General features: G+C 69.1%; 47 protein-coding genes, 1 tRNA gene and 1 pseudogene (1 of these 49 running past the window's edge). 29 read left to right on the top strand and 20 right to left on the bottom strand.

The window, feature by feature from the left end:
- From DDF62_RS07650 to dnaG, 11 genes are all read right to left on the bottom strand, one after another.
- A protein-coding gene (locus DDF62_RS07650; protein ID WP_116488573.1) for a mitochondrial fission ELM1 family protein crosses the window boundary here: on the bottom strand, positions 1-615 show its 5' portion. 387 nt of this gene lie to the left of the window's left edge; only the first 615 of its 1,002 coding nucleotides appear in the window; the start codon lies at positions 613-615; the stop codon falls past the left edge of the window.
- A 97-nt stretch (positions 616-712) separates the two neighbouring features.
- Positions 713-1,186: a transcription elongation factor GreA gene (gene greA / locus DDF62_RS07645; protein ID WP_058349843.1), complete on the bottom strand. Its 474-nt coding sequence runs from the start codon at positions 1,184-1,186 to the stop codon at positions 713-715.
- 153 nt (positions 1,187-1,339) lie between these two features.
- Positions 1,340-2,953, bottom strand: a complete 1,614-nt coding sequence (locus tag DDF62_RS07640; RefSeq protein WP_116488572.1) for a methyl-accepting chemotaxis protein — start codon at positions 2,951-2,953, stop codon at positions 1,340-1,342.
- Positions 2,950-3,249: a hypothetical protein gene (locus DDF62_RS07635; RefSeq protein WP_244286745.1), complete on the bottom strand. Its 300-nt coding sequence runs from the start codon at positions 3,247-3,249 to the stop codon at positions 2,950-2,952. Before DDF62_RS07635 ends, DDF62_RS07640 begins: the two co-directional genes overlap by 4 nt.
- Positions 3,250-3,451: 202 nt before the next feature.
- Positions 3,452-4,117, bottom strand: coding sequence for a glutathione S-transferase (locus DDF62_RS07630; RefSeq protein WP_116488571.1), 666 nt, complete (start codon positions 4,115-4,117; stop codon positions 3,452-3,454).
- Between the two features lie 62 nt (positions 4,118-4,179).
- On the bottom strand, positions 4,180-5,271 hold the full coding sequence (locus DDF62_RS07625; RefSeq protein WP_116488570.1) for an HPP family protein: 1,092 nt from the start codon (positions 5,269-5,271) through the stop codon (positions 4,180-4,182).
- A gap of 56 nt (positions 5,272-5,327) precedes the next feature.
- Entirely contained in the window at positions 5,328-5,609 is a 282-nt protein-coding gene (locus DDF62_RS07620; RefSeq protein ID WP_116488569.1) for a DUF1294 domain-containing protein, read from the bottom strand.
- The gene (locus DDF62_RS07615) at positions 5,606-6,055 is read right to left on the bottom strand and encodes a hypothetical protein (RefSeq protein ID WP_116488568.1); all 450 of its coding nucleotides are present in this window, start codon (positions 6,053-6,055) and stop codon (positions 5,606-5,608) included. Before DDF62_RS07615 ends, DDF62_RS07620 begins: the two co-directional genes overlap by 4 nt.
- Before the next feature lie 2 nt (positions 6,056-6,057).
- Positions 6,058-6,528, bottom strand: coding sequence for a DUF2269 family protein (locus tag DDF62_RS07610; protein ID WP_116488567.1), 471 nt, complete (start codon positions 6,526-6,528; stop codon positions 6,058-6,060).
- Complete coding sequence (locus DDF62_RS07605) at positions 6,528-7,817, bottom strand: SDR family oxidoreductase (RefSeq protein ID WP_116488566.1); 1,290 nt, start codon at positions 7,815-7,817, stop codon at positions 6,528-6,530. The genes DDF62_RS07610 and DDF62_RS07605 overlap by 1 nt, the downstream gene beginning before the upstream one ends.
- 330 nt (positions 7,818-8,147) lie before the next feature.
- Entirely contained in the window at positions 8,148-10,055 is a 1,908-nt protein-coding gene (gene dnaG, locus DDF62_RS07600; RefSeq protein WP_116488565.1) for a DNA primase, read from the bottom strand.
- A gap of 222 nt (positions 10,056-10,277) precedes the next feature.
- Here dnaG and DDF62_RS07595 point away from each other — a divergent pair, with 222 nt between their 5' ends.
- The 7 genes from DDF62_RS07595 (at position 10,278) to DDF62_RS07565 (ending at position 20,834) form a co-directional block, all read left to right on the top strand.
- Positions 10,278-11,222 (top strand): BON domain-containing protein, encoded by a 945-nt coding sequence (locus tag DDF62_RS07595; RefSeq protein ID WP_116488564.1) that lies wholly within the window; start codon positions 10,278-10,280, stop codon positions 11,220-11,222.
- A 233-nt stretch (positions 11,223-11,455) separates the two neighbouring features.
- Positions 11,456-11,842 carry a group III truncated hemoglobin gene (locus DDF62_RS07590; RefSeq protein ID WP_116488563.1) on the top strand — a complete coding sequence of 129 codons (387 nt, stop codon included), beginning with the start codon at positions 11,456-11,458 and terminating at the stop codon, positions 11,840-11,842.
- A complete protein-coding gene (locus DDF62_RS07585; RefSeq protein WP_244286744.1) occupies positions 11,839-12,561 on the top strand; it encodes a 2OG-Fe dioxygenase family protein in 723 nt (240 codons plus the stop codon). Before DDF62_RS07590 ends, DDF62_RS07585 begins: the two co-directional genes overlap by 4 nt.
- A 102-nt stretch (positions 12,562-12,663) precedes the next feature.
- On the top strand, positions 12,664-14,589 hold the full coding sequence (locus tag DDF62_RS07580; protein WP_116488562.1) for an HWE histidine kinase domain-containing protein: 1,926 nt from the start codon (positions 12,664-12,666) through the stop codon (positions 14,587-14,589).
- 271 nt (positions 14,590-14,860) lie between these two features.
- A complete protein-coding gene (locus tag DDF62_RS07575) occupies positions 14,861-15,637 on the top strand; it encodes an ImuA family protein (RefSeq protein WP_116488593.1) in 777 nt (258 codons plus the stop codon).
- Positions 15,549-17,225: a Y-family DNA polymerase gene (locus DDF62_RS07570; RefSeq protein ID WP_116488561.1), complete on the top strand. Its 1,677-nt coding sequence runs from the start codon at positions 15,549-15,551 to the stop codon at positions 17,223-17,225. Before DDF62_RS07575 ends, DDF62_RS07570 begins: the two co-directional genes overlap by 89 nt.
- A gap of 297 nt (positions 17,226-17,522) precedes the next feature.
- Positions 17,523-20,834, top strand: a complete 3,312-nt coding sequence (locus DDF62_RS07565) for an error-prone DNA polymerase (protein ID WP_116488560.1) — start codon at positions 17,523-17,525, stop codon at positions 20,832-20,834.
- Positions 20,835-21,010: 176 nt separating this feature from the next.
- Here the strand turns inward: DDF62_RS07565 and DDF62_RS07560 are convergent, their stop codons facing one another.
- From DDF62_RS07560 to DDF62_RS07550, 3 genes are all read right to left on the bottom strand, one after another.
- Positions 21,011-22,882 (bottom strand): nucleoside-diphosphate sugar epimerase/dehydratase, encoded by a 1,872-nt coding sequence (locus DDF62_RS07560; RefSeq protein ID WP_116488559.1) that lies wholly within the window; start codon positions 22,880-22,882, stop codon positions 21,011-21,013.
- 73 nt (positions 22,883-22,955) lie between these two features.
- On the bottom strand, positions 22,956-24,170 hold the full coding sequence (locus DDF62_RS07555; RefSeq protein ID WP_279629659.1) for a molybdopterin molybdotransferase MoeA: 1,215 nt from the start codon (positions 24,168-24,170) through the stop codon (positions 22,956-22,958).
- A 56-nt stretch (positions 24,171-24,226) separates the two neighbouring features.
- Entirely contained in the window at positions 24,227-25,021 is a 795-nt protein-coding gene (locus DDF62_RS07550; RefSeq protein WP_116488558.1) for an AraC family transcriptional regulator, read from the bottom strand.
- Positions 25,022-25,112: 91 nt separating this feature from the next.
- On the opposite strand from DDF62_RS07550, the gene DDF62_RS07545 reads away from it, so the two are divergent.
- A complete protein-coding gene (locus tag DDF62_RS07545) occupies positions 25,113-26,330 on the top strand; it encodes an MFS transporter (RefSeq protein WP_116488557.1) in 1,218 nt (405 codons plus the stop codon).
- A 189-nt stretch (positions 26,331-26,519) separates the two neighbouring features.
- Here the strand turns inward: DDF62_RS07545 and DDF62_RS07540 are convergent.
- A pseudogene (locus DDF62_RS07540) lies at positions 26,520-27,417 on the bottom strand (ferredoxin--NADP reductase); the annotation flags it as partial.
- A 328-nt stretch (positions 27,418-27,745) separates the two neighbouring features.
- On the opposite strand from DDF62_RS07540, the gene DDF62_RS07535 reads away from it, so the two are divergent.
- Complete coding sequence (locus tag DDF62_RS07535; RefSeq protein WP_240633813.1) at positions 27,746-28,036, top strand: hypothetical protein; 291 nt, start codon at positions 27,746-27,748, stop codon at positions 28,034-28,036.
- A gap of 49 nt (positions 28,037-28,085) precedes the next feature.
- Here DDF62_RS07535 and DDF62_RS25555 read toward each other — a convergent pair whose 3' ends face one another.
- Positions 28,086-28,259 carry a hypothetical protein gene (locus tag DDF62_RS25555; protein WP_165799384.1) on the bottom strand — a complete coding sequence of 58 codons (174 nt, stop codon included), beginning with the start codon at positions 28,257-28,259 and terminating at the stop codon, positions 28,086-28,088.
- A gap of 244 nt (positions 28,260-28,503) precedes the next feature.
- Between DDF62_RS25555 and DDF62_RS07530 the strand changes: the two genes are divergently transcribed.
- From DDF62_RS07530 to nusG, 3 genes are all read left to right on the top strand, one after another.
- Positions 28,504-28,579: transfer RNA gene (locus tag DDF62_RS07530), tRNA-Trp, on the top strand.
- Positions 28,580-28,642: 63 nt separating this feature from the next.
- The gene (gene secE / locus DDF62_RS07525; protein ID WP_101719570.1) at positions 28,643-28,954 is read left to right on the top strand and encodes a preprotein translocase subunit SecE; all 312 of its coding nucleotides are present in this window, start codon (positions 28,643-28,645) and stop codon (positions 28,952-28,954) included.
- A gap of 14 nt (positions 28,955-28,968) precedes the next feature.
- Positions 28,969-29,526, top strand: coding sequence for a transcription termination/antitermination protein NusG (gene nusG / locus DDF62_RS07520; RefSeq protein ID WP_058346465.1), 558 nt, complete (start codon positions 28,969-28,971; stop codon positions 29,524-29,526).
- Positions 29,527-29,593: 67 nt separating this feature from the next.
- Here nusG and DDF62_RS07515 read toward each other — a convergent pair whose 3' ends face one another.
- Complete coding sequence (locus tag DDF62_RS07515) at positions 29,594-30,148, bottom strand: hypothetical protein (protein WP_116488555.1); 555 nt, start codon at positions 30,146-30,148, stop codon at positions 29,594-29,596.
- A 251-nt stretch (positions 30,149-30,399) separates the two neighbouring features.
- Here DDF62_RS07515 and rplK point away from each other — a divergent pair, with 251 nt between their 5' ends.
- The 5 genes from rplK (at position 30,400) to DDF62_RS07490 (ending at position 33,507) form a co-directional block, all read left to right on the top strand.
- Positions 30,400-30,831: a 50S ribosomal protein L11 gene (gene rplK, locus DDF62_RS07510; RefSeq protein ID WP_058346464.1), complete on the top strand. Its 432-nt coding sequence runs from the start codon at positions 30,400-30,402 to the stop codon at positions 30,829-30,831.
- A 4-nt stretch (positions 30,832-30,835) separates the two neighbouring features.
- A complete protein-coding gene (gene rplA, locus DDF62_RS07505) occupies positions 30,836-31,525 on the top strand; it encodes a 50S ribosomal protein L1 (RefSeq protein ID WP_101719572.1) in 690 nt (229 codons plus the stop codon).
- Between the two features lie 127 nt (positions 31,526-31,652).
- The gene (locus DDF62_RS07500) at positions 31,653-31,892 is read left to right on the top strand and encodes a type II toxin-antitoxin system VapB family antitoxin (protein WP_116488554.1); all 240 of its coding nucleotides are present in this window, start codon (positions 31,653-31,655) and stop codon (positions 31,890-31,892) included.
- Positions 31,892-32,287, top strand: coding sequence for a type II toxin-antitoxin system VapC family toxin (locus tag DDF62_RS07495; protein WP_116488553.1), 396 nt, complete (start codon positions 31,892-31,894; stop codon positions 32,285-32,287). Before DDF62_RS07500 ends, DDF62_RS07495 begins: the two co-directional genes overlap by 1 nt.
- On the top strand, positions 32,284-33,507 hold the full coding sequence (locus DDF62_RS07490) for a TIGR03862 family flavoprotein (RefSeq protein WP_116488552.1): 1,224 nt from the start codon (positions 32,284-32,286) through the stop codon (positions 33,505-33,507). Before DDF62_RS07495 ends, DDF62_RS07490 begins: the two co-directional genes overlap by 4 nt.
- A 6-nt stretch (positions 33,508-33,513) precedes the next feature.
- Here the strand turns inward: DDF62_RS07490 and DDF62_RS07485 are convergent, their stop codons facing one another.
- The gene (locus tag DDF62_RS07485; RefSeq protein ID WP_116488551.1) at positions 33,514-33,891 is read right to left on the bottom strand and encodes a VOC family protein; all 378 of its coding nucleotides are present in this window, start codon (positions 33,889-33,891) and stop codon (positions 33,514-33,516) included.
- Between the two features lie 376 nt (positions 33,892-34,267).
- Here DDF62_RS07485 and rplJ point away from each other — a divergent pair, with 376 nt between their 5' ends.
- The 3 genes from rplJ to DDF62_RS07470 all read left to right on the top strand — a co-directional run bounded on the left by rplJ (position 34,268) and on the right by DDF62_RS07470 (position 37,903).
- Positions 34,268-34,786: a 50S ribosomal protein L10 gene (rplJ, locus tag DDF62_RS07480; RefSeq protein ID WP_101719577.1), complete on the top strand. Its 519-nt coding sequence runs from the start codon at positions 34,268-34,270 to the stop codon at positions 34,784-34,786.
- A gap of 46 nt (positions 34,787-34,832) precedes the next feature.
- Complete coding sequence (rplL, locus tag DDF62_RS07475; RefSeq protein WP_058346458.1) at positions 34,833-35,213, top strand: 50S ribosomal protein L7/L12; 381 nt, start codon at positions 34,833-34,835, stop codon at positions 35,211-35,213.
- A gap of 338 nt (positions 35,214-35,551) precedes the next feature.
- A complete protein-coding gene (locus DDF62_RS07470) occupies positions 35,552-37,903 on the top strand; it encodes a glycoside hydrolase family 31 protein (RefSeq protein ID WP_116488550.1) in 2,352 nt (783 codons plus the stop codon).
- A gap of 175 nt (positions 37,904-38,078) precedes the next feature.
- On the opposite strand, the gene DDF62_RS07465 is transcribed toward DDF62_RS07470, so the two are convergent.
- On the bottom strand, positions 38,079-39,854 hold the full coding sequence (locus DDF62_RS07465) for a tetratricopeptide repeat-containing glycosyltransferase family protein (protein WP_116488549.1): 1,776 nt from the start codon (positions 39,852-39,854) through the stop codon (positions 38,079-38,081).
- Between the two features lie 342 nt (positions 39,855-40,196).
- Between DDF62_RS07465 and rpoB the strand changes: the two genes are divergently transcribed.
- The 5 genes from rpoB (at position 40,197) to DDF62_RS07440 (ending at position 53,249) form a co-directional block, all read left to right on the top strand.
- The gene (gene rpoB, locus DDF62_RS07460) at positions 40,197-44,267 is read left to right on the top strand and encodes a DNA-directed RNA polymerase subunit beta (protein WP_116488548.1); all 4,071 of its coding nucleotides are present in this window, start codon (positions 40,197-40,199) and stop codon (positions 44,265-44,267) included.
- A 99-nt stretch (positions 44,268-44,366) separates the two neighbouring features.
- Complete coding sequence (gene rpoC / locus DDF62_RS07455) at positions 44,367-48,557, top strand: DNA-directed RNA polymerase subunit beta' (protein ID WP_116488547.1); 4,191 nt, start codon at positions 44,367-44,369, stop codon at positions 48,555-48,557.
- Positions 48,558-48,727: 170 nt separating this feature from the next.
- On the top strand, positions 48,728-49,243 hold the full coding sequence (locus tag DDF62_RS07450; protein WP_116488546.1) for a hypothetical protein: 516 nt from the start codon (positions 48,728-48,730) through the stop codon (positions 49,241-49,243).
- 125 nt (positions 49,244-49,368) lie between these two features.
- A complete protein-coding gene (locus DDF62_RS07445; protein ID WP_116488545.1) occupies positions 49,369-51,168 on the top strand; it encodes a methyl-accepting chemotaxis protein in 1,800 nt (599 codons plus the stop codon).
- Between the two features lie 98 nt (positions 51,169-51,266).
- The gene (locus DDF62_RS07440; protein WP_116488544.1) at positions 51,267-53,249 is read left to right on the top strand and encodes an alpha/beta hydrolase family protein; all 1,983 of its coding nucleotides are present in this window, start codon (positions 51,267-51,269) and stop codon (positions 53,247-53,249) included.
- A gap of 9 nt (positions 53,250-53,258) precedes the next feature.
- On the opposite strand, the gene DDF62_RS07435 is transcribed toward DDF62_RS07440, so the two are convergent.
- A complete protein-coding gene (locus DDF62_RS07435; protein ID WP_244286743.1) occupies positions 53,259-54,032 on the bottom strand; it encodes a hypothetical protein in 774 nt (257 codons plus the stop codon).
- A 355-nt stretch (positions 54,033-54,387) separates the two neighbouring features.
- Here DDF62_RS07435 and rpsL point away from each other — a divergent pair, with 355 nt between their 5' ends.
- The 4 genes from rpsL to DDF62_RS07410 form a co-directional block, all read left to right on the top strand.
- Positions 54,388-54,759, top strand: coding sequence for a 30S ribosomal protein S12 (gene rpsL / locus DDF62_RS07425; RefSeq protein WP_058350131.1), 372 nt, complete (start codon positions 54,388-54,390; stop codon positions 54,757-54,759).
- Between the two features lie 12 nt (positions 54,760-54,771).
- Positions 54,772-55,245 (top strand): 30S ribosomal protein S7, encoded by a 474-nt coding sequence (gene rpsG / locus DDF62_RS07420; RefSeq protein WP_004624018.1) that lies wholly within the window; start codon positions 54,772-54,774, stop codon positions 55,243-55,245.
- Positions 55,246-55,359: 114 nt separating this feature from the next.
- Positions 55,360-57,438: an elongation factor G gene (fusA, locus tag DDF62_RS07415; RefSeq protein ID WP_116488543.1), complete on the top strand. Its 2,079-nt coding sequence runs from the start codon at positions 55,360-55,362 to the stop codon at positions 57,436-57,438.
- A 123-nt stretch (positions 57,439-57,561) separates the two neighbouring features.
- Positions 57,562-57,671 (top strand): GTP-binding protein (locus DDF62_RS07410; RefSeq protein WP_133149236.1); only part of this gene is annotated, 110 nt, incomplete at its 3' end.

Here is a 57,671-nt window from a genome sequence, read left to right as displayed (position 1 = left end):
GCTGCCGCCTTCCTGCTCCAGCGGCAGCTGGATCTCGTGCGCCATCTGGGCGGCGCGTTCCACCGGCAGGTCGAAGGCCTTGGACTTGCCGCCCAGCAGCACCGCCACGCGCGGGCGGGGCAGGGCCTCGATGGCGTCCTTGAACTTCTCGTATTCGGCGTCGAGCCGGTCCTGGCTGACGCGATGCGGCGAGCCGGTGATCGGCACGACGTTGTCGCCGGTCAGGCGGTCATGCTTGGGCGGGATCACCAGGTCGAACATGTGGGCCGGGACGCGCGGGTCCTGGATCTGCACCACATAGGTCTTGCCGCCCGACCATTTCTTCAGGCGGATCGACAGGGGCAGGGTGGCGCGGCCGGCGGCGACCCACAGGTCGGGCCAGGGCGGGGTGATCTCGCTCTCGGGCGTCAGCCAGCGGCGCGGCAGCCAGGCCAGCCACCAGGGCAGGCGGCCGGTGCGCCCCTTCCAGCCCACGCGCTTGACGACGATCCGGGCCGGGCGCTTGCGCGCGATGGCCTCGGCCAGGCCCACGGCCTGGGCCTCGATGCCGGCGCGACCGTCCGAGACGGCCCAGATGGTCAGCGGTTCGGAACCTGGCGTCTGATTGGCGCTCATCGCTCCAGCCCTCAAAACGGCGAACGCCGCGGAACCACCCTGAACAGGCGACTCCGCGGCGATTGGCCGAACTTCATGGCGGGTTTGGGGCTGACCCCTAGACCCACTCGACCTTGAGGATCTCGTAGGCCTTCACGCCGCCGGGCGTGTTGACCTCGACCACCTCGCCGACTTCCTTGCCGATCATCGCGCGCGACAGCGGCGAGCTCAGCGAGATGCGGCCCGACTTCACGTCGGCCTCGTGGTCGCCCACGATCTGGTAGCGGGCTTCTTCTTCGGTGTCCTCGTCGACCACGCTGACCGTGGCGCCGAACTTCACTTGCGAGCCGGAGAGCTTCGAGACGTCGATGACCTGGGCGCGAGCGATCTTGTCCTCGATCTCGGCGATCTGGCCTTCGATCCAACCCTGGCGTTCCTTGGCGGCGTGATACTCGGCGTTCTCCGAGAGGTCGCCGTGCGAACGCGCCTCGGCGATCGCGGCGATCACGGCGGGCCGTTCGATCGTCTTCAAACGCTTCAGTTCTTCGTCGAGGGTTTGATAACCCACGACGGTCATCGGCACTTTTTCCATTGTGGATTTTAGCTCGGTTCGCCCTAAGGGAGGAAGACTTCCAGTCGCTGGCGATCGCGACCGGGGGCTGAGAGGATAGGCGCCGCATTCCGGATAAGCAAGCCTCACGCGCCCTAAGGGTTGCGTGGCCAAGCTGAGGACGGCGCCTTGTCCTCAGGCCCGTCGTGAACCGCGCGTCGCCGTTCCCGCCAGGCGGTCTCCCGGCAGCTGGAACTGGCCGACCAGTCGGGCCAGCTCGCCGGCGTCGTCGTTCAGGGCATGAGTGGCCGCGGCGGTCTCCTCCACCAGGCCGGCGTTCTGCTGCAGCACCTGGTCCATCTGATTCACCGCCGTATTGACCTGGGTCAGGCCCTGAGCCTGGTGCTGGGCGCTGGCGGCGATCTCCGAGACCAGCCCGTCGATCTCGGCGATCTGCAGGACGATGCGGTCCAGCGCCTCGCCGGTGCGGCCGACCAGCTCGACGCCCTCGCCGACCTGGCGGGTCGAGGTGGTGATCAGCTGCTTGATCTCCTTGGCGGCCTCGGCCGAGCGCTGGGCCAGGGCGCGGACTTCCTGGGCGACGACCGCGAAGCCCTTGCCGGCGTCGCCGGCCCGGGCGGCCTCGACACCGGCGTTCAGCGCCAGGAGGTTGGTCTGGAAGGCGATCTCGTCTATCACCCCGATGATGCGGGAGATCTGGGTGGCCGAGGTCTCGATCGCGCCCATGGCGTCGACCGCCTCGCCGACCACCTCGCCCGAGCGGCGGGCGTCGTCGCGGGCCCGGGCCACGACGGCGGCGGCCTTGCGGGCCCCGTCGGCCGTCTGCCCGACCGTGGCGGTGATCTCGTCCATGGCGCTGGCGGTCTCGGCCAGGTTGGCGGCCTGCTGCTCGGTGCGGCGCGACAGGTTGGCGGCCGCGTCGGCGATCTGGTCGGAGCCGTGGCGCACGCCCGAGGCGCGCTCGTCGATGATGGCCAGGGCCCCGGCCAGCTTGCCGGCCGCCTGGTTGAAGTCGGCGCGCAGCTGTTCGTACGACTCGGAGAACTCCTCGATCAGGCGCACCGACAGGTCGCCCTTGGCCAGCCGCGACAGGCTGGCGGCGAGGGCGTCGACCATGTCGGCGCGCTGGCGCTCGGCGGCGGCCTGTACGGCGGCGTGGGCGATGCGGCCTTCCTCTTCCGAGCGGCGGGCGCTGTCGGCGGCGGCGTCCGCCTCGCGGGCCTCCTGCATGGCCGCCTCGGCCTTGGCCCGGGCGCGCTCGGCCAGGGCGATGACGCGGTGGATGCTGAAGGTCGCGGCGATCAAGGCGCCGGCCTCGACGATCAGGATGACGGCGTGGACCAGCACCCGGCCCAGGCTGGCCGAGCCGGGGAACACGGCGGTGGGCAGCAGGTAGCTGAGCGCCAGGTGGTGCACGGCGACCGTGGCGGCGGCGGCGGCGATGACGGTCCAGTCGCAATAGACGACCAGCAGGGCGAGGGCCGCGAAATAGGCCATGTGCATGTCGATCTGCCAGTCGTGGCCGCCCAGGGCGGCGACCAGCAGCGAGACCTGGGCCATCAGCGCCACGCCCGACAGGATGCGGCCCGTGGCGGTCTCGCCCCGGTGCAGGACGGCGCCGGCCGCGAGAGCCGTGACCATGACCGTGGCGACGGCCATGCCCAGCACCGGCTCGCCGACCAGGAAGCGGGCGGCGATGACGATGGGCGCCATCAGGCCGGTCAGCAGCAGGATCAGCCGGCCGCCCGAGCGGCGCTGCGCGTCGAGGTTCGAAGGCTTCGTGCTCATGGACGGGGCTCCAGGACGGTCTTGGCGCAGACGCCGGCGGCGTCGGGATCCAGCAGGACAAGGGCGCCGGCGGCGCGCAGGCGGCCGCCCAGCGTGGCCGGGTCGCCGCGCAGGATCAGGATGAAGGGAACCGCGCCGGCGCCGGATATGTCGCCCGCCGAGGTGGCGGCGCCGGCGGCGCGGGCGGGGGTCCACCAGGGCGGGAACACGGCGGCGACGCGTCCAGGGTCGCGCGGCGAGGCGCTGGACAACGTTACGGCCAGTAGAGTGACGATGATCGCGGAGGTTGCGGCCAATGTCCGACCCAGGGCGTGAAGCAGATCACGCCAGGTTCGAACACGCGACAGGGACAACCTTGATCTCCGGGCAAGCTGAGCCATGGACTGGCGGCTTCTAGGGAGAGGTTTTGCGCATCCGTGGTGTGTGAAGTCTTAAGAGCGCGACCGAGCGTCGCCATGTCGCAGGCGCAAGCTCGGCCGTGAGTTGCAAGGTTTCTTCCTAGTCGGCGTAGGCGTACTCGCCGCCGCGCTGCAGGGCGGCGCGATAGGCGGGGCGGGCGTGGATGCGGTCGAGGAAGGCCTTCACCTTGGGGCGCGAACCGGCCCCGGCGCGGGACACGGCGGCCTCGAGCGGGAAGCTCATGATCACGTCGGCGGCGGTGAACTCCGGTCCGGCGAACCATTCGGACTTCGACAGTTCGGCGTTCCAGTAGTCGATGTGGCTCTTCAGCTGCGGATCGACGAAGCCCGACTGGGCCTTGGCCGCGATGGCCTTGACCAGGCCCTTCAGCAGGCCCGGGGCGCGGGCGGGCAGGGCGGTGAAGACCAGCTTCAGCAGCAGCGGCGTCATGGCCGAGCCCTCGGCGTAGTGCAGCCAGTAGGTGAAGGCCAAGCGCTCGGGCGTGCCGGCCGGCGGAATCAGGCGGCCGTTCCCGTAGGCGTCGAGGATGTATTCGATGATGGCGCCGGTCTCGGCGATGGTCTTGTCGCCGTCGGTTATCACCGGCGACTTGCCCAGTGGGTGGATGGCCAGCAGCTCGGGCGGGGCCAGCATGGTCTTGGCGTCGCGCTCGTAGCGCCTGACCTCGTAGGGAACGCCCAGCTCCTCCAGCAGCCACAGCACGCGCTGGCTGCGCGAGTTGTTCAGGTGGTGGACGACGAGCATGGCGTTTCCCCTATGGATTTGCCCCAGCATGGCGCGGCGACGCGCGCGTCAGTCAAGCCTCGTCACAGCACGCTCTCGACGATATGGGCGCGATAGAGCACGGCGATCAGGTCGGTCTGGGTGATCACGCCCACCAGCCTGCGATCGCTGTCGACGACCATGGCCTCATGGGTCTGGCCGCTGGAGAGAATCGGCAGCAGGGCGGCGATCGGCGTGCCTTCGCGCACCCGGTGGACGAACGGGTCGAGCGCGGCCTCGACCGTGCGGCGGCGGTTGGCCTGCAATTCGGCGCGGCGGGCCATGCCGATGACGCGGCCGTCCTCGTCCACCACCGGGGCGGCGCGCAGGTCGTGCCGCTGCAGGAAGGCCAGGGCGCTTTCGGCCGACTGCGTGCGGTCCAGGCGAATGACGTCGCGCGACATCACCTCGCCGCAACGGATCTGCGAGTGCAGGCGCTGGTGGGCCTGGATCTCGACCTCGCGGAACAGGGCGTCGAGGTCCTCGCGGCTGACGTCGAGCAGTTCGCCGTAGCGGGCCAGGGCCTTGTCGAGGTCGCCGGCGTCGTAGCCGATGCGCGAGGCGGGCAGGGGATCGGCCGTGCCGTGCGGGCTGGGCGGCGGCGCGGGAGCCCTGTGCGGATATGAGCGGCCGACCAGCCGGTTCCAGGCCATGCCGGCGGCGACCAAGAGCACCGAGTCGACGGCCACCGGATTGAGCGCGAAGAGATAGCCGGCCTTGGTCACGGCCGGTCCGCCGATGACGGTGATCAGGGCCACCGCGCCGCCGGGCGGGTGCAGGCAGCCCAGCAGGATCATCACCGCGATGGCCAGGCCCACGGCCAGGGGCGCGGCGATCAGCGGCTGGTTCGGCAGCAGCATGGCGACGGTTATGCCGATGAAGGCCGAGATCACGTTGCCGCCGATCACGCCGCGCGGCTGGGCCAGGGGACTGGCGGGCACGGCGAAGACCAGCACCGCCGAGGCCCCGATCGGCGCCACCAGCAGCGGATGCAGCCAGTCGCCGCCGCCGACCGCGAAGCGTCCCAGCAGGCCGGCGAACAGCAGGCCGAGCAGCGCGCCGCCGCCGCCCTTCAGGGCGTCGAGGGGGCGGATGGGGGTCTTGCCGCGAAGCAGGGTCAGCAGGCGCTGGGTCATGGGGCTTGATAGGCGATGAGGACGCGCAGCGGCGCCGAAATTCGCTGGCGCATGGCTCAGCCGCGCTGGAAGGCCAGGGCGACGAGGCCGGCGACCGCGCAGGCCTGGGCGAAGACGATCAGGGTCAGCCAGGCCCCGAACGGCTGCTTGCGGGTCTTGTGGCGCAGCCAGCGCTGGGCCAGCAGGGCCCCGGGCGCGGCGCACATCGCCGCCGACAGCAGCAGCACGCGCTCGGGCACCCGGCGCTCGCCATGCACGGCGGCGGCCTTGTCGTGGGCGAACAGCAGGAAGCAGAACAGGTTGGCGGCCAGCAGGGCCAGGGCGAGGATCAGGGTCAACGCGCGCTCTCGGGCGGGGCGTGCTCCAGCGGCGCGAGGTCCGGCTCCATCCAGCCGCGACGGGCGGCGACGCTGAACAATCGCTCGCGCGACCAGAAGGCCAGCGGCCAGGCCTTGTCGCCCAGCGGCGTGGCCAGCAGGCGGCCGGCGGCCTCGCCGTCGTCGAGATTGGCGGGCAGGGCGGCGACGAAACCTCGGATGGCGGCCAGATAGGCCTGGGTGATGGTCTCGTGATAGCCGCTGGCGTCGTCGTTCACCCCGCCGACGGCTTCGTTGTAGGCGCGGATGATCCCCGGCAGGTCGCGCTCCAGCCCCTCGTCGCGGATGCGCACCAGGCGCAGGGTGGCCGTCAGGTGGGCGGCGTGGGTCCATTCGGCCTTGGGCAGGCTGCGATCGAGCAGCCGTTCGGCGAGACGGGCGACGTCGTCTTTGGAGTAGGCGGTCATGGTCAGAAGCTCGGCCTGGCCAGCATCAGCCAGACGATGGCCAGCACGGCGGCGAAGGCGGGGAAGCCCAGCACGAACCAGGCGCGGAACAGGCGGTGGTAGCGCTCGGGCAGGGGCTCGCCGGCCTTGGCGGCGGCGTCGGCAAGGTCGCGCAGGCGGATCTGGATCCAGACCACGGGCAGCCAGCACAGGCCGGTGACGACGTAGAGCACCAGGCTCAGTCCGATCCAGCCGCTCAGCAGCGGGTAGCCGACGACATGGGCCAGGGCCGCGCCGGTGATCGGCTGGATGACGACGGCGGTGGCGGTGAACACGGTGTCGGCGATCACCACGACGCGGGCGGTATGGGCGATCAGGGCCGGCTGGCCGGTGCGGTGGGCCATCAGCATGAAGAAGGCGATGCCGGCCCCGGTGCCCAGCAGCACCGTGGCACCGACCACGTGGACGGCCTTCAGCAGGAGATAGAGGTCCATCAGCGTTCGTCCAGCAGAGCGAGGGCGGCGATCGCCAGCACGGCGGCGGGAATGCTCTTCACCAGCGGGCCCAGCGGATCAAGCCACAGGTCGGGGCGCACGACCGCGCCGCCGGCCAGGTAGCCGGCGGTGACGGCGATCATGCCCAGCAAAGCCAGGCGCGCGGTGCGACGGTGGGCGACCAGCAGGGCCAGGGCGACGTCGACGATCCCGCCGCCGACCACGAAGGCCTGGGCCAGGGGCTGGGGCATGTCGGCGCTGGTCAGCAGGGCGACGGCGGCGTCGCGGCCGATGGTCAGGCCGATCAGGCCCGAGACCAGCCAGAAGGCGCAGAGCGTCGTCAGGATCAGCGGCTTGGCCAGCCAGGCCTTGGCGAACCAGCGCTCCTGCACGCCCGACGGCATGGCCGCCAGGATCTGATCCAGCGAGCGTGGGACCAGGCCCAGCCGCTCGGCATGGGCGGCCTCGCCGGCCACGCCCAGGCGCAGCTGCTGCTGGGCGGCGCTGCGCATGGGGCTGCGCCAGCCGAGGAAAGCCAGGGCGTCGGCGGCCTTGGCCGGGATCGCCGCCACGGCGGGCGGCAGGGCGATGACGGGGGCGGGGGCCAGGCCCAGCCAGCCGCGCAGACGGGTCAGCAGGTCGCCCAGGGCCACCGGTTCGGCGTGAACGAGGTCCAGGCTCTGGCCGGACGCGGTCTCCGGACGGATCGCGGTCGACACGGCGGCGGCGACGTCCTCGGCGGCCACCACCTGCACGCGGGCCTGCGCATGCACGGCGGGGATGGCCAGCGGGAACGCCGCCAGCGCCCGCAGCAGCGCCGTGCCGCCATAGGCGGCGGGCGCGATCACCAGGCCCGGCTTCAGGATGATCCATTCGATGCGGCTCTGCGCGATCAGGTTTTCGGCCGCCTGCTTGGTGGCGCCGAACGGATCGAAGCGGCCGGGCGCCACTCCGGCGGCCGAGACGTGGACCAGACGGGCCCCGGTCGCCTCGCAGGCCTCGACCAGGCGGGCGACGGCGTCGGCATGGACGGCCTGCAGGTCGTCGCGCGGGCCGTCCTGCAAGGCGCCGGCGCAATTGACCACGGCGTCTGCGCCGGTCAGCAGGCCGGTCCAGTCGGCGGCGCTGGCGGTGCGCAGGTCGGCGGCGCGCCAGTCGACGCTGGGGAACCGCCGGCGCGCTTGGGTCAGGTCGCGGCCGACCCCGACCACCGCATGGCCGTCGGCCAGCAGGCGGGCGGACACATAGGACCCGATCAGCCCGTAGGCTCCGACGACGACGATGCGCATGGCGGCGTTGTTAGCGGGGGAAAGCGCGGCAGTGAAGGGTGTGGGTCCAAGACGCTCTCCCTGAAGGGGGAGCTGTCGCGAAGCGACTGAGGGGGGAGGGACTTCCCACGTCGGCGTTCGGCTCAGACTCATCAGGAACTTCCCCCTCCGGCCCTCCGGGCCACCTCCCCCTTTAGGGGGAGGATCTTTGGCGAGGAACCTCCCCCTCCTGGGGGAGGCGGCCGAAGGCCGGTGGGGGGACGGTTTCAGCTTTCGGGGCGGTGGCCGGTTTCGCAGCTTTTCCCCCCACCGATCGCTGCGCGATCGCCTCCCCCTCCTGGGGGAGGTTTCTCAGTGCGCGGGCTGCCAGAATTCCAGGTTGCTGATCTGGCGTTCGAGGATGGCGATGCGGTCGCGCAGGTCGCGGGTGGCGGTCAGGCTGGCGGCGGTGACGGCTTCCTCGCGCATGGCCTTGAGGGCGCGCTCGGCGTCGCCGACCTCGACGATGGCCTCGTAGCAGGCGGCCCACAGGGCGCGGGCCCGCTCGCGCTCCATCTTGGGATCCAGGAACGGCGGCTTGAGGGTCTGGGCCAGGCGGTCGAGCTCGGCCAGCTCCTCGCCCCGGCCCTTGCGGACCAGGATGTCGCGGAACGGCGTGTCCTCGCTGATGTCGTCGATCAGCGCCTCGAAGATCTCGTGGGCCAGGCCCTTGAGGCGCGCCTCGCCAAAGCCGATCCGCTCCAGCGCCTCGTCATAGGGACGCGCCCAACCCGGATGATCGACGGCCGCGATGGCCACGGCCGCGTGGAAGGGGTTCAGCCGGCGGCCGATCTGCTCGCGGGCGACGCCGCGGATGCCGGGATCGGGCGGACCGCGCTCGCGGCCTTTCCAGCCGCCGCCACCGCCGCCGCGCGGGGTGAACGGGCGATCCCCACCCTGGCCGCCGCCTTGCCCGCCGCCATAGGCCGGCTTGGGAAACAGCAGGTCGAGCTTGGCGTAGAGGTCGTCCTTGTAGGCGCTGGCCAGGTCCTTGTCGGCGATGGTTGCGGCCGCCGCGCGCAGGCGCTGCTTGAGGCCCGCCTTGCGTTCGGGGGTGTCCAGCGGCTCCAGGTCGCGCTCGCGCACGAACAGCGCCTCGACGAAGGGCGTGGTCTGGGTGACCTGGGCCTTCAGCGCCGCCGGACCCTGCTCGCGCAGCACGTCGTCGGGGTCCTTGCCGCCGCTGACGATCGAGAAGCGGAATGAGCGGCCGGGCTTCAGCAGGGGCAGGGCGCGGTCGATGGCGCGGCTGGCGGCGCGCTGGCCGGCCTTGTCGCCGTCGAAGCACAGGGTCGGCTCGGGATGCAGGCGCCACAGCGCCTCCATCTGCTCTTCGGTCAGGGCCGTGCCCATGGCCGCGACGGCCGCCAGGCCGGCGCGCTGGCAGGCCACGACGTCCATATAGCCCTCGACCACCAGCATCGGGGTCTGCTCGGTCGGCGCCGCCGCCTGGGCCGCGTGCAGCAGCTTTCGCGCGTCATAGAGGCCGTAGAGCACCCGGCTCTTGTGGAAGAGGCTGGTCTCGGGGCCATTCAGGTACTTGGCGCGGGCGTTGGGATCCATGGCCCGGCCGCCGAACGAGACGACCTTGCCGCGCGTATCGGTGATCGGAAAGATGATCCGGTCGCGGAAGCGGTCGTAAGGCGCGCCGCCGTCCTCGGGCGCGATCAGCAGGCCCGCCTCGACCAGGTCGCCGGGCTTGGCGCCCTTGGCCACCAGATAGTCCTTCAGCGCCGTGCGGCCGTTGGGAGCAAAGCCGATCCGGAAGCGGCTCCACTGGTCCTCGGGCAGGGCGCGGCGGTCGAGATAGGCGCGGGCGTCCTTGCCGACGGGGCGGCGCAGTTCGGCCTCGAACCAGGCGGCCGCCAGCTCCATCCAGTCGCCCAGACCCGCGCGCTTGCGGTCGTCCTGGGCGGCGCGGGCGTCGGGCTCGGGCAGGCTCATGCCGGCCTCGGCGGCCAGCCGCTCGACCGCCTCGGAGAAGGTGAGGCGCTCGGTCTCCTGCAGGAAGCTGATGATGTCGCCGTGCTTGCCGCTGGAGAAGCAGTGGTAGAAGCCCTTGTCGTCGTTGACGAAGAACGACGGGCTCTTTTCCTTGGTGAAGGGCGACAGCCCCGCGTACTCGCGACCCTGCCGCCGCAGCTTCACCGTCTTTCCGACCACGTCGGAGGGGCGAAGGCGGGACTTCAGTTCTTCAAGGAAGCGGTCGTCGAAGCGCATGGCGGATTTGCTGCAACATAAGCTTCCTCGCGCGCGAAGGCACGCCTTGCTGGCCGACAATCTACAGGCCGCCGTCGACCTATCCCGTGGTCATCCACAGATGGCTGACGCCCCGCCCAAAGAAGCGTCGCATTAGGAACAGGCCTTTCGGCCCCTCCGTTCTTTCGGCCGTGGGACGCCTCGACGCGTCCCGACGCCACATGAGAGCCACGGAGAACACCCATGCCCGAGTCCCGCTGGAACGACCGTGAAGGCCGCTTCGAGGTCGACCGCGACCGAGATTTCGACGACGAGCGCGGCTACGGCTACGACGCCTCGCGCGCTGACGGGCGCCGCCAGGACCGCTACGGCCAGGATCCCGACTGGCGCGACCGCTACGCCGCCCGCGAGCAGCGCAGCTACGGCGAGCCGCGCCATCGATCATCCGGCCGGGCGGAACTGCGCCGGGCGATCAGCCAGGGCGGCGACATCGGCTATGGCTCGATCCGCTCGGGTTCGGACTACGCCTCGGGCCGCGGCTATCGCGCGCCGGGCGACTACGGCCAGGTGGGCGGCTTCGACTTCGGCGGCTCCACGGCCGATTACGGCGGGGGCGGCTATCGCGGCGAGGCGCCCGACTACGGCGACCGGGCCTATTTCGACCGCCGCCACGAGCGCGAACGCAACTACTACACCGACGGTCCGGGGCGGGGGCGCCACGACCGTGAGCACTGGGCCTATGCTCGCCATCCGCGCGACCGCCACGACGAGGATCGCGGCTGGTTCGAGCGGGCCCGCGACGAGGTCTCGGCCTGGATGGGCGACCACGACGCCCAGCGCCGCCGCGAGCATGACGCGGCCGTCCGCGCCGACCATCGCGGCCGGGGTCCCAAGGGCTATCGCCGCTCGGACGAGCGCATCCGCGAGGACGTCAGCGACCGCCTGACCGACGACGGCTGGCTGGATGCCTCGTCCATCGAGGTGGCGGTCAAGGACGGCGAGGTCATCCTGAGCGGCACGGTCCACGCCCGCGACGACAAGCGCCGGGCCGAGTTGCTGGCCGAAAGCGTCTCGGGCGTCGACAACGTGCAGAACAACCTGCGCCTGGATCGCGGGCCGGAAGCCCGAAGCGGCGACTGGAGCCTGCAGGGCAATGCGCCCCAGCAGGGCGTGACGGGCAAGGCTTGAGGCTCCCGCGCCAACTATCTCGTCATCCCGGACGGCCGCAGGCCGATCCGGGACCCAGGGGACTGGGCGCGGCGCATGGGTTCGCCTCCCGCTGGTGGCTGGCGCCATGCGGCGGCCCCTGGGTCCCGGCTCTTCGCTACGCTACGGCCGGGATGACGGCTTGGGAGAAAAGCGAAACCCTAAGTGATAATCCCTAGCTTGGCTGGCGGGCCGCTTGGGACCATCTAGGGCCCATGTCCGAGCCCGCCCTCCAAGAACCGACCTTCATCGACGCCCTGGTCGAGGCCTTCTACGCCAAGGTCCGCCGCCATCCGCGCATCGGGCCGGTGTTCAACGGTCAGATCGCCGAGGACGCCTGGCCCCATCACATGGCCACGCTGAAGGATTTCTGGGCCACGGTGCTGCAAGGCTCGGGGCGCTACAAGGGCTCGCCGATGGCGGTGCACCAGCGCATCGAGGGGTTCCAGGAATGGATGTTCACGCCGTGGCTGAACCTCTTCCACGCCACCTGCGTGGAGCTGTTCGACGCCCCCCGCGCGGCGATCATCGGCGAGAAGGCCGAGCGCATCGCCCGCTCGCTGAAGCTCGGGCTCTTCTTCCGCCCGGGAGCGCCGGCGTGAGCGGGATCTCGAAGAGCATCGAGGCGGAAGGCTTCGCCATCGTGCCGGCGGTGCAGACGCGCGCCCTGCTGGACGGCCTGCGCGACTGGGATCTCTTCGCCGACAGCTGGAACGACCTGGGCGTCGACGGCTTCATGGCCGACGGCGGGCGCTATCGCCGCCGCCGCTTCGCCGCCTTCGCCGCGTCGGCGGACGGGGCGATCACGCGCAAGCCGCACCAGCCGCACTACCAGAGCCGCGACTACAACGCCCTGAACGGCGGCGTGCAGCGGTGGTTCGAGCCGGTGACGCAAGGCGTCGCCGAGCATCCGGTCACGCAAGGCCTGTTGAAGGCGGGCCTGGATCTCTTCCACCCGTTGACCGAGGCGCCGCCCGCGGCCTGGCACGTCGAGCTGCACCAGTTCCGCATCGAGGCCCATGACGGCGAGGCCGGCCTGCCCACGCCCGAGGGCGCGCACCGCGACGGCGTCGACTGGGTGATCGTCATGCTGGTCGAGCGCCACAATGTGGCCAGCGGCGTCACCGACATCTTCGCCCCCGACGGCCGCGCCCTGGGCTCCTTCACCCTGACGCAGCCGGGCGACGCGGTGTTCATCGACGATCATCGCGTGCTGCACGGGGTGACCGCGATCTCGCCGCTCGAAGCCGGGCAGGACGCGCGGCGCGACGTGCTGGTGGTCACCTTCCGTAGGGAGGACCCTGACCGCAGGGAGGGCTGAGGCGGTCCAACGGGCAGCCAGGGCGCGACCGTTTGTCTCACTCCACCTGCGGAGGTGGGCGTGCAAGCCTGCCGCTCCTTCGCGAACCGAGCGCCGTAATCCATGACCGACGACGCCCCTTCGCCCTCCCATGCCGGTCGACGGGACACCTTCTCGGCGACGATGGCCGACGCGGTGCCGATCCTCATCGGCTATGTCGACGCCGACCGCCGCTATCGCTTCGTCAATCGCGCCTACGAGACCTGGTTCGGCGTCCGTCGCGCCGACATCGAGGGCAAGTCCCTGCTCGAGGTCATGGGCGAGGCCGCCTATGAGCGGGTGCGCGACCATGTCGACGGGGCGCTGGAAGGCCAGAGCCTGACCTTCGAGGGCGAGGTGCCCTACCAGGCCGCGGGCCTGCGCCATGTCGAGGCCAAGTACGTGCCCGACGTGGCCCCCGACGGCGCCGTGCTCGGCTACTACGTGCTGGTCACCGACATTTCCGCGCGCAAGCGGGCCGAGGCCGAGCTGGCGCGCCTCCTGGTGCGCGAGCGGCGGCGGGCCCTGATGCTGGATCTGGGCCGCCAGCTGCGCGAGGAGAGCGAGGTCGCCGCCATCGCCGACAAGGCCTGCGCCGTGCTGGCCGAGCAGTTGGGAGCCCAGCGGGCCGGCTATGCCGAGGTCGACCTGGCCGGCGTCTCGACCCAGATCGTCGGCGAGTGGGGCGGTGAGGGGGTGCAGCCCCTGGTCGGGCCGCTGTTCGTGCTCGACGACTTCGGCCCGGCGATGAGCGACGACCTGCGGGCCGGCGTGCAGGTGGTGATCGACGACGTCCGCGAGGACATGCGCACCCGCCACAGTCTCGAGGCCTATTCCGCGCTCGATATCCGGGCCTTCGTGGCCGTGCCGCTGGTCAAGGCCGGACGGCTGGTCTCCTATCTTTTCGTCTGCCAGGAGCGGCCGCGCACCTGGGGCGTCGACGAGGTCGCCTTCGTCGGCGACGTGGCCGAGCTGATCTGGGCCGCCAGCGGCCGGGCCCGCGCCGACGCCGCCCTGCGCCAGGCCGAGGAGACCGAGCGCCTCCTGATCCGCGAGGTCGACCACCGGGCCAAGAACGTGCTGGCGGTGGTGCAGTCCCTGGTCCAGCTGACGCCCTTCGTCGACAAGCGCCAGTACGTCACCGCGCTCAGCGGCCGCATCGGCTCGCTTGCCCGCTCGCACAGCCTGTTGTCGACCACCCGCTGGACCGGCGCGGTTCTGCGCGCCCTGCTGGAGCAGGAGCTGGAGGCCTACAGCGTCGAGCACGAGAGCCGCGTGGTGCTGGACGGCCCGCCGGTGCTGATCCGCGCCGAGGCGGCGCAGTCGCTGGGCCTGGTGGTGCACGAGCTGGCCACCAACGCCAGCAAGTACGGCGCCCTGTCGACGCCCGGCGGCGTGCTGGAGGTGCGCTGGACATGGGAGGCCGGGCGCCTGGTCGTCGACTGGCGCGAAAGCGGCGGACCGCCGACGATCGCCCCGGCCCGGAGGGGCTTCGGCTCCACCCTGATCCAGAACGCCGGCAAGCAACTGGGCGCGCAGGTCTCCCACGACTGGCGGGTCGAGGGGCTGCATTGCCGCATTGAGCTTTCGCGCGGGGCCCTGCCCCATGCGGGCGGCGGCGAGCGTTCCGCGGCCATGACCGGCGCCGCGCCCGACGGCGGTCTGCAGGACCAGCGGGTGCTGGTGGTCGAGGACGAGGCCCTGGTGGCCATGGAGCTGGCCCGCGTGCTGGCCCTGGCCGGCGCCCAGGTGGTGGGCCCGGCCGGCGACGTCGAGGAGGCTCTGGAGCTGATCGAGAGCAGCCTGATCGACCGCGCCGTGCTCGACGTGAACCTCGGCGGCCGCATGGTCACGCCGGTGGCCAAGGCGCTGGCCGAGCGCGCCATCCCCTTCGTCTACCTGACCGGCTACCAGGAGCCCGGCCTCGACGACGGCCCCGTGCTGCACAAGCCGGCCGCACCCGAAGCCCTGGTCAGCGCCCTGGCGGGACGGCGGGTGGAGCGGGTCTAGGGGCGCTGCTCCCAACCAACTCCCCTTCATCCCGTCATTCCCGCCCTTGTGGCGGGAACCCCTGGTTCCATGCGCACGTGAAGTGCAAGCGGATCGCCGGCGATCCGCCCCATCCGCCTTTGCGGCTGAGAGAGGGCTTCCCGCCACAAGGGCGGGAATGACGGGATGAAGGGGAGGGGGAGGAGACGTCTCCTGGCGGCACCCCGCCGCATCTCGCGACCTTGACTCCCGCGCCCATCAGGATCAGAACAAAATGGGAACGGAGGTCGCCATGCCCGGCTCGCGCGAGGCGCGTATCGAGGCCCTGAGAGGTCGGATCGCCGCCATCGAGGCGGGGACTCGGACTCCGACTCCGGTCCTGCCGTTCGGCGATCCGCGCATCGACAGCCGCCTGCCCGGCGGAGGGCTGCCCAGGGCGGGCTGGCACGAGGTGGTCGGCGAGGGGCTGGAGGGCGAGAGCGGGGCGGCGACGGCGGCTTTCGCGGCGCTGCTGGCCAGGCCTCGGGCGGCCAAGGGCGCGGTGGTGTGGGTGCTGCGGCGCTCGGACCTCTACGCGCCGGGCCTGGTAAACCTGGGCTTTCCGGTCGAACGGCTGGTGATGGTGCGGGTCCGCGACGAGGCCGAGGGGCTTTCGGTGATGGAGGACGCGCTGGCCACGCCCGGCGTCTCCGTCGCCATCGGCGAGGCCGAGGCGCCGGATCTGGTGGCCGGCCGCCGGCTGCAACTGGCCTGCGAGCGGGCGGGGGGCTTTGGGGTCGTGCTGCATCGCCGACCCTATGGCGGGCCGGCCAGGGGGGCGACCGGCTCGGCCGCCTTCAGCCGATGGCGGGTGGGACCCGCCCCGGGGCGCGCGCCGCCGGATGGCCTGGGGCTTGGTCCCCCGGCCTGGCGCGTGACGCTGGAACGCTGCCGGGGCGGACGCCCGGGGGCGTGGATCCTGGAACATTCGGAGGCCGACCATGGCCCGCATCCTTTCCGTGTGGTGTCCGAACTGGCCGATCACGACCTGGTTGAGACACCACCCGAACGCCTTCGCAGAGCGGGGTGAGGGAAAGATCCTCTCCCCGAAGGGAAAGGTGGCCGCGAAGCGGTCGGAGGGGGAAGGGGTGTCCGCCTCAGCAGAAACTTCCCCCTTCGTCGCCTTCGGCGACACCTCCCCCTTCAGGGGGAGGATCTTAGAAGACCCCCCCTTCGCCCTGCTGGTCTCCGAACGCGGAACCCGGCGCCTGGCCGCCGTCGACGCCGCCGCCATGGCGCTGGGTCTTTCCGCCGGCCAGAAGGCCGCCGACGCCCTGGCGCTGGTTCCGCAGCTGGTCACCGCCGATCACGACCCCGAGGCCGACCGGCGGGCGCTGGAGAGCCTCTGCGACTGGTGCGTGCGGTTCTCGCCGGCCGTGGCGGTGGACGGCGAGGACGGCCTGCTGCTCGACATCACCGGGACCGACCACCTGTGGGGCGGCGAGCCCGCCATGCTGGCCGACCTGCTGGAGCGGCTGTCGCGCTGGGGCGTGCCGGCGCGCGGGGCCATCGCCGACACCGCCGGGGCGGCCTGGGCCCTGGCTCGCTTTGGAGAGACTCGCTTCGGACGGGCAGCGTCGGTGGTTCCGCCCGGCGGCCAGCGCGAGGCGCTCTCCCGCCTGCCGGTGGCGGCCCTGCGGCTGGACGAGTCCGCTCAGGCCCAGCTGCCGCGCCTGGGCCTGCATCGCGTGGGCCAGCTCTACGCCCTGCCGCGCGCCCAGATGGCCAAGCGCTTCGGCCTTTCCTTCACCCAGCGGCTGGACCAGGCCCTGGGCGCGGCTGGCGAGGCGCTGGCCTTCCGGCGTCCGGCCAGTCCGTGGTTCGAGCGCCTGGCCTTCTTCGAGCCGATCAGCGCGCCCGAGGATCTGGCCCGTGTCGCCGCCGACGTGCTGGCCCTGATCTGCAAGCGGCTGGAGGCCGAGGGGCGCGGCGCCAAGCGGTTCGAGGTCGTCTACCATCGCCTGGACGGCAAGGCCTTCGCCGTGCCCGTCGGGCTGGCGCGGCCGGGACGCGACGCGGCGCGCCTGGCCAAGCTGGTCGCGCCCAGGCTCGACGTCGTCGATCCGGGCTTCGGCATCGACGTGATCACCGTCCACGCCTTCGCGGTCGAGACTTTGGTCCAGGGACAGGCGCGCATCGACGCCGAACTCGACGCGGCTGAGGCCTTGGCCCCGCTGGTCGACCGACTGGTCAACCGTCTGGGCGAAGGGCGGGTCTGGCGGCCCGATCCGGTGGAAAGCCACGTGCCCGAGCGCGCCGTGGGCCGGTCCGCGCCCCTGGCGGCGCCGACGGACGCCCGGCCCTGGAACCCCGACCTGCCGCGCCCGACCAGGCTGCTGAAACGTCCCGAGCCGATCGAGGTGATGGCCAAGCTGCCCGACGACCCGCCGCTGCGCTTCACCTGGCGCGGCCGCCATCACCGCCTGCGCGCCGCCGAGGGCCCCGAGCGCATCGGCCAGGAATGGTGGCGCGGCGACTTCGACGACACGGGTCCGGGCAGGATCCGCGACTACTACCGGGTGGAGGACGAGGCCGGCGGCCGGTTCTGGATCTATCGGCAAGGGCTCTATGGCGACGACGCCTTGCCGAAGTGGTGGCTGCATGGCCTGTTTGGTTGATCAGACCCTCCCCCCGAAGGGGGAGGTGTCGGCGAAGCCGACGGAGGGGGAAGTCATTCCTCGCGGTCTTGTGCGCGCCGAACTTAGCAGCCTCTTCCCCCTCCGGCCCTCCGGGCCACCTCCCCCTTCAGGGGGAGGGTCTGGGGACGCCGGCCCTAAGAAGATCCTCCCCCTCTGGGGGAGGTGGCCCGGAGGGCCGGAGGGGGGGCGTTTTCAGCTTCCGCGGCGGTCGACGCTCGTCAGCTCCTCCCCCCTCCGTCCGCTTCGAGGACACCTCCCCCACAGGGGGAGGATCCCATGACCGCCTACGCCGAACTCCAGGCCGCCACCAACTTCTCGTTCCTGCGCGGCGCTTCCCGCGCCGAGGAGCTGATGCTGACCGCCGAGGCCCTGGGCCTTTCCGCCGTGGGCGTGGTCGACCGCAACAGCCTGGCGGGGGTGGTGCGCGCCTGGACGGCCGCGAAGAAACTCAAGGTCCGGGCCCTGGCCGGCTGTCGTCTCGACTTCGCCGACGGCACGCCGAGCCTGCTCTGCTATCCGTCCGACCGCGAGGCCTTCGCGCGGCTGACCCGGCTTTTGACGGTGGGCCAGCGGCGGGCGGGCAAGGGCGAGTGCGTCCTGTCATGGGCCGACTTCGCCCAGCACGCCGAGGGGCAGCTGGTGCTGGTCGTCCCGCCCGAGAAACTGGACGCCGCCTTCGAAGCCGACCTTCACCGCATCGCCGCCGCCCTGAAGGGCCGGGTGTGGCTGGCCGCGTCCCGGGCCTATGCCGCCCAGGACCTCAAGCGCCTCTCGCGGCTGGACGCCCTTGGCGAGGCGGCCGGCGCGCCGATGGTCGCCACCAACGACGTGCTCTATCACGGCCCCGAGCGGCGGCCTTTGCAGGACGTCATCACCTGCGTTCGCGAGCACTGCACGATCCAGGAAGCGGGGTTCCGGCTCGAGGCCAACGCCGAGCGCCATATCAAGGCCCCGGCCGAGATGGCGCGCCTCTTCGAGCGCTGGCCAAGGGCGATCGCGCGCACCACCGAGATCGTCCAGCGCATCGGCTTCGACCTCAAGGACCTCGAGGAAGAGTATCCCGACGAGCCGGTGCCGCCGGGCAAGACCTCGATGCAGCACCTGACCGACCTGACCTGGCAGGGCGCGGCCTGGCGCTATCCGGACGGGGTTCCGCCCAAGGTCGAGGCCCAGCTGAAGGAAGAGCTGCGGCTGATCGCCAAGATGGACTACCCCAACTACTTCATCACGGTGCACGACATCGTCGGCTGGGCGCGGGGGCAGGGGATCCTGTGCCAGGGGCGGGGGTCTGCGGCCAATTCCTCGGTCTGCTACTGCCTGGGGGTGACGGCGATCGATCCCACCAAGCACCGGCTGCTGTTCACCCGCTTCATCTCCGAAAACCGCGGCGAGCCGCCCGACATCGACGTCGACTTCGAGCACGAGCGGCGCGAGGAGGTGATGCAGTACGTCTACCAGCGCTATGGCCGGGAATATGCGGCCATCTGCGGCACGGTGATCCACTACCGCCCGCGCAGCGCCATCCGCGACGTCGGCAAGGCCCTGGGCCTGACCGAGGACGTCACCAGCCTGCTGGCCGGCACGGTCTGGGGCAGCTGGGGCGACGGCCTGCCCGAGGAGCACCTGAAGAACGCAGGACTTGATCCCAAGGCGCCGGAGATCGCCCGCGCCGTGGCCCTGGCCACCGAGCTGATGGGCTTTCCCCGCCACCTGTCGCAGCACGTGGGCGGCTTCGTGCTGACCAAGCGGCGGCTGGACGAGACCGTGCCGATCGGCAATGCGGCGATGAAGGACCGCACCTTCATCGAGTGGGACAAGGACGACATCGACAGCCTGGGCCTGATGAAGGTCGACGTTCTGGCCCTGGGCATGCTGACGGCGATCCAGCGGGCCTTCGGCATGCTGCGCGCCGATCATGGGGAGAACGTCGTCGACCTGGCCGACGTGCCGGCCGAGGTGGCGGGCGTCTACGACATGCTGTGCGTGGCCGACAGCATCGGGGTGTTCCAGGTCGAGAGCCGGGCGCAGATGTCGATGCTGCCGCGCCTGCGGCCGCGCCGGTTCTACGACCTGGTCATCGAGGTGGCGATCGTGCGGCCAGGGCCGATCCAGGGCGACATGGTGCATCCGTATCTCAAGCGCCGGAACGGAATCGAGCCGGTGCACATGCCCGCGCCCTCGCCGGAGCAAGGTCCTGAGGACGAACTGGAGCAGATCCTCGGCAACACCTACGGCGTGCCGCTGTTCCAGGAGCAGGCCATGAGTCTCGCCATCGAGGCGGCCAAGTTCACGCCCGACGAAGCCGACGGCCTGCGCAAGGCCATGGCCACCTTCCGCAACCTGGGCACGCCGGCCGAGTACCGGGTGAAGTTCGTCGAGGGCATGGTCCGGCGCGGCTACCAGCGCGACTTCGCCGAGCGCTGCTTCAAGCAGATCGAGGGCTTTGGCCACTACGGCTTTCCGGAAAGCCACGCGGCCAGCTTCGCCAAGCTGGTCTATGTCTCGGCCTGGATCAAATGGGCTTGGCCGGACGTGTTCTGCGCGGCCCTGATCAACTCCCAGCCGATGGGTTTCTACCAACCTTCGCAGCTGGTGCGCGACGCCCGCGAACACGGGGTCGAGGTGCGGCCGCCGGACGTGATGGCGAGTGACTGGGATTGCACGCTGGAGGCTTCCTGCTCCTCCCTCGCGTCAGCGGGGGAGGGGGACCACGAAGTGGTGGAGGGGGCGAGACCGGGCGCTGAGCTCCGTCCCTCGCCCCCTCCGTCACGACGCGACCCCCACAAGATCTCCTGCGAAAAGACCCGCCCCCGCTGGAAGGCGCTGCGGCTGGGCCTGCGCCAGATCAAGGGCCTCAAGGAAGTCGACGTCAAAGCCCTTGTGAAGGCCCGCGACGAGGGCGCCCGCACGCCGGCGGAGTTCGCGCAGGGCGGCGTGCCGCAGCGGGCGCTGGAACTGCTGGCCGAGGCCGACGCCTTCGCCTCGACGGGCCTGTCGCGGCGCGACGCCCTGTGGGCGGTCAAGGGGCTGAAGGGCGAGCACAGGGCGCCCGTCCAGGCCCCGCTGCTGGCGGGCCTGCCGCTGTTCGAGGACCAGGTGGCCCTGCCGGCCATGGGCAAGCCGCAGGAGGTGGCCGAGGACTACCGCACCACCAGCCTCTCCCTGAAGGCTCACCCGTGCGGCTTCTACCGGCCGATGCTGCGGGAGATGGGCGCGGTCACCGCCGACCGGCTGGCGGGGATGCGCAACGGCCAGAAGGTGTCGGTCGGCGGCCTCGTCCTGATCCGCCAGCGGCCGGGCACGGCCAAGGGCGTGGTGTTCGTCACCCTGGAGGACGAGACGGGCGTGGCCAACGCGGTCGTCTGGAAGGACCGCTTCGAGGCAGACCGCAACGTGGTGATGACCGCCTCGTTCCTGGTGGTGCATGGCCGGGTGCAGGCGGCCGAGGGCGTGATCCACATCGTCGCCGAGAGCTTCACCGACCTGTCGGCGGAGCTGTCGACCCTGCGCGACGAACCCGACGCCCCGGCGCCGCGCGTGCGCCAGAAGGTCTCGGGCCGGCTGCTGCGAAGCCGGGATTTTCACTAGAGCAGGGGAAAAAGGGGCTTGTTCTTCTTTCCGTAAAATCCCCGCGAAGGCGGGGACCCAGGCTTTTTCTGAAACGCGTGGCGCCCGACGATAAAACACCTGGGTCCCCGCCTTCGCGGGGATTTTACGGATTGAGGATCTGCCTCGTCTGGCTCGCGCCAGGAGGGGAGAAGGATTTAGGCCTTCGCCGTCTCCACCTTCGTGGCCCTTAGCCGCTCGACCAGGGCGAACAGTTGCGCGCGCACGCCGAACTCGTCGCCGGCGATGGCGGCGGTTTCCAGGCTGGCCAGGGTCGCATCGTCGATGCGGGGCGTCGGCGCCACCGGGGTGGCCTCGACCACGCCGGCCGACTTGGGCGCGGCGGTCTCGTTGACGTCGACCAGCGCCTCGGTGAGCTTCTCGCCCGGACGCAGGCCGGTGATGCGGATTTCGATGTCCTTGCCGGGGACGAGGCCTTGCAGCTCGATCATCCGGCGGGCCAGGTCGATGATCTTCACCGGCTCGCCCATCTCCAGTGTCAGCACGCCGGCGGGCGGTTCGGCGTCAGCGGCCGACTGGGCCACGGCCCGCAGCACCAGCGACACCGCCTCGGGGATGGTCATGAAGTAGCGCTCGACATTGGCGTCGGTCAGGGTGACCGGGCCGCCGCGGGCGATCTGGTGGCGGAACACCGGCACCACCGACCCGGCCGAGCCCAGCACATTGCCGAAGCGAACGACGCCGACCCGCATCTGGCCGCCGCCGCCGAACTGGCGGGCCAAGGCCTCGGCCACGCGCTTGGTGGCGCCCATGACGCTGGACGGGGCCACGGCCTTGTCGGTCGAGATCAGGGCGAAGTGCGCGGCGCCGGCGGCCTTGGCGGCCATGGCGACGTTGCGGGTGCCCAGCACGTTGGTGCGCACGCCCTCGCAAGGGTGGTTCTCGACCATCGGCACGTGTTTGAGGGCGGCGGCGTGGAAGACGATGTCGGGCTGTTCGGCGGCCAGTAGGCGGGACACGCGATCCGCATCGCGCACGTCGCACAGGGCCTCGCGGCGCGGCAGGGCGGGCCAGGCCTCGGCGATCTCGCGGTCGATCAGGAAGAGGTTGGCCTCGGAGGCGTCGACCATCGTCAGGTGGGCCGCCCCGCTGGCGGCGATCTGCCGGCACAGCTCCGAGCCGATGCTGCCGCCGGCGCCGGTGACCAGCACGCGGCGGCCGCTGACCAGGGCGCGGACGGGCGCGGGGTCGAGGCGCACGGGCGCGCGGCTGAGCAGCTCCTCGAGGCTGATCTCGCGCAGGGCCGCGGCGGTGGGGCCTTCGCCCATCTCGACGACGCCCTGGCGGCGCAGCAGGCGCACGCCCTCGCTCTTCAGCCGGCCCAGGCGCTCGGCGCCGAAGGCGCCCAGCGGGGCCTCGGCCAGGAACAGCACGGCGGCCGGCGACAGGCCGCCGTCGCTGAGCTGGCGCATGACGGCGTCGAAGCGGTCGATGGCGCCCAGCACGCAGACGCCGCGGATCTCGTCGCCGGTCTCGCGGGCCTCGGGGGTGAGCAGGCCGACCACGGCGTAGCGCTCGGCCAGGGCCGGGTCGCGCAGGAAGGCCTCGGCCTCGGCCGCCGTGCCGATGATCAGCAGGCGCGGCAGGGCCGGGTGGGCGGGGGCGGGGCGCAGGCGCAGCAGGGCCTCGGCCAGCACGCCCTCGTGCAGGGCGCGGCGGCCGACGCGCAGGGCGGCCAGCAGGCCGATCTGCACGACCAGGGCCGCCAGGATGGTGCGCAGGCCGCCGTCGAGGTCGGGCAGGACCAGGAACGCCAGCAGCGAGAAGGTCAGGGCCGTCAGCGCCGCCGAGCGGGCGATGCGCAGGTAGTCGGCGGCGGCCACGAACCGCCAGGGCGCGCGCTCCAGCCGAAACAGCAGTTCCACCAGAAAGGCCGACAGGGCGTAGAGGCCGGCATGGGCCAGCAGGCCCGGCCGGTCGGTGTCCAGGCCGACGGCCAGGACCTGTCCGACCAGCAGGGCCAGGAAGGCCAGGAACACATGCGCTGCGATCTTGCCGGCGCGACCCATGGACACTCGAACTCCGTTCAACTTTCGCGGCTTAGCATGCCGCTCGCTCGTCGTCGCCGATTCAGGGGGCGTTTCAGGCGCGGGCCAGCGGCAGGGTGGTCACCAGGTCGCCGGCGGCGGCGGGCGGGGCGCCGGCGGGACGCATGACCAGGGCGTCGGCCCGGGCGAACACGCCGACCAGCGAGGAATCCTGGTCGGGGAAGGGTGCGACCGTCACCCGACCCTCGGCGTCGATGGCGCGGGCGGCGCGCATCCAGTGCTCGCGCGGGCCGGCGGCGGGCAGCGCAGCGGCCAGGCGCGCGACGCCGAAGGGCAGGGCCGGATCGGCGCCGGACAGGGCCGCCAGCAGGGGGCGCAGGAAGAGCTCGGCGCAGACCAGGGCCGAGGCCGGATTGCCCGGCAGTCCCAGCACCCGGCGGCCGTCGTCGAGATGGCCGAACCAGGTCGGCTTGCCCGGCCGCACGGCGATGGTCTGCACGCGCAGGGAAAGGCCCAGTCGGCTCATGGCCGGCTTGACCAGGTCGTAGTCGCCGACCGAGGCGCCGCCGATGGTCACCACCAGGTCGACGGCCGCGTCGGCGACGGCGGCGGCGATGGCCTCGACGGAGTCGGCGGCGGGGGCGAGCTTGATCGCCTGTCCGCCCCAGGCCTCGATCAGGGCCGCCAGGCTGAACGAGCCGGACTCGAAGATCTGGTCTGGCGCCGGCGCGCCGCCGGGGGGAACCAGTTCGTCGCCCGTGGCCAGGATCGCCACCCTGGGGCGGCGCGCGACGGGCAGCTCGGCCAGGCCGGCGGCGGCGGCCAGCGACAGTCGCCAGGGATCGATGCGCACGCCGGCTTCCAGCAGCCGGTCGCCGGCGCGGAAGTCGCCACCCGCCGGGCGGATGTTGGCCTTGGGGCTTTCACCGGCCGCGAAGGCCACCTGGTCGCGCTCGCGCGTCGCCTCTTCCTGGATGACGACGAGGTCGGCGCCGGCGGGAACTGGGGCGCCGGTGAAGATCCGCACGGCCTGCCCCGCCTGCACGGCGTTCGGATAGGCCCGTCCGGCGGCGCTTTCGCCGACGATCGCGAAGGCTGCGACCACGCCATAGTCGGCCCGGCGGATCGCCCAGCCGTCCATGGCCGAGGCGTCGAAGGGCGGCTGGCAGCGATCGGCGACGATGTCCTGCGCCAGCACGCGGCCGACGGCCAGGGGCAGGGCGACGGTCTCGACGCCCAGGCGGGCGGCGCCGTCCAGCATCCGGCCCCGGGCTTCCTCGACGGTCAGGTTCTTCAGGGCTTGGCTCACGGATCGATGGTCTCTGTCTGGGCGCGGGCCATGGCTGTGGCAGGAGCGGGCGCGGGTCAATCGAAACCTGCGCCGGCCCCGCCCGGCTTGTACCGGTTTGGCGGAATGCCCAGCAGGCGCTTGAACATGGTCGAGAAGGCCGCCGGGCTGTCGTAGCCGAGATCCAGCGCGATGGTGGTCACCGGCTCGCCGGCCGCCAGCCGGGGCAGGGCGGCCAGCAAGAGGGCCTGCTGCCGCCAGGCGCCGAAGCTCATGCCGGTCTCGCGGCGGAAGGCGCGGGTGAAGGCCCGGCGGCCCAGGCCCAGCTCGCCGCACCAGTCGTCGATGGTCTCGTGCGGGGTGGGGCGCTCGAGGAAGGCGTGGCAGCGCTTGGCCAGGGCCGGGGCGGCGGGAAAGGGCACGGCCAGCGGGATCACCGGGGCGCGGGCCAGTTCGGCCAGCAGCAGGTCCATGACCAGGCCGTCGCGGCCGGCCTCGTCGTAGTCGACCGGAATGGCGCAGGCGGCGATCAGCAGGTGGCGCACCAGCGGCGAGACTCCGATCACCCGGCCGGTGTCGCCCAGTACGGCCGAGGCCCGCTTGTCCAGCAGCACGCTGCGGGTGCTGACCGCCCCGACCATGCGCACCGAGTGGGGCGTGCCGGCCGGGGTCCAGACCGCGCGCTCTGGCGGGGCGATCCAAGCGCCGTGCGGGGTCGAGACCACGGCCACGCCCGCGGCGGCGTAGAGCAGCTGGCCGCGCCCGTGCTGGTGCCAGTCCAGCTCGAACGAGGGCGGGTACTCGTTGCCCGTGGCCACCACCGGACGGGGCGTGGCGTCGTAGTCGGCCGGATGCACCCAGGGCTTGGCCATCTGTCCCACTCTCGAAAGTGAAAGTCCCGATGCGGAATGCGGGACGCCTCCGCAGGTCCTATCGCGGTCTCACCTTCACTGGAAGAGCCTGATGACCGAGACCGCGATCCGATCCCCCGCCGCCGACCCGTCCAGCCCGCAGGCAGAGACCACGGTGTTCGGCGTGATCCTCGCGATCAGCGGCTGCCACCTGCTCAACGACATGATGCAGTCGCTGTTGCCGGCCATCTATCCGAACCTGAAGACCGACCTGCACTTAAGCTTCGGCGAGATCGGCCTGGTCACCCTAGCCTACCAGATCACCGCCTCGATCCTGCAGCCGCTGGTGGGCCTGTACGCCGACCGCCGTTCCAACCCGTGGGTGCTGCCGGGCGGGACGCTGTTCTCGCTGGCGGGCCTGGCGGTGCTGTCGGTGGCGCACGTCTATGGCCTCGTTCTGCTGGGCGCGTGCCTGCTGGGCGTCGGCTCCTCGGTCTTCCACCCCGAGTCCTCGCGAGTGGCGCGGATGGCGGCGGGCGGCCGGCCGGGCCTGGCCCAGTCGCTGTTCCAGGTGGGCGGCAACGCCGGCCAGGCGCTGGGACCGCTGGCCGCGGCCCTGGTGGTGGTGCGCTGGGGGCAGTCGAGCCTGGCCTTCTTCGCGCTGCTGGCCCTGCTGGCCGGAGCGGTGCTGTGGAACGTCGCCGTCTGGGCCCGTCACCACGGCGCGGCGCGCCTGGCCTTGGCCGGGGCCCGCAAGGTCTCGCTCGAGCTGCCCAGGGGCGCGGCCGGCAAGGGCATCGCCATCCTGCTGGTGCTGATCTTCTCGAAGTACGTCTACATGGCCAGCCTGACCAGCTACTTCACCTTCTACCTGATCGAGCGCTTCCACCTGTCGGTCGAGAACGCCCAGATGCACCTCTTCGCCTTCCTGGCGGCGGTGGCGCTGGGCACGATCGCCGGCGGGCCGGTGGGCGACCGCTTCGGCCGCAAGGCGGTGATCTGGATCTCGATCCTGGGCGTGCTGCCGTTCACGCTGCTGCTGCCCTATGCCAGCCTGTTCTGGACCGGGCCGCTGGTGGTGGTCATCGGCCTGCTGCTGGCCTCGGCCTTCCCGGCCATCGTGGTGCTGGCCCAGGAGCTGGCGCCGGGCCGGATCGGCATGATCTCGGGCCTGTTCTTCGGCTTCTCGTTCGGCATGGGCGGCTTGGGCGCGGCCGTACTGGGGGAACTGGCCGACTGGAAGGGCGTCGAGACCGTCTACAAGCTGTGCGCCGTGCTGCCGGCGCTGGGCCTGCTGGCGGCCTTCCTGCCCAACACGCGGAGGCGTTGAGGGCTTAGGCCAGACAGCAAAAAGGCCAGCCTCGCGGCTGGCCTTTTCAATTTGGCCCCGTCTCCGGGGTGTGCGCGGTGCGTGGTCCTCGTCCTTCGACAGGCTCAGGATGAGGACCAATGCGCAGGTCTGGCGTCAGAAAACCTCACCCTGAGCTTGTCGAAGGGCGAGGTTTTCGTTTCCGCCGGATCAGCCGACGAAGGCGCGCTCGATGACGAAGTCGCCCGGCTCGGCGTTGGAGCCCTCGACCAGGCCGTGGGCCTCGAGCAGGGCGGCGGTGTCCTTGATCATGGCCATCGAGCCGCACAGCATGGCGCGGTCGTGCTCGGGATCGAACTTGCCGCCTTCCAGGCCCAGGTCCTCGAACAGCTTGCCGCTGTTGATCAGGTCGGTGAAGCGGCCCTGGCGCTCGAACGCCTCGCGGGTGACGGTGGGATAGTAGACGAGCTGGGCCTTGGCCTCGTCGCCGACCAGCGGGTCCTCGTGGATCTCGCTGGTGAAGAGGTCGCGATAGGCCAGTTCCTGCACTTCGCGCACGCCGTGGGCGACGATCACCTTCTCGAAGCGGCTGTAGGCGTCGGGGTCGCGGGCGACCGACAGCCACGGGGCCAGACCGGTGCCGGTGCCGAACAGGAAGAGGCGCTTGCCCGGCTTCACGGCGTCCAGCACCAGGGTGCCGGTGGGCTTCTTGCCGAGCAGGATCTGGTCGCCGGCCTTGATCTGCTGAAGGCGCGAGGTGAGGGGACCGTCGGGCACCTTGATCGAGAAGAACTCCAGCTCCTCGGCGAACGAGGGCGAGCCGATCGAGTAGGCGCGCAGGATCGGTTTCTTCTCGCCCAGCTCCTCGCGGGCGGGCAGGCCGATCATCACGAACTCGCCCGAGCGGAAGCGGAAGCTGGCCGGACGGGTGATGGCGAAGCTGAACAGCCGGTCGGTCCAGTGCTTGACCCAGAGGACGGTCTCCAGGTGGTGCGGGGACTCCTTGGCGGGAGCAGGGGCGGCGGCGGTGGCGGTCTCGGCCGTCATGTCAGTGATTTCGATCCTGTTCGCGCCGTCCGAAGAACGGCGGCGCGCATAAGAAAAGTCGGGTGTCGCTCCGGCCCTGAAGGCGACACGCGTGTCATGTGAGAAGTTGAGAGCGGATGTCAACTTTTGCTCTCTGAACGCGCTTTGAGAAAAAATTCTACAAGCAGCTCAAAATAACGCGGTTCGCTTTTTCCGACTGTGTCAAAAATGTGATTGCCGGCCACCCAAACGGGGCGCAGACTTCCTTTTGCTTCGTTCGCGAAGCCAACGATACGGAGGAACGTATGCGGGTGAGGTTCATCATGGCCGCCGCGGCGGCCAGTCTGTTAGCGTTAGGCGTAGCGGGTTGTGAAGGCGGCGCCCAATCCAAGTCCGCCCAGGCCCAGAAAGTGACTCTGGAGGGCAAGTCGGTGACGGCGAGCGGCTGCGTGCGGCCGGTCGAGAACACCAAATGCCTCGTCGTGCGCGGCCCCAACGGCGGCTATTACGACGTTTCCAGCGCCAGCCCGGCTCCGGACCCCGCCAAGGGGGTCGGCGTCTCGCTGCGTGGTCGCGACCAGGGCAAGAACACCGAATGCGGCCGTGAGCTCACGGACGTGAAATGGTCGTACCTGAACGTCCAGTGCGCGGCGGCGACGCCGAGCGCCTCGACCGGCGCCGAAGAGAAGAAGGACGGCTAAGGCCGCCTGTCGCTTCGAACGGCTCTAAGGCTCCGGTGAAGGCTGCGCTTCAGCCCTCGCCGGAGCCGGGGTCGGTTCGCGTCTTCGGCGTGTCGACGCTGGCCTCGCCGCCGGCCGGTTCGGTGGCGGGACGCGGCGGCTTGCCGTCGACATTCGGATTCGGTCGCTGATTCTCGTGCTCAACCTCCCGATTGGAGGGGCGCTCGCCGGTATTCGCGGCCATCTTTCATCCTTTCAGCCATTCTTTCGGGCGCGGGCGGACCAAGAAACCTGTGAAAAGGCGCCGCTTGATCCGTGACTTCCGCAATAACGCGTGTCGAACGCGTCCTGATCCGCTTGCCCGGCGCAAACGACCCTGCTACACGACGCCGCTCTGGCGCTGGGAAGCGTCGGCGGCGCCGCTCGCGGCCCTCCGGCCTGGACCGTCGCCAAGGCTGCGGTCCTCTCTATCGGGACCGGAGTTCTGCAGGAGTGTAGCTCAGCTGGTAGAGCATCGGTCTCCAAAACCGAGGGCCGGGGGTTCGAGTCCCTCCACTCCTGCCACTATATGTCATCGGCCGGTCCGGCGTTCGGCCCGGCCTGTCAGATACGCGAGCCTCTGAAACCATGGCCAGGAAACCGGGATCCAGCCCGTCAGCGATCAAGAACCGCGCCGCCCGTACGGCCGCGGCGCTGGCCCCTGCCGGTCAGGCTCCGTCCGCCGCCGCCGCGGCGCCCAAGAAGCCTTTCAACCCGGTGCAGTTCTTCCGCGAAGTCCGCGCCGAGGCCCGCAAGATCACCTGGACCACCCGTAAGGAGACCTGGATCACCTCGGTGATGGTCTTCATCATGGTGATCGTCGCCTCGGTGTTCTTCTTCGGCGTCGACTGGATTTTGGGTACGCTGGCCAATCTGCTGCTGAAGTTCGCGGCCGGATAAGACATATAAAGACCATGAGCACCGAAACCGCGACCAACCCGAACCACAAGTGGTACATCGTCCACGCCTACTCGAACTTCGAGAAGAAGGTGGCCGAGAGCATCCGTGAGCAAGCCAAGGCCCAGGGCCTGGAAGACAGCTTCTCCGAGATCCTGGTGCCCACCGAGGACGTCGTCGAGATCCGCCGTGGCCGCAAGGTCAACGCCGAGCGCAAGTTCTTCCCGGGCTACGTCCTGGTGAAGATGAACCTCTCGGACGAGGCCTACCACCTGATCAAGAACACCCCGAAGGTGACGGGCTTCCTGGGCAGCGGCTCCAAGCCGACCCCGGTCTCCGAAAAGGAAGTCCAGCGCATCGTCGGCGCGATCGAAGAGGGCGTCGAGAAGCCCAAGACCGTCGTGCTGTACGAAGTCGGCGAGAACGTCCGCGTCATCGACGGTCCGTTCGCCAGCTTCAACGGTTCGGTCGAGCAGGTCGACGAGGAAAAGGCCCGCCTGCGGGTCACCGTCTCGATCTTCGGCCGCGCCACCCCGGTCGAACTGGAATACAGTCAGGTCGAGAAGATCGCCTAAGCGATCCCTCCATCGAGCTTTCGAAAACCCCGCGCCGGCGACGGCGCGGGGTTTTTGCTTTTCGGCCTCAGGCGGGCTCGCCCTCGATGACCACCTGGGCCCGGGGAATGCGCCGGCTGTTCTGGCTGGGGAAGTCGGTCTTCAGGAAGGCCTTCATGTCGTCGATCAGGGCGATCACCCGGCGGCGGCTGCCGACGTAGGAGATCGGCTCGGCGGCGTTCGGCAGGCTGGTGCACAGGTTGATGCAGCCGATCGACGACAGGAAGCTGTTCACGCCCGGATGAATGAGAATCTCGGCCCGCGCGCCGGTGTTCTTCAGCTCGATGCCGGGCTTGGGCCGGGCGCTGGTGCTGAGATTGTCGACATAGCCGATGGTGTCGTACTTCGTGCCGTCCTGGGTCCAGAGCGGATAGACGCCGGGCTCCACGCGCTTGCCGTTCTCGGCGACGCTGTTGTCGCCAGGACCGCGCGATTCCGCCGTCTGTCCCGACAGTCCGGCCACAGGCTGGCCGTCGTGATAGACCTGATAGACGCCCACGGTGCGCTTCTTTCCGTCCGACGCGCGCCTCTGCACCGTCTGCCGGACGATATGCAGTTCCCAGCCTTGCTTGCTGATCGGCATCGCGATCTCCCCCTATGGTTTTCCCGGCGGGGAGATTAACACGTCATGGTTGCGCCTCAATCCCCGGTCGTGTCGCGGGGCGGGCCTGGAAGCTTGCGCGCGGGCCGCTCTCCTGCTAAACGCCGCGACCTCGCTTCGGGACCTGGTCCCGAGGCGTGTTCGCCGTTATGGCGAACCCAAATCCGTGGAAGGGCCGCCAAGCCCGCACCACGGCTCACCAGCGAGGGCTCCGGCCCTCACGAGAGGATAGTATGGCTAAGAAGATCCTGGGCTACATCAAGCTCCAGGTGAAGGCTGGCTCGGCCACGCCTTCGCCCCCCATCGGCCCGGCTCTGGGTCAGCGCGGCGTCAACATCATGGGCTTCTGTAAGGAGTTCAACGCGCGCACCGAGAACGTCGAAAAGGGCACCCCCCTGCCGACCGTGATCACGGTCTACCAGGACAAGTCGTTCACCTTCATCACCAAGACGCCCCCGGCGACCCACTACCTGAAGCAGATCACCGGCCTGAAGTCCGGCGCGAAGCTGACCGGTCGTGAGACCGTCGGCGAAGTGACGCGCACCCAGCTGCGCGAGATCGCCGAAAAGAAGATGAAGGACCTGAACGCCAACGACATCGAGGCCGCCGCCAAGATCATCGAAGGCTCCGCCAAGGCCATGGGCCTGAAGATCGTGGAGGCCTAATCCAATGGCTACGCAACCCAAGCGCATCAAGGCCTGGACCGGCGATCGTGACGCCACCCACGCCGTCGCCGAAGCCATCGCTCTGGTCAAGGCCAACGCCAAGGCCAAGTTCGACGAGACCATCGAGATCTCGGTGAACCTGGGCGTCGACCCGCGTCACGCCGACCAGCAGGTCCGTGGCGTCGTTCAACTGCCGTCGGGCACGGGCCGTGACGTTCGCGTCGCCGTCTTCGCCAAGGACGCCAAGGCCGCCGAAGCCACCGCCGCCGGCGCCGAAGTCGTCGGCGCCGAGGACCTGGTCGAAAAGATCCAGAACGGCTTCATGGACTTCGACCGCGTCATCGCCTCGCCGGACATGATGGCCCTGGTCGGTCGTCTCGGTAAGGTGCTGGGCCCGCGCGGCCTGATGCCGAACCCGAAGGTCGGCACCGTGACCCCGAACGTCGCTCAAGCCGTCAAGGACGCCAAGAGCGGCGCCGTCGAGTTCCGCGTCGAAAAGGCCGGTATCGTTCACGCCGGCATCGGCAAGGCCTCGTTCACCGAGGAAGCCCTGCTGATCAACGTCAAGGCTCTGATCGACGCCCTGAACAAGGCCAAGCCGTCGGGCGCCAAGGGCGTCTACGTCAAGAAGATCGGCCTGTCGTCGACGATGGGTCCGGGCTTCAAGGTCGACGTGGCCTCGATCAACGCCTAATCGGCTGATCGAAGCACACTGACTTCGCGGGCGGGCGCTGGAGCGATCCAGCGCCCGTCTTGCGTTTTGGGCCCTCGTTGTAGGTCCGGCTAGCCGATGTTATCTTTCGTCTAGACGGAGAGACGTCATGGCCTTCCACATCCGCGATCCCGAGACCGACGCCCTGGTCCGCCAGCTGGCCGAGAAGACGCGGCTCGGCATCACCGAGACGGTGAAGCTGGCCGCCGCCGAAGCCCTGGCCGTGCGCGAGAAGGCGAGGGAGGAGAAGCTGGCGAATATGCGGGCGATCAGTGATCGGATCGCTGCGTTGCCCAGCACGGGCCTCAAGGCCGACAAGGCGTTCTTTGACGAACTTTCTGGCGATTGATGTTCGTCGATGCCTCAGCGTTTTGCGCGATCCTTCTTGGCGAACCTGAAAAGCAGGTGTTCGAGCTCCGTCTGACGGCCGCGTCCGGCGCCGTCACCTCCGCTGTCGCAATTTGGGAAACCGTCCGAAGCCTGGTTCGCGCCAAGGGCCTGGATGTCGCCGACGCTGAGCTGGAAGTGCTGTCCTATGTCGGCGCCGCCGAAATCTCGGTCGTGGAGATAGGTTCACGTGAGGGGAGCTTGGCGCTCGACGCATTCGCTCGCTTCGGTAAGGGCGTCCATCCGGCCAAGCTCAATATGGGTGATTGCTTCGCATACGCCTGCGCCAAGGCGCATGGCGTCCCGCTGCTCTACAAGGGCGGCGACTTTGCTCTGACGGATATCGAGGCCGCGTGACTTCTGACGCTTCCAGGATCATCGACGTCGCCGTGGTCGGCGGCGGGCCCGCCGGGCTGATCGCCGCCCAGCGCCTGGCGCAGACCGGGCGCTCGGTCGTGGTGTTCGAGAAGATGCCGACCTTCGGCCGCAAGTTCCTGATGGCTGGACGCGGCGGGCTGAACCTCACCCATTCGGAAGACTTCGAGCGCTTCGTGGCCCGCTACGGCGAGCGCGCCGCGAGGCTGCGGCCGATGCTCGAGGCGTTCACCCCGGCCGATCTCGTCGCCTGGGCCAGGGATCTGGGCCAGGAGACCTATGTCGGCGCCAGCGGCCGGGTGTTTCCCAAGGCCATGAAGGCCTCGCCGTTGCTGCGGGCCTGGCTGGCGCGGCTGGAGGGGCTGGGTGTTTCGCTGCGCACGCGCTGCGCCTGGGCGGGCTGGGGCGCCGACGGCGCGCTGCTGGTCGATGGTCCAGGCGGCCGCGAGGCCTGGCGCCCGCGCGTTACGATCCTGGCGCTGGGCGGGGCCAGCTGGCCCAAGCTCGGTTCCGACGCGGCCTGGACCGGCGTGCTGGAAGGGCAGGGCGCGCGGGTCGCGCCGTTCGCGCCGGCCAACTGCGGCTTCGAGGTTTCCTGGAGCGCGATCTTCCGCGACCGCTTCGCCGGCGAGCCGCTGAAGAACGTCCGCCTGGCCTGCGACGGTCGCCAGGCGCGGGGCGACGCCATGGTCGCCGGCTACGGCCTCGAGGGCGGGGCGATCTACGCCCTGGGCCCGGCCCCGCGCGAGGCGATCGCCCGTGATGGCTATGCGACGCTGACCATCGACCTGCGACCCGACCTGCCGGCCGAGACTCTGGAGCGCCGCCTGTCGGGCGCGCGGGGCGGCCAGTCGCTGACCAATCACCTGCGCAAGGCCCTGAAGCTGTCGCCGGTCGAGGTCAACCTGCTGCGCGAGGCCCACGGCCTGGACCTGCCCAGCGAGCCCGCGGCGCTGGCGGCGGCGATCAAGGCCGCGCCGATCCGTCTGACGTCGGCTCGGCCGCTTGAGCGGGCGATCTCCGCGGCCGGCGGCGTGGTCTTCGACAGCCTGGACGGCCTGGCGCTTCGATTGCGGCCCGACGTGTTCCTGGCCGGCGAGATGCTGGATTGGGAAGCGCCCACGGGCGGCTACCTGCTTCAGGCCTGTTTCGCCACGAGCGTGGCGGCGGCGAAGGCGGCGGAGGAGCGGCTGGGGGAGTAGGGAGCCTCAGAAGCTCCCCACGTGGTGGATGTTGCCGTCCGGGTCCTTGAACCACACAAGCTTCATGTCGCCCGCCCGATGCACGCCGCCTTCCACCGTGATCCCGGGCATGTCGTAGGTCTCGAAAGCCACGCCCTTGTCGCGCAGGGCGGCGACGACGGCGTCGAAGCGCTCGCCGACCGGCCAGGTGACGGCCGTGCCCTGGTTGGTTCCGGCGAACTCGGACTCGTAGACGGTCAGGCTCACGCCGCCGGCGCGGTAGGCCTGGACGCCCATCTCGGAATCGCCCTCGGGCGGAAGGCCCAGAACGTCCTCGTAGAACCGTCTGGCGCGCGCCAGGTCCTTGACCGGGAGGGTGGGGGAGGCGTCGAACTGGGCCAGCATGGGAAGGCTCCTTCTCGGGTTTCACCGCCTTGAAGACGTTCGAGCGCGGCGCGTTCCGACACCCGGTTGCGTTCCTTGTGCAAATCCTCTATACGGCCCGCCTCTCCGCTGGACTCCGGTTCGGCGGCGAACCTGTTTGAGAACTGCGGGGCGCGGGGTCACCAGCGCCATAATCGAGGAAGAGCCCTTCCTCGCCGTCGGGAGACAGGGATAGAGACGCCAAGACCTCCTCTCTCGCGGCTTTGCCCGAGTCAGGTGCGCGGCCGACTTTCCTTGGAACAGGCTGATGCAACTCGCGCGCGGGAGCAATTCCGCATGGGACGAGCATCTGGCTGCCGGAATGGTCCGGCCGCCTGCAACTGAGTAGGAGACCGCAATGGACCGCGCTCAAAAGCAGGAATCGATCGAGTCGCTGAAAAGCGTCTTCGCCGATGCCGGCGCTGTCGTCGTGACCCACTACATGGGTCTGACCGTTGCGGAAATGACCGACCTTCGTCTTCGCCTCCGCAAGGAAGGCGCCGCGATCAAGGTTGTGAAGAACACCCTGGCCCTCAAGGCTCTGGACGGCAAGCTCGGTGAAAAGGGCGACTCGCTCTTCACCGGTCCGGTCGCCATCGCCTACGGCCCGGACGCTGTCTCGGCCGCGAAGATCGCGGTGCAGTTCGCCAAGGAAAACGACAAGCTCAAGATTGTCGGTGGCGTCCTGGACCAGACCAACGTGCTGGACGAGAACGCGGTGCGCGCTCTAGCGACCCTGCCGTCGCTGGACGAACTGCGTGGCAAGCTCATCGGCCTCATCCAGGCTCCGGCGACCAAGATCGCTGGCGTCCTGCAGGCTCCGGCCGCCCAGCTGGCTCGCGTCTTCAATGCCTACGCGACCAAAGACGCCGCGTAACGGTCATCCCCGCAAATCTATCCCAATCTCTCTAAGGAACTGACACATGTCGAAGCTCGAAAAGCTGGTCGAAGAACTGTCCACCCTGTCGGTGCTGGAAGCCGCTGAACTCTCGAAGCTGCTGGAAGAAAAGTGGGGCGTCTCGGCCGCCGCTCCGGTCGCCGTGGCCGCCGTCGGTGGCGCTGCTGCTCCGGTTGAAGCCGCTGAAGAGCAAACCGAGTTCACCGTTGTCCTGGTCGACGGCGGCGACAAGAAGATCAACGTGATCAAGGAAGTCCGCGGCGTCCGTCCGGACCTCGGCCTGAAGGAAGCCAAGGACCTGGTCGAAGGCGCTCCGCAGAACGTCGTCGAAAACGTTTCGAAGCAGCAGGCCGACGAAGTCGCCAAGAAGCTGACCGAAGCCGGCGCCAAGGTCCAAGTGAAGTAATCCGGCTCCGCGTCGTCTGACGCGGATCTGGTCTTCATGACCTTACGAGACGGGCCCGGAGGGAAACCTCCGGGCCCGTTTTCGTTTTCCCAGGTCCTCCCCCTGAAGGGGGAGGCGGCCCAGAGGGCCGGAGGGGGAAGTCCCTTCAGAGGCCGAGGCGGTTGCTGGCTCACAGGCCACATGCCCCTCCGTCGGCTTCGCCGACACCTCCCCCTTTCAAGGGGAGGATCTTGCCGCGCTATTCATCCCATAAATCGCACCTTGTGCGTTGACGGCGCTGTCAGCCGCCACTACGCCGGTATCAGTAAATGATAGCGGTAACTTAGTGGAGGAATCGCATGGCTTGGCTGGGTAACGGCGCAAAGGCGCGCGTCCTGGGTCTGGTTTCGGGCCTGGCGCTCAGCGTCGGGGCGGGCATGGCGGTCGCCGCGCCGCAGACGACGGTGGATCGCAACGGCGCCTATGTCTCGGTCGAGACCTACGCCCCCAACGTGATCCGCGTGACCATCAGCCAGGACAAGGACCTGGCCAAGGGCGCCCCGGGCTACGGCGTCAACGGGACGGCCACCGACAAGGGCTGGCGTCACGACCAGAAGGCCGGCGCCGACATCTTCACCTCCGCCGAACTGTCGCTGGAAGTCGTCGCCCAGCCATGGCCGGGCGCGCCCAGCCTGCAGGAGCGCTATTTCGCGCCGGCCCTGCCGCCGGTGTCGATCAAGGTGCGCAAGCCCGACGGGACCTCGCTGGTCGACATGACCGGCTGGGAGATGGCCCCGCACGTGATCAGCGGCGAGAAGACCTTCCGCGCCGGCGCCAGCTTCTCGACGACCGCCGACGAGCACTTCTATGGCCTGGGCCAGAACCAGGAGTCGGAAAGCGCGCTCGACCTGCGCGGCCGCACCATCGACTGCAAGCACGACTACGACGCCCCGCACGGCGAGAGCGTCTGCGTGCCGTTCCTGGTGACCAGCAAGGGCTACGGGATCCTGTGGGACAACCCGTCGGCCACCAAGATCTATCCGGGCGTCAACGGCCGCACCCTGTGGCAGAGCAATGTCGGCGAGCGCGTGTCGTTCTTCGTCATCACCGGCAAGACCACCGACGAGATCTACGCCGGCTACCGCGCCCTGACCGGCGTGACGCCGCTGCCGCCCAAGGCCGCCTTCGGCTACATCCAGTCCAAGGCCCGCTACGAGAGCCAGGCCGAGTTCATGGCCGTGGCCGACGGCTACCAGAAGCGCCAGCTGCCGCTCGACATCATGGTGCTGGACTGGTTCCACTGGACCCGCATGGGCCAGATCGACATCGATCCGGCCCAGTTCCCCGATCCGGCCGGCATGAACAAGACGCTGCACGACCGCGGCATCCACACCATCATCAGCGTGTGGCCCCGCTTCGAGCAGGAAGGCCGCTACTTCAACTACCTGGCCAACAAGGGCTGGTTCCTGAAGGACGAGAACGGCAATCCGGTCGACGGCCTGCCGTTCCGCAGCGACCGCACCGGCGCGCTGATCGACAGCACCAACCCCGAGGCCCGCGACTGGTTCTGGGGCAAGATCCGCGACAACATCATCTCGCAGGGCTTCGACTGGCTGTGGCTGGACGAGACCGAGCCTGACCTGGTGCCGTCGGGCTTCTACTTCCACGCCGGCACGGGCGACCGCATCCGCAACGCCTTTCCGCTGATGCACGCCCAGCTGGCCGCCGACGGCTCGCGCCGCGACCGTCCCGACAAGCGCAACCTGATCCTGGCCCGCGCCGCCTATACCGGCGCCCAGCGCAACGGCTCGCTGTTCTGGTCGTCCGACATCCAGCCCACCTGGGAGGCCCTGCGTCGCCAGGTGCCGACCGGCCTGAACTTCACCGCGTCCGGTCTGGCGTACTGGGGCAACGACATCGGCGGCTGGCAGTGGCTGCCCTCGACCACCACGGCGACCAAGGCGCCGCTGCTGGATCCGTCGGACGCCCGCGACGTGGTCGGCCAGAACAACGACTATCCCGAGCTCTTCACCCGCTGGTTCCAGTACGGCGTCTTCACCCCGACCCTGCGGGTGCACGGCATGCGCAAGGGCAACGAGCTGTGGTCGTTCGGCAAGGAGGCCGAGGACGTCCTCTCCAAGTACCTGAAGCTGCGCTACGCGCTGATGCCGTACCTCTACTCGATGGGCAAGACGACCTACGACACCGGCTCGCCCTTCATGCGCGGCCTGTTCATGGACTTCCCGAACGATCCGCAGGTGGCGAACATCGGCGATGAGTATATGTTCGGCCCGGCCTTCCTGGTGGCCCCGGTCACGCAGCAGGGCCAGACCGAGCGCGACGTCTACCTGCCGGCCGGCGCCGACTGGTACGACTACTGGACGAACCAGAAGTACACCGGCGGCCAGACGATCCGCGTGAAGGCGCCGATCGACGTCATCCCGCTGTTCGTCCGCGCCGGTTCGATCGTGCCGATCGGCGCGCCGATCACCAACACCAGCCAGGCCCAGGCGATCAGCGCGGTGAAGGTCTATCCGGGCCGCGACGCCGAGTTCTCGCTCTATGACGACGACGGCGTCACCAACGCCTACGAGAAGGGCGTCGGCAAGACGGTGAAGCTGCGCTGGGACGACAAGGCCGGCAAGCTGACCGCCACCGGCGACAAGGCCCTGGCGGCCCAGGCCCAGGCCGCCGTGCAGGTGGTGAAGTAGGAAGACTAAGAGGGGAGGGCGGAAACGTCCTCCCCTTCTTCTTGGACCCTCTCTCATGGAGAGAGGGAGGGGCCCACGCCAAAGGCGTGGGAGGGTGAGAGGGTACAATCTCACCAGATGGGGCGCAGTCGAAGTGGGGCGGGTAGGCTGCGGTCGTCGCGCTCCGTTCTCGCGACTACACCACACAGAGGTGCGGGTTTCCGCGGCCGGCGGTGAAACCTCTCACCCTCCCACCGCTGCGCGGCGGGCCCCTCCCTCTCTCTGAGAGAGAGGATTCACTCAGCGCCCGCGCCACCGCTTCCAGCCGCGCCTCCCACGCCGTTCCGTCCGGCTGGAACGCCCTGACCGCCGGGTACCAGGGGTAGCCCGCCGTCCCCAGCGCCGGCCAGTTCGGGTTGGCCGAGACGATCCAGGTTTCGGCGCCGAGGGCGGCGGCGATGTTGGTGGTCGCGGTCGGCGGGCCGATGACGAGGTCCAGCGCCTGGCAGAGAGCGGCGACGCCCTCCAGCTCCTGCATCAGGTCGAGGTTCGGCGGGCGGTGGATCGTCAGGCCCTGGGTCTGGGCGCGGGCAAGGTCCGGCTCGGCGTCGCCGTATTGCAGGTTCACGAACACCGCGCCCGGCGTGGCCAGCACCGGCGTCCACGCCTCGAATGGGGCGAAGCGGCGCGAGCGCAGGCCGGCCATCAGGCCGCTGCGCCAGAGGATGCCGATCTTTCGACCGGGGGGCAGGCGCGAGAGCCAGCCGCGCCAGTGCTCGACCCGCGCCGGATCGGGCGCGAAGAAGGGCTTTGCGTCCCCGAAGCTTTCCAATGTCCCGCGCAGCAGCGGCAGCAGGTCGCCCAGCGGCGCCCAGGCCTGGACCGGACCGGCGTCGGGGACGGTGCGGCGCAGGCGGCCGGCCAGGCTGGTGGTGGCGTGGCCGATCACCCGCACGCCCGGCCAGGCGCGCGCGAACAGCGGGACGAGGCGGGGCTCCACCGCCAGGGTCAGGCGTCCGGAGGGGCCGAGAGCGGCCAGGGCGTCGCCGATTATGGAGCCGAACATCACCTCGTCGCCCAGGCCCTGCTCGCTGACCAGCAGCAGGGAAAGCCCGGGCAAGGGCAGGTCCGGCGTCCAGCGCGGGGCGGGAATGTCGAAGGCCAGCGCCTCGCGCCGCTCGGGCGCCAGGCGGGCGGCGTAGTCGTCCCAGCCGCCAAGGTCGCCCAGGCACAGGCGGGCCGTGGCGCGGGCCAGGCGCACGGCGGCGGCCTGGGGCGGTGTCGGCCTCGCAGCCAGGGCGGCGTCGCAGGCCTCCCTGGCGGCGGCCGCGTCGCCGACGTCGAGGCGGGCCAGGGCGGCGTTGGCCAGGATCGGAACCTCGCGCGGCGCCAGGCGCAGGGCCTCGTCGTGGAAGACCCGGGCGTCGGCGTCGTCGCCCTTCTGGGCGGCGATCGAGCCCAGCAGGCTCCAGAGGTGCGGGGCCTTGGGCGCGTCGGCCATGGCTTCGCGGACGATCACCAGGGCCTCGTCGCAACGGTCGAGGTCGCGCAGCACGGCCGCCAGGTCCTGGGCGTCGGCCAGGTCGCCCGGGCAGGCGGCGCGGACGCGGGCCAGCAGGTCGGCGGCCAGCGCCGGCTGGCCCATGCGCCGGGCCAGGCGGGCCAGATCACGCACGCCGTCGGGATCGCCCGGCGCCTCCAGGTGCGCCTGCCGCAAGGCCTCGAAGGCCTGGGGCAGGGCGCCGGCCCGCTCGCGCACCAGGCCGATCAGGCGCAGGGCAAGGCTTGCGCCCTCGGGCAAGGCCGCGGCGGCCAGACTTTCGGCGCGGGCGAAGTCGCCGTCCGTCAGCGCGTCCCCGGCCTCGACCAGCCGCTTTCGAGCGGCGGCCGGAACCTCGTCCAGGCGCGCGGCGATGCGGTGCAGGGGCGACAGCGGCCGCTCTGCGGGGCGGGTCTTGAGCGCGGCGGTCATCGGTGGGCCTTGGCGAGGAGGAAGCGTCGCCAGGTTGAACGAGCCCGCGCCGTGAAATTGGTCGCTGTTTCCCCCTTTCCATCCTCGCTTCGATCCCCTATATCGGCCCGTTCACGAAGACATTTCGGCGGAGTGCGTCCACGCACGTCCGCTCTTCAACGCCCCGAGGCGCGATCAGCCGCCCTCCGATCCGCGCGAAGGGGCGCCCGACAGGCTTCCGGTCCCGGTCGCCAGTCAGGGGAATTCCAGCGTCCGACGCTCTCCGGCAAGGGGAGCGGCGAGGGTGGACGCCGAGGCATTCGAATTCACGCGCGGATTCCGTCCGCGCCGCAGGGAAAAAACATGGCGCAATCCTTCACCGGCAAGAAGCGGATCCGGAAGTCGTTCGGCCGCATTCCCGAGGCTGTGCAGATGCCGAACCTCATCGAGGTTCAGCGCTCCTCCTACGAACAGTTCCTGCAGCGCGAGGTCCGTCCGGGCCAGCGTCGCGACGAGGGCGTCGAGGCGGTCTTCAAGTCGGTGTTCCCGATCAAGGACTTCAACGAGCGCGCCGTGCTCGAATACGTGTCGTACGAGTTCGAAGAGCCCAAGTACGACGTCGAGGAATGCATCCAGCGCGACATGACCTTCGCTGCGCCGCTGAAGGTCAAGCTGCGTCTGATCGTGTTCGAAACGGAAGAAGAAACCGGCGCCCGGTCCGTCAAGGACATCAAGGAGCAGGACGTCTACATGGGCGATATCCCGCTCATGACCGACAAGGGCACCTTCATCGTCAACGGCACCGAGCGCGTCATCGTCTCGCAGATGCACCGTTCGCCCGGCGTGTTCTTCGACCACGACAAGGGCAAGACCCACGCCTCGGGCAAGCTGCTGTTCGCCGCCCGCGTGATCCCGTACCGCGGCTCGTGGCTCGACTTCGAGTTCGACGCCAAGGACATCGTCTACGTCCGTATCGACCGTCGCCGTAAGCTGCCGGCCACGACCTTCCTCTATGCCCTGGGCATGGACGGCGAAGAGATCCTGACCACGTTCTACGACGTCGTCCCGTTCGAGAAGCGTTCGGGCGGCTGGGCCACCCCGTACAAGCCCGAGCGCTGGCGCGGCGTGAAGCCGGAAGTCGCCCTGATCGACGCCGACACCGGCGAAGAGGTCGCTCCGGCTGGCCAGAAGATCAGCGCCCGCAACGCCAAGAAGCTGGCCGACGGCGGTCTGAAGACCCTGCTGCTCGGTCCGGAAGCCCTGACCGGCCGCTACCTGGCCCGCGACGCCGTCAACTTCGAGACCGGCGAAATCTACGCCGAAGCCGGCGACGAGCTGGACGTCCCCACGATCCAGGCCCTGGCCGACCAAGGCTTCGACACCATCGACGTGCTCGACATCGACCACGTGACGGTCGGCGCCTACATGCGCAACACCCTGCGCGTGGACAAGAACGCCGTCCGTGAAGACGCGCTGTTCGACATCTACCGCGTCATGCGTCCGGGCGAGCCGCCGACGGTGGAAGCCGCCGAAGCGATGTTCAAGTCGCTGTTCTTCGACGCCGAGCGCTACGACCTGTCGTCGGTGGGCCGCGTGAAGATGAACATGCGCCTGGAGCAGGAAGTCTCGGACGAAGTCCGCGTCCTGCGCAAGGAAGACGTCCTGGCCGTCCTGAAGCTGCTGGTCGGTCTGCGCGACGGCCGCGGCGAAATCGACGACATCGACAACCTGGGCAACCGCCGCGTGCGTTCGGTCGGCGAGCTGCTGGAAAACCAATACCGCGTCGGCCTGCTCCGCATGGAGCGCGCCATCAAGGAACGCATGTCGTCGGTCGATATCGACACCGTCATGCCGCACGACCTGATCAACGCGAAGCCGGCCGCTGCGGCCGTCCGTGAGTTCTTCGGCAGCAGCCAGCTGTCGCAGTTCATGGACCAGACGAACCCGCTGTCGGAAATCACCCACAAGCGTCGTCTCTCGGCCCTCGGCCCGGGCGGTCTGACCCGTGAGCGCGCCGGCTTCGAAGTCCGCGACGTTCACCCGACCCACTACGGCCGGATCTGCCCGATCGAAACGCCTGAAGGCCCGAACATCGGTCTGATCAACAGCCTCGCGACCCACGCCCGCGTGAACAAGTACGGCTTCATCGAGAGCCCGTACCGTCGCGTGAAGGACGGCAAGCCGCAGGACGAAGTCGTCTACATGTCGGCTATGGAGGAATCCAAGCACGTCATCGCCCAGTCGAACATCAAGGTGGTCGAAGGCGAGATCCTGGAAGAGCTGGTTCCGGGCCGCATCAACGGCGAACCCACCCTCCTGCAAAAGGAGACGGTGGACCTGATGGACGTGTCGCCGCGCCAGGTCGTGTCGGTGGCCGCCGCCCTGATCCCGTTCCTCGAAAACGACGACGCCAACCGCGCCCTCATGGGTTCGAACATGCAACGTCAGGCCGTGCCGCTGGTGCAGTCCGACGCCCCGCTGGTCGGCACCGGCATGGAAGCGGTCGTCGCCCGTGACTCGGGCGCCGTGGTCATCGCCAAGCGCACCGGCGTCGTCGAGCAGATCGACGGCACCCGTATCGTCGTGCGCGCCACCGAAGAGACCGATCCGGCCCGCTCGGGCGTCGACATCTACCGGATGTCGAAGTTCCAGCGCTCGAACCAGTCGACCTGCATCAACCAGCGTCCGCTGGTGAAGGTGGGCGACAAGATCAGCGCCGGCGACATCATCGCCGACGGTCCGTCGACGGAGCTGGGCGAACTGGCCCTGGGCCGCAACGCGCTCGTCGCGTTCATGCCCTGGAACGGCTACAACTTCGAAGACTCGATCCTGATCTCCGAACGCATCGTCCGTGACGACGTCTTCACCTCGATCCACATCGAGGAATTCGAAGTCATGGCCCGTGACACGAAGCTTGGTCCGGAAGAAATCACCCGCGACATCCCGAACGTCGGCGAGGAAGCCCTGCGCAACCTCGACGAAGCCGGCATCGTGGCCATCGGCGCCGAAGTCCAGCCGGGCGACATCCTGGTCGGCAAGGTGACGCCGAAGGGCGAAAGCCCGATGACGCCGGAAGAGAAGCTGCTGCGCGCCATCTTCGGCGAGAAGGCTTCGGACGTCCGCGACACCAGCCTGCGTCTGCCCCCGGGCGTCGCCGGCACGATCGTCGACGTGCGCGTCTTCAACCGTCACGGCGTCGACAAGGACGAGCGCGCCCTGGCCATCGAACGTTCGGAAATCGATCGTCTGGGCAAGGACCGCGACGACGAGTTCGCGATCCTGAACCGCAACATCTCGGGCCGTCTGAAGGACCTGCTGATCGGCAAGGTGGCCCTGTCGGGTCCCAAGGGCCTGCAGCGCGGTGAAATCACCGCCGAAGGCCTGGCCGGCGTGGCTTCGGGCCTGTGGTGGCAGATCGCTCTCGAAGACGAGAAGGCGATGGGCGAACTGGAAAGCCTCCGCCGTCTGTTCGACGAGAACCGCAAGCGCCTCGACCGTCGTTTCGAAGACAAGGTCGACAAGCTGCAACGCGGCGACGAACTGCCCCCGGGCGTCATGAAGATGGTCAAGGTCTTCGTGGCCGTGAAGCGCAAGCTTCAGCCGGGCGACAAGATGGCCGGCCGTCACGGCAACAAGGGCGTCATCTCGCGCATCCTGCCGATCGAGGACATGCCGTTCCTCGCCGACGGCACCCACGTGGACCTCGTGCTGAACCCGCTGGGCGTGCCTTCGCGCATGAACGTCGGTCAGATCTTCGAAACCCACCTGGGCTGGGCCTGCGCCAACCTCGGCAAGCAGATCACCGGTCTGCTCGAGGACTGGCAGCACGGCGGCCAGAAGGAAGCCCTGGTCCAGCGTCTGCGTGACGTCTACGGCCCGGACGAAGAGCTGCCGGATACCGAGGAAGACCTGGTCGAACTGGCCAAGAACCTCGGCAAGGGCATCCCGATCGCCACCCCCGTCTTCGACGGCGCGCGCATGGAAGACATCGAGGACCACCTCGAGATGGCCGGCGTGAACCGTTCGGGTCAGTCGATCCTGTTCGACGGCACCACCGGCGAGCAGTTCAAGCGTCCGGTCACGGTCGGCTACATCTACATGCTGAAGCTGCACCACCTGGTCGACGACAAGATCCACGCCCGTTCGATCGGTCCGTACTCGCTGGTCACCCAGCAGCCGCTGGGCGGCAAGGCCCAGTTCGGCGGTCAGCGCTTCGGGGAAATGGAAGTGTGGGCTCTGGAAGCCTACGGCGCCGCCTACACCCTGCAGGAAATGCTGACGGTGAAGTCGGACGACGTGGCCGGCCGGACCAAGGTCTACGAGTCGATCGTCCGTGGCGACGACACGTTCGAAGCCGGTATCCCGGAAAGCTTCAACGTGCTGGTCAAGGAAATGCGCTCGCTCGGCCTGAACGTCGAGCTGGAGAACAGCTGATCCGGATCTCCCTCCTCCGCCGAGCCGGCGGGGGAGGGGCCCCTTTCAGCCTCTTCTCCACTTTGAATTTTCGCGGGTAGTCCCGCAGAAGGAACCAAGATGAACCAGGAAGTCCTGAACATCTTCAATCCGGTCCAGGCCACGCCGACCTTCGACCAGATCCGCATCTCGCTCGCCTCGCCGGAAAAGATCCGTTCGTGGTCGTTCGGCGAGATCAAGAAGCCCGAGACCATCAACTACCGCACGTTCAAGCCCGAGCGTGACGGCCTGTTCTGCGCCCGTATCTTTGGCCCGACCAAGGACTACGAATGCCTGTGCGGCAAGTACAAGCGCATGAAGTACAAGGGCATCATCTGCGAAAAGTGCGGCGTGGAAGTCACCCTCGCCCGCGTTCGCCGTGAGCGCATGGGCCACATCGAGCTGGCCTCGCCGGTCGCTCACATCTGGTTCCTGAAGTCGCTGCCCTCGCGCATCGCCATGATGCTCGACATGCCGCTGAAGGACATCGAGCGCGTCCTCTACTTCGAATACTACATCGTCACCGAGCCGGGCCTGACCCCGCTGAAGCAGCACCAGCTGCTGTCGGAAGACGACTACATCCGCGCTCAGGACGAGTACGGCGACGACAGCTTCACCGCCGAGATCGGCGCCGAGGCCGTCCAGAACCTGCTGAAGGCCATCGACCTCGAGAAAGAGGCCGAGCGTCTGCGCGAGGAACTGGCCGGCACCGTGTCGGACATGAAGCAGAAGAAGTTCAGCAAGCGCCTGAAGATCCTGGAAGCCTTCCAGGAGTCGGGCAACCGTCCCGAGTGGATGGTGCTGACCGTCGTTCCGGTCATCCCGCCGGAACTGCGTCCGCTGGTGCCGCTGGACGGCGGCCGCTTCGCGACCTCGGACCTGAACGACCTGTACCGCCGGGTCATCAACCGTAACAACCGTCTGAAGCGCCTCATCGAGCTGCGCGCGCCCGACATCATCATCCGCAACGAAAAGCGGATGCTGCAGGAGTCGGTCGACGCCCTGTTCGACAACGGCCGTCGCGGTCGCGTCATCACCGGCGCCAACAAGCGCCCGCTGAAGTCGCTGGCCGACATGCTGAAGGGCAAGCAAGGCCGCTTCCGTCAGAACCTGCTCGGCAAGCGCGTCGACTACTCGGGCCGTTCGGTCATCGTCGTGGGTCCGGACCTGAAGCTGCACGAGTGCGGCCTGCCCAAGAAGATGGCGCTGGAGCTGTTCAAGCCGTTCATCTACGCGCGCCTGGACGCCAAGGGCCTGTCGGGCACCGTCAAGCAGTCCAAGCGCATGGTCGAGCGCGAGCAGCCCCAGGTGTGGGACATCCTCGAAGAGGTGATCCGCGAGCACCCGGTCCTGCTGAACCGCGCCCCGACGCTTCACCGTCTGGGCATCCAGGCGTTCGAACCGAAGCTGATCGAGGGCAAGGCCATCCAGCTGCACCCGCTGGTCTGCGCCGCGTTCAACGCCGACTTCGACGGCGACCAGATGGCCGTGCACGTCCCGCTGAGCCTGGAAGCTCAGCTGGAAGCGCGCGTCCTGATGATGTCGACCAACAACATCCTGTCGCCCGCCAACGGTCGCCCGATCATCGTGCCGTCGCAGGACATCGTCCTGGGCCTGTACTACCTGTCGGTCGCTCGCGAGGGTGAGCCGGGTGAAGGCAAGATCTTCGCCGATCTGGGTGAAATCGAAGCCGCCATGGACGCCGGCGTCGTGTCGCTGCACGCCAAGATCAAGTCGCGCTTCACCGAAGTGGACGCCGATGGCGTGGCTCGCCGCCGCGTGATCGACACCACCCCGGGCCGCATGAAGATCGCCGCCCTGCTGCCGCGCCACCCCGCGATCGGTCACCGACTGATCGAGAAGGCGCTGACCAAGAAGGAAATCGGCAACCTCATCGACATCGTCTACCGCCACTGCGGTCAGAAGGCGACGGTGATCTTCGCCGACCAGGTCATGGGCCTGGGCTTCAAGGAAGCCGCCAAGGCCGGCATCTCGTTCGGCAAGGACGACATCATCATTCCGAAGCGCAAGGAAGCGATCGTCGCCGAGACGCGCGCCCTGGCCGAGGAATATGAGCAGCAGTACGCCGACGGCCTGATCACCAAGGGTGAGAAGTACAACAAGGTCGTTGACGCCTGGGCCAAGGCCACCGATCGCGTCGCCGACGAGATGATGGCCGAGCTTCAGACGAAGCATAAGGACGAGAACGGCCGCGAGAAGGAAATCAACGCCATCTACATGATGGCCCACTCCGGCGCCCGTGGTTCGCAAGCCCAGATGAAGCAGCTGGGCGGCATGCGCGGCCTGATGGCCAAGCCGTCCGGTGAAATCATCGAGACCCCGATCGTCTCGAACTTCAAGGAAGGCCTGACCGTTCAGGAGTACTTCAACTCCACCCACGGCGCCCGTAAGGGTCTGGCCGACACCGCGCTGAAGACGGCCAACTCGGGTTACCTGACCCGTCGTCTGGTCGACGTCGCGCAGGACTGCATCATCGTCGAGGAAGACTGCGGCACCACGAAGGGCATCACCCTTCACGCCGTGGTCGAAGGCGGCGACGTGCTGGTCTCGCTGGGCCTGCGGGTCCTGGGCCGCTTCTCGGCCGAGGACATCAAGAACCCGAGCACCGGCGAGCTGGTGGTTCCGGCCGACACCTACATCGACGAGAACATCGCCGACGCCATCGAGGCGGCGGCCGTCCAGTCGGTGAAGGTCCGCTCGGTCCTGACCTGCGAAGCCAAGATCGGCGTCTGCGGCGCCTGCTACGGCCGCGACCTGGCTCGCGGCACTCCGGTCAACATCGGTGAAGCTGTCGGCGTCATCGCCGCCCAGTCGATCGGTGAGCCGGGCACGCAGCTGACCATGCGTACGTTCCACATCGGCGGCACCGCCCAGGTGGCCGAGCAGTCGTTCTTCGAAAGCAGCAACGACGGTGTCGCCCGCGTCAGCGGCGCCACCGTGGTGGCTTCCGACGGCGCCCTGGTCGTGATGAGCCGCAACACCTCGGTGAGCGTGCTGGTCGACGGCAAGGAACGCGAAAACTACAAGCCGCCGTACGGCGCTCGCCTGAAGATCAAGGACGGCGACACCGTCAAGCGCGGCCAGCGCCTGGCCGACTGGGACCCCTACACCACGCCGATCATCACCGAAGTCGGCGGCCGCATCCGCGCCGAAGACCTGGTGGACGGCTTCTCGGTCCGCGAAGAAGTCGACGAAGCGACGGGCATCGCCCAGCGCGTCATCGCCGACTGGCGCGCGTCGGCCCGCGGTTCGGACCTGCGTCCGGCCATGGGCGTGCTGGCCGAGGATGGCAGCTACAAGCGTCTGTCGAACGGCGGCGAGGCTCGCTACCTCCTGTCGGTCGGCGCCATTCTCTCGGTGGCCGACGGCGACGAAGTGAAGCCGGGTGAGGTCATCGCCCGTATCCCGACCGAAGGCGCCAAGACCCGGGACATCACCGGTGGTCTGCCGCGCGTCGCCGAACTCTTCGAAGCCCGCCGTCCGAAGGACTGCGCGGTCATCGCGGAAATGGACGGCCGTGTCGAATTCGGCAAGGATTACAAGAACAAGCGCCGGATCAAGATCACTCCGGACGTCGACGCCGACGGCAACCAGCCCGAAGCGGTCGAGTTCCTGATCCCGAAGGGCAAGCACATCGCGGTGCATGATGGCGACTACATCACGCGCGGCGAGTACATCATCGACGGCAACCCGGATCCGCACGACATCCTGCGCATCCTGGGCGTCGAGGCCCTGGCCAACTTCCTCGTCGACGAGATCCAGGAGGTCTATCGACTGCAGGGCGTGCCGATCAACGACAAGCACATCGAGACGATCGTTCGTCAGATGCTGCAAAAGGTCGAGATCATCGAGCCCGGCGACACCGGCCTCATCAAGGGCGACCACCTTGATAAGCCGGAGTTCGACAAGGAACAGGACAAGGCGATCGCCCGCGGCGGCCGTCCGGCTGTGACCCAGCCGGTGCTGCTCGGCATCACCAAGGCCTCGCTGCAGACCAAGAGCTTCATCTCGGCCGCGTCGTTCCAGGAAACGACCCGCGTCCTGACCGAAGCCTCGGTGCACGGCAAGACCGACACCCTGGAAGGCCTGAAGGAAAACGTCATCGTGGGTCGCCTGATCCCCGCTGGTACGGGTTCCTACCTGCGCAGCCTGCAGCGCGTCGCCGCCAAGCGCGACGAGCAGCTGGCCCAGCAGCGCGAAGAGGCGATGGAGCCGCTGCCGGCCGAGATCGCGCTCTCGGACGCCGAATAAGCGTCCGAGACCACTCGGAAACCTGGATGTCGGCAGGCATCCAGGGCGGACGCCGAGTAATCGGCGGCCGACAGCCTTTAAGGTTGTGCTAGACAAGGAGCGGTCGGGGAAACCCGGCCGCTCTTTTGTTTTGCGCGGTCGCCGGGGCGGCCTGATGTCGGGGGACATCCATGTTTCGCAGCTTCTCGATCGCGGCCGTCGTCGCTGTGCTGGGTCTGGCCGCATGTGCGCCTGAGGCGTCCGCGCCGCCAGCGCCCAAGCCGTCCGATGGCTTTCCCGTCGCCGACCGCGCCTTCGTCGACGGCGCCGCTCAGGTCATCGCCCAGGATCTGGGCGCGTCGGTCATCTTCCGTGATCTGGCTATCAGCGACACGCCGGGGCAGGGCAAGAGCCTGTGCGGCGATGCAGCCCTGCCCGGCGAGGCCTGGAAGGGGATCGTGGTCCGCAAGGGCGAGGCGGCGGGCGATTTCCTGGTGCTGATCGCCGACGACAACCTGTCGCCTCGCGCCCTGCCGCAGTGTCGCAAGTTGGTCCTGAAGTATCTGGGGGAGACCAAGGTCGACTGGTACGAGGCCGAGACCGCCATGAACCAGGCCGGCTGCGCCCATATCGACGTCAATTACTGGACGGGCTGGAAGGACTACTGCCAAGGGGCGCAGACCAGGTCGGCGAAGACGCAATCTTGACCGGGCAACCTTCGGTGGAAATGTGACGAATTGTAAAAAGACTCTCGTTATTTCAGCGCGTTAAATGAAATTTCAGCCGGGCGGGGTGAAAAGGAGTGCAAATTCCTTCCTCTCGCCCGGACATCATGCGCTCGGACATCTCCACCAAGGTCAGCCTGACCATCGCCGCCGCCTTCGCCGTTCTGCTGGCCGGGCTGCTCGCCGTGGTCGCCTGGAGCTCGCTCGGCTTCGCCAAGCGCCAGGCCGTGGCCCAGCAGGAAACCAGCATGCGCGTGGCCTGGGACGTCATCGGCCGCCAGGGCCAGTCGTTCCGCCGCGAGGGCGACCAGCTGATGGTCGGCGACCATGTGCTGAACGGCGACCTGGCCGGGGTCGATCGCGTCAAGGCGTTGGCCGGGGGCGTGGCCACCGTGTTCGCCGGCGACAAGCGCATCAGCACCAATGTCGAGAAGCCGGACGGCTCGCGCGCCGTCGGCACCAGCCTGGCCCAGGGGCCGGTCTATGACGCCGTGCTCGGTCGTGGCGAGCCCTATCGCGGCGAGACCAAGATCCTCAAGCGCGACTACTTCGTCGCCTACGACCCGATCAAGGACGCCTCTGGCCAGGTGATCGGCGTGATGTTCGTGGGCGTGCCCAAGGACATCTATTTCGGTCCGGTCTACCGCCAGCTGGCCTGGCTGGGCGTGGCCGGCGTACTGCTGGGCATGGCCGGGGGCGTCGCCTCGGTGCTGACCGTCCGCCGCCAGCTGTCGCCGCTGAAGACCCTGCGCGAGGCCATGGCCCGCCTGATGAAGGGCGACCTCAACGTCGCCCTGCCGTTCGGCGGCCGCCGCGACGACATCGGCCTGATGGCCGACGCCGTGCACGCCTTCCGCGACGACGCCGAGGCCAAGCGCCGCATCGAGGCCGACGCCGCCAGCGATCGCGACCAGGCCGAGGCCGATCGCGCCGCCGCCCAGGCTCGCGACGCCCGCTCGGCGCGCGAGCAGAGCCTGGTGGTCGAGAGCCTGGCCGAAGGCCTGGGCCGCCTGTCGAACGGCGACCTGACGGTTCGGCTCGACCAGCCCTTCGCCAACGACTACGAGGGTCTGCGCAGCGACTTCAACCAGGCCGTCGAGCGCCTGGAAGCGGCGATGAGCTCGGTGGTCGACGCCGTCGGCGCGCTCAACGCCGGCGCCGGCAGCATCGCCGACGCTTCGTCCGACATCTCCGACCGCACCGAACAGCAGGCCGCCAGCCTGGAAGAGACGGCCGCGGCCCTGGAAGAGATCACCGTCACCGTCCGCCGCACCGCCGAGGGCGCTCGCGGGGCCCACATGGCCGTTCGTGAAGCCCAGACCGAGGCCGGCCGTTCGCGCACGGTCGTCGAAGACACCATCGCCGCCATCGGCGGGGTCGAGGCCTCGTCGCACCAGGTCGGCCAGATCGTCGGCGTGATCGACGAGATCGCCTTCCAGACCAACCTTCTGGCCCTGAACGCGGGCGTGGAAGCCGCTCGCGCCGGCGACGCCGGCAAGGGCTTCGCGGTCGTCGCCCAGGAAGTGCGGGCCCTGGCCCAGCGCTCGGCCGAGGCGGCCAAGGAGATCAAGGTCCACATCGCCGACAGCGCCCGTCAGGTCGAGGCCGGGGTGAAGCTGGTCGGCCGCACGGGCGAGGCCCTGCAGAAGATCGTCGCCCAGGTCGAGGCCATCGACGGCATCGTCAGCCAGATCGCCGCCGGCGCCCAGGAACAGTCGGTGGGCCTGTCGCAGGTCAACACGGCGGTGAACCAGATGGACCAGGGCGCCCAGCGCAACGCGGCCCTGATCAGCCGCTCGGCCGGCGACAGCCGCAACCTGGTAACCGCCGCCGACGAGCTGTCGGGCATGGTGGCGCGCTTCCGCACCTCGCAGGCGTCTTCTTCGGCATTGCGCCGCGCGGGCTGATTTCAAGCTTGGCCTTGGGCTTGACGCCCTGGGTCGGTATCGCCTTGAGTGTACGCAGCCGGCGAAGTGTCGCTGGGCGCGTATTCTCGGGGGCGAGTGTGCTTTCTAAAATCGGTGTTGCGGCCGCGCTGTCGCTTGTCGCCTTCCAGGGCGCGCAGGCCCAGTCGCCGCTTCCGGCGTCGGCCTTCGGCCGGCTGCCGGGCGTGCAGGACGTGGCCATGTCGCCGGCCGGCGACCAGCTGGCCATCCTGGGGGGCGCGCCGGCGGCGCGCACCGTCCGCTTCGCCACCATCGACAAGCCCGGCGAGACGCAGCTCTCCCTCGGCGATGTCCAGACCATGGACGTGCGCTGGGTGGGCGAGAACTACCTGCTGGTCCGCGCGGCCTACTGGCAGACGGTCGGCCCGCGCAACGCCTACCGCTTCGAGCGCAACGTCGTCGTCGACAACAAGGGCAAGGTGGTCTCGACCCTGCTCGAGGGCGACAACCCGTCGGCCTATGCGCTGAGCCAGCCGGTGCTGGGCGTGGTCGACGGCGACAAGCCCAAGGCCATGGTCCTGGGCCTGGACCAGGTGGTCGACAATGGCGAGGGCAATCTCGGCACCCGCCTGGTTCGCAAGGGGGTGATCAACCCGCTGGTCTGGACCCTGTGGCGGGTGGACGTGGCCAAGGGGCGCGGCAACGTCGCCGAGCGGGGCACGCCCGACACCAAGCGCTGGAGCGTCGACGCCGAGGGCGAGGCCCGCGTGCGCATCGACGAAGACATCATCAGCCACAAGATCAGCATCCATGCCCGCGCCAAGGGCCAGAAGCAGTGGCGGCCTCTGGCCAGCGCCGACCGCGACGACAGCTATCTGGGCTATTCCGACGCCGAGGACGCCGCCTTCATGGTCCGCAAAGGCGCCGACGGCGTCTCGCAGGTGGTTCGCATCCGGCTGGCCGGGGGCGAGCCGGAGCTGGTCGGCAAGTCGGTGACCAACCAGGACGTCGGCCTGTTGCGCGACGCCCACCTGACCACGCCGGCGGCCATCGTCTCGGGCGGCGAGCGCCCGGTGTACGAATGGCTCGATCCGCAGCTGGCTACGGTGCACGGCGCGCTGTCGCGGGCCTTCAAGGGTCGCGACGTGCTGCTGACCGGCTGGTCGAAGGACCGCACGCGGTTCGTCGCCCGGATGACCTCGCCGTCGGCGCCGGCCACCTGGTATCTGTTCGACAGGACCCGCAAGGAGATCTCGCCCCTGGGCGAGGAGTATCCCGAGCTCAAGGACCAGCCGCTGGGCCAGACCCGCTGGCTGACCTACAAGGCGCGCGACGGCCTGGAGATCCCGGCCTACCTGACCCTGCCGCCGGGCGCGCCGGCCGCGGGCGGCAAGCTGCCGCTGATCGTCATGCCGCACGGCGGCCCCGCCGCGCGCGACGGCTTCGACTTCGACTGGTGGGCGCAGTTCCTGGCCACCCGCGGCTACGCCGTGCTGCAACCGCAGTTCCGGGGTTCCTCCGGCTTCGGCGACGCCTTCGAGAAGGCGGGCGAGCGCGAATGGGGCGGCAAGATCCAGACCGACCTGCTGGACGGCGTCGCCAGCCTGGCGGCCGAGGGCGTGGTCGACCCGGCCCGTGTCTGCATCGTCGGCGCCAGTTTCGGCGGCTATTCGGCCCTGGCCGGCGCGACCCTTCACCCGGAGGCCTATCGCTGCGCGGTCTCGGTCAACGGCGTTTCCGACCTGCCGCAGGCCCTGGGCGAGACGGTGACCGCCTACGGCAAGGACTCCGACTCGTTCCGCTACTGGCGCCAGGTCATGGGCTCCACCGTCAGCGATCCGACCGCCCTGACCTCGATCTCGCCCGCCCGCCGGGTCAGCAAGACCACGCCGCCGGTGCTGCTGGTCTGGGGCGAGCGCGACACCACGGTGCTGCCGGCCCAGTCCGAGCGCATGCGCGACGCCCTGCAGGCGGCCGGCCGGCCGGTCGAGACGCTCGCGCTCGAGAAGGACGACCACTACCTGATGAACGCCGCCTCCCGCACCCGCATGCTGGAGGCCGCCGAGCAGTTCCTGGCCAAGCACCTGCCGGTCGCCCGGTAGGGAAGGGCGCTAGTCTTTCTTCTGCTGCATCTCCAGCAGGCGCAGCTTCTGCTGGGTGGCGTCGCGCTGGCGGCCCAGGCCGTCCTGCTCCAGGCCGCCGACCATGGGGATGTCCTTGCCTCGGCCGGGGCCGTCGCGGCTGCGATGGTCGACGCCGGGCCCCATGGGCGCGTCGCGATAGGCGCGGGCGGCCTCCTGCCGCAGCGACTGGATGTCGAAGTCGCGGCGTTTGGCGGCTTCGATGGGGGCCGCGTATTCGGGGGCCTTGCGGGCGGCCTCGCCCCAGCGCTCGTCGCAGCGCTCGCGTTCGCGCCGGTTCAGGCCCACGGCGCGGTCGTTGGCGCAGCCCGCGCCGCTGCCCCGCAGCGCCGCCTTCAGGTCGCCGCCGGGCTGGGCGGCGGGCAGGGGCGCGGGATGGTTCGAGGCGCCGCGGTCGCGCTGGCCCGCCGAGGGGGCGGCCACGAACGGGGAGGGAGCGATTCCCGAGGGCGCCGGCCGCCGGGCCTCGCGTGGAATCGGCAGGGGGCTGGCCGCCGTCGCCGGGGCGGCCTCGGCCGCTTGCCGGGGGACCTCGCGCGGGGTCTGCGTCATCAGGTCGATGGTCACGGTCGACACCGTGTCCTGGTCGGGAAACACCTCCCGCACGGGCAGGGCCAGCCAGGCGAGCACCGCCAGGTGCACCGCCGCCGATCCGCCCGCCACGGCCCAGAACCGCTTGTCGGGCTTGGCTTCGACGGGGCGATCCAGCAGAAGGGTTATGGATCGCGCGGCGGCTTCGACCACGAGGAACTCGACGACAAGGGAAGGTTGCGAGCCCAGGCTGGCGATCGCTGATGGCGAAAGCGTGACCGTCGCGCGTCGCGCGTAAACGTCCCATTAACCGACGCGGAAGGCGACGATTGACGTGGAGCCCCTTCGCGAGTAGGTTCCGCGCTCTTTTCGAGGTGGGTCTTGCGCCCGTCCTGATGAGCGTCCGTCCCTAAACCGACGGCAGGCCCGCCGGAACGCTTTCCGCGTCCCGGCGAGTTTCGTGTTTATCGGGTCTCCAACCGGAGCCTTGAAGCCGGAAAAGAACAACGACAAGGACCCTGAAGCGCTTCGGCCGAAAGGCACACGCTTCCATCAGAGCAGAGACTTAATGCCTACCGTCAACCAGCTCATCCGCAAGCCGCGCTCTCCGAAGCCGGTCCGGAACAAGGTGCCCGCCCTGAAGGGCTGCCCCCAACGTCGCGGCGTCTGCACCCGCGTCTACACGACGACCCCGAAGAAGCCGAACTCGGCTCTGCGTAAGGTCGCCAAGGTCCGTCTGACCACCGGCATCGAAGCCGTGTGCTACATTCCGGGCGAAGGCCACAATCTGCAGGAGCACTCGGTGGTGCTCATCCGCGGCGGCCGCGTCAAGGACTTGCCCGGCGTCCGCTATCACATCCTGCGCGGCGTCCTCGACACCCAAGGTGTCAAGGATCGTAAGCAGCGTCGTTCGCTCTACGGCGCCAAGCGTCCGAAGTAAGGAAGAAGAAGAATGTCCCGCCGCCGTCGCGCCGAGAAGCGTCAAGTCCTGCCGGACCCCAAGTTTGGGGATCTGGTTGTCACGAAGTTCATGAACTACGTGATGTACGAAGGCAAAAAAGCCGTCGCCGAAAACATCATCTACGGCGCCTTCGATATCCTGGAAGCCAAGCGCAAGGACCAAGGTCCGCTTGAAACCTTCCACTCCGCCCTGGACAACGTCGCCCCGGCGATCGAAGTCCGTTCGCGCCGCGTCGGCGGCGCCACGTACCAAGTGCCGGTCGAGGTCCGTCCGGACCGTCGCCGCGCCCTGGCCATCCGTTGGCTGGTGACCGCCGCTCGCAAGCGCGGTGAAAACACCATGACGGAAAAGCTGGCTGGTGAGCTGCTCGACGCGTCGAACAACCGCGGCACCGCCGTGAAGAAGCGCGAAGACACCCACAAGATGGCTGAAGCCAACCGGGCCTTCTCGCACTACCGCTGGTAAGCTTTCTTACCAGCACCCTTTCAGGCGCGGGCGGTTTGCGATAAACCGCCCGCGCCGCACGTTTAAATCCCGGTCGTGTCCGTCAGGGCCGCCCCGTTTCGCAGAGCGATCGCTATGCCCCGCACGCATAAAATCGAAGACTACCGCAACTTCGGCATCATGGCCCACATCGACGCGGGCAAGACGACGACGACCGAGCGGATCCTGTATTACACCGGTAAGTCCCACAAGATCGGCGAAGTCCACGACGGCGCCGCGACCATGGACTGGATGGAGCAGGAGCAGGAACGCGGCATCACCATCACGTCGGCCGCGACGACCGCTTTCTGGAACGACAAGCGCCTCAACATCATCGACACCCCCGGGCACGTCGACTTCACCATCGAAGTCGAGCGCAGCCTGCGCGTCCTCGACGGCGCCGTGACGGTGCTGGACGGCAACGCCGGCGTCGAGCCGCAGACCGAAACCGTCTGGCGCCAGGCCGACAAGTACAAGGTTCCGCGGATCGTGTTCGTCAACAAGATGGACAAGATCGGCGCCGACTTCGACAAGTCGGTCGAGTCGATCCGCGACCGTCTGGGCGCCAAGGCCGTTCCGATCCAATTCCCGATCGGCGCTGAATCCAACCTGAAGGGCCTCGTGGACCTGGTCCGCATGAAGGCCGTGGTCTGGGACAACGACGGCCTGGGCGCGACCTATCGCGACGAAGAGATCCCGGCCGACCTGCTGGACAAGGCCGTCGAGGCCCGCGCCTACCTGGTCGAGAACGCCGTCGAACTCGACGACGACGCCATGGAAGCCTACCTGGGCGGCGAAGAGCCCTCGGAAGAAGTCATCAAGAAGTGCATCCGCAAGGCCGTGCTGACCGGCGCCTTCTACCCGATCCTCTGCGGCTCGGCCTTCAAGAACAAGGGCGTCCAGCCCCTGCTCGACGCCGTCGTCGACTACCTGCCGTCGCCGGTGGACATCCCGCCGACCAAGGGCATCGACTTCAAGACCGAAGAAGAAATCGTCCGTAAGGCCTCGGACGAAGAGCCGCTGTCGGTTCTGGCGTTCAAGATCATGGACGACCCCTTCGTCGGTTCGCTGACCTTCTGCCGCCTCTACTCGGGCAAGATGGAAACCGGCATGAGCCTGCTGAACTCGACGCGCGACAAGCGCGAGCGGGTCGGCCGCATGCTGCTCATGCACTCCAACAACCGTGAAGACATCAAGGAAGCCTACGCCGGCGACATCGTCGCCCTGGCCGGCCTCAAGGAAACCCGCACGGGCGACACCCTGTGCGATCCGCTGAAGTCGCCGGTGATCCTGGAGCGCATGGAATTCCCGGCCCCGGTCATCGAGATCGCCGTCGAGCCCAAGTCGAAGGCCGACCAGGAAAAGCTGGGCGTCGCCCTGCAGAAGCTGGCCGCCGAAGATCCGTCCTTCACCGTCTCGACCGACTTCGAGTCGGGCCAGACGATCCTGAAGGGCATGGGCGAGCTGCACCTCGACATCAAGATCGACATCCTGAAGCGCACCTACAAGGTCGAAGCCAACATCGGCGCGCCGCAGGTGGCCTACCGTGAATCGCTGGGCCGCAAGGTCGACATCGACTACACGCACAAGAAGCAGACCGGTGGTACGGGCCAGTTCGCCCGCGTCATGATCACCTTCGAACCGGGCGAGCCGGGTTCGGGCTTCGTGTTCGAAAACTCGATCGTCGGCGGCGCCGTGCCGAAGGAATACATCCCGGGCGTCCAGAAGGGCCTGGAATCGGTCAAGGACAACGGCCTGCTGGCCGGCTTCCCGCTGATCGACTTCAAGGCGACCCTGACCGACGGCAAGTTCCACGACGTCGACTCGTCGGTCCTGGCCTTCGAAATCGCCTCGCGCGCCGCCTTCAAGGAGCTGCGCGAAAAGGGCGCTCCGAAGCTGCTCGAGCCGATCATGAAGGTCGAGGTCGTGACCCCGGAAGAGTACCTGGGTTCGGTCATCGGCGACCTGAACAGCCGTCGCGGTATGATCCAGGGTCAGGACATGCGCGGCAACGCCACCGTCGTGAACGCCTTCGTCCCGCTGGCCAACATGTTCGGTTACGTGAACACCCTGCGCGGCATGTCGCAAGGCCGCGCTCAGTTCAGCATGGTCTACGACCACTACGATCCGGTGCCGCAACACGTCGCCGACGAAGTGATCAAGAAGTACGCCTAAGCTTCTCCTTAGGGAAAAGCCTAGACGCTGGATTGAAAGGGGTTCAAAGGAGCCCCTTTCGCCCCACCCCAGAAGTTCAACCTGTTTTGATAAAGGCCCCTCTGGGGTCCTGGAGCTAAGAAGATGGCCAAGGAAAAGTTCGAACGTAATAAGCCGCACTGCAACATCGGCACCATCGGTCACGTTGACCATGGCAAGACGACGCTGACGGCCGCGATCACGATCACGCTGGC

Source organism: Caulobacter radicis (assembly GCF_003094615.1).
In the GTDB taxonomy this organism is placed as follows: Bacteria; Pseudomonadota; Alphaproteobacteria; order Caulobacterales; family Caulobacteraceae; genus Caulobacter; species Caulobacter radicis.
This window is presented reverse-complemented; position numbering and strand designations above follow the sequence as displayed.

Bases quoted from the DNA above. Each gene is read 5' to 3' on its own strand.
- greA (WP_058349843.1), bottom strand. From the start codon at position 1,186: ATGGAAAAAGTGCCGATGACCGTCGTGGGTTATCAAACCCTCGACGAA.
- DDF62_RS07640 (WP_116488572.1), bottom strand. From the start codon at position 2,953: ATGAGCACGAAGCCTTCGAACCTCGACGCGCAGCGCCGCTCGGGCGGC.
- DDF62_RS07630 (WP_116488571.1), bottom strand. From the start codon at position 4,117: ATGCTCGTCGTCCACCACCTGAACAACTCGCGCAGCCAGCGCGTGCTG.
- DDF62_RS07625 (WP_116488570.1), bottom strand. From the start codon at position 5,271: ATGACCCAGCGCCTGCTGACCCTGCTTCGCGGCAAGACCCCCATCCGC.
- DDF62_RS07615 (WP_116488568.1), bottom strand. From the start codon at position 6,055: ATGACCGCCTACTCCAAAGACGACGTCGCCCGTCTCGCCGAACGGCTG.
- DDF62_RS07610 (WP_116488567.1), bottom strand. From the start codon at position 6,528: ATGGACCTCTATCTCCTGCTGAAGGCCGTCCACGTGGTCGGTGCCACG.
- DDF62_RS07605 (WP_116488566.1), bottom strand. From the start codon at position 7,817: ATGCGCATCGTCGTCGTCGGAGCCTACGGGCTGATCGGGTCCTATGTG.
- dnaG (WP_116488565.1), bottom strand. From the start codon at position 10,055: ATGCGCTTCGACGACCGCTTCCTTGAAGAACTGAAGTCCCGCCTTCGC.
- DDF62_RS07595 (WP_116488564.1), top strand. From the start codon at position 10,278: ATGCCCGAGTCCCGCTGGAACGACCGTGAAGGCCGCTTCGAGGTCGAC.
- DDF62_RS07590 (WP_116488563.1), top strand. From the start codon at position 11,456: ATGTCCGAGCCCGCCCTCCAAGAACCGACCTTCATCGACGCCCTGGTC.
- DDF62_RS07580 (WP_116488562.1), top strand. From the start codon at position 12,664: ATGACCGACGACGCCCCTTCGCCCTCCCATGCCGGTCGACGGGACACC.
- DDF62_RS07575 (WP_116488593.1), top strand. From the start codon at position 14,861: ATGCCCGGCTCGCGCGAGGCGCGTATCGAGGCCCTGAGAGGTCGGATC.
- DDF62_RS07570 (WP_116488561.1), top strand. From the start codon at position 15,549: ATGGCCCGCATCCTTTCCGTGTGGTGTCCGAACTGGCCGATCACGACC.
- DDF62_RS07565 (WP_116488560.1), top strand. From the start codon at position 17,523: ATGACCGCCTACGCCGAACTCCAGGCCGCCACCAACTTCTCGTTCCTG.
- DDF62_RS07560 (WP_116488559.1), bottom strand. From the start codon at position 22,882: ATGGGTCGCGCCGGCAAGATCGCAGCGCATGTGTTCCTGGCCTTCCTG.
- DDF62_RS07550 (WP_116488558.1), bottom strand. From the start codon at position 25,021: ATGGCCAAGCCCTGGGTGCATCCGGCCGACTACGACGCCACGCCCCGT.
- DDF62_RS07545 (WP_116488557.1), top strand. From the start codon at position 25,113: ATGACCGAGACCGCGATCCGATCCCCCGCCGCCGACCCGTCCAGCCCG.
- DDF62_RS25555 (WP_165799384.1), bottom strand. From the start codon at position 28,259: ATGGCCGCGAATACCGGCGAGCGCCCCTCCAATCGGGAGGTTGAGCAC.
- secE (WP_101719570.1), top strand. From the start codon at position 28,643: ATGGCCAGGAAACCGGGATCCAGCCCGTCAGCGATCAAGAACCGCGCC.
- nusG (WP_058346465.1), top strand. From the start codon at position 28,969: ATGAGCACCGAAACCGCGACCAACCCGAACCACAAGTGGTACATCGTC.
- DDF62_RS07515 (WP_116488555.1), bottom strand. From the start codon at position 30,148: ATGCCGATCAGCAAGCAAGGCTGGGAACTGCATATCGTCCGGCAGACG.
- rplK (WP_058346464.1), top strand. From the start codon at position 30,400: ATGGCTAAGAAGATCCTGGGCTACATCAAGCTCCAGGTGAAGGCTGGC.
- rplA (WP_101719572.1), top strand. From the start codon at position 30,836: ATGGCTACGCAACCCAAGCGCATCAAGGCCTGGACCGGCGATCGTGAC.
- DDF62_RS07500 (WP_116488554.1), top strand. From the start codon at position 31,653: ATGGCCTTCCACATCCGCGATCCCGAGACCGACGCCCTGGTCCGCCAG.
- DDF62_RS07495 (WP_116488553.1), top strand. From the start codon at position 31,892: ATGTTCGTCGATGCCTCAGCGTTTTGCGCGATCCTTCTTGGCGAACCT.
- DDF62_RS07485 (WP_116488551.1), bottom strand. From the start codon at position 33,891: ATGCTGGCCCAGTTCGACGCCTCCCCCACCCTCCCGGTCAAGGACCTG.
- rplJ (WP_101719577.1), top strand. From the start codon at position 34,268: ATGGACCGCGCTCAAAAGCAGGAATCGATCGAGTCGCTGAAAAGCGTC.
- rplL (WP_058346458.1), top strand. From the start codon at position 34,833: ATGTCGAAGCTCGAAAAGCTGGTCGAAGAACTGTCCACCCTGTCGGTG.
- DDF62_RS07470 (WP_116488550.1), top strand. From the start codon at position 35,552: ATGGCTTGGCTGGGTAACGGCGCAAAGGCGCGCGTCCTGGGTCTGGTT.
- DDF62_RS07465 (WP_116488549.1), bottom strand. From the start codon at position 39,854: ATGACCGCCGCGCTCAAGACCCGCCCCGCAGAGCGGCCGCTGTCGCCC.
- rpoB (WP_116488548.1), top strand. From the start codon at position 40,197: ATGGCGCAATCCTTCACCGGCAAGAAGCGGATCCGGAAGTCGTTCGGC.
- rpoC (WP_116488547.1), top strand. From the start codon at position 44,367: ATGAACCAGGAAGTCCTGAACATCTTCAATCCGGTCCAGGCCACGCCG.
- DDF62_RS07450 (WP_116488546.1), top strand. From the start codon at position 48,728: ATGTTTCGCAGCTTCTCGATCGCGGCCGTCGTCGCTGTGCTGGGTCTG.
- DDF62_RS07445 (WP_116488545.1), top strand. From the start codon at position 49,369: ATGCGCTCGGACATCTCCACCAAGGTCAGCCTGACCATCGCCGCCGCC.
- rpsL (WP_058350131.1), top strand. From the start codon at position 54,388: ATGCCTACCGTCAACCAGCTCATCCGCAAGCCGCGCTCTCCGAAGCCG.
- rpsG (WP_004624018.1), top strand. From the start codon at position 54,772: ATGTCCCGCCGCCGTCGCGCCGAGAAGCGTCAAGTCCTGCCGGACCCC.
- fusA (WP_116488543.1), top strand. From the start codon at position 55,360: ATGCCCCGCACGCATAAAATCGAAGACTACCGCAACTTCGGCATCATG.